Origin of the sequence: Nocardia sp. NRRL WC-3656 (assembly GCF_000720265.1) — a bacterium.
Classification (GTDB): Bacteria; Actinomycetota; Actinomycetes; order Mycobacteriales; family Mycobacteriaceae; genus Nocardia; species Nocardia nova.
The window spans coordinates 1-57,671 of record NZ_JOJF01000003.1; the positions used below are offsets into that span (position 1 = coordinate 1).

Annotated in this window: 41 protein-coding genes and 1 pseudogene (1 of these 42 running past the window's edge); 22 read left to right on the forward strand and 20 right to left on the reverse strand. The window is 69.3% G+C overall.

The window, feature by feature from the left end:
* Positions 1 to 106: 106 nt before the first annotated feature.
* From IG65_RS0105190 to IG65_RS0105200, 3 genes are read left to right on the forward strand one after another with little or no spacing between them, the layout of a single operon-like run.
* Complete coding sequence (locus IG65_RS0105190; RefSeq protein WP_030513669.1) at positions 107 to 307, forward strand: hypothetical protein; 201 nt, start codon at positions 107 to 109, stop codon at positions 305 to 307.
* Positions 304 to 1,263, forward strand: coding sequence for an AvrD family protein (locus IG65_RS0105195; RefSeq protein WP_030513670.1), 960 nt, complete (start codon positions 304 to 306; stop codon positions 1,261 to 1,263). The genes IG65_RS0105190 and IG65_RS0105195 overlap by 4 nt, the downstream gene beginning before the upstream one ends.
* A 31-nt stretch (positions 1,264 to 1,294) precedes the next feature.
* A complete protein-coding gene (locus IG65_RS0105200) occupies positions 1,295 to 2,074 on the forward strand; it encodes an ATP-binding protein (protein WP_030513671.1) in 780 nt (259 codons plus the stop codon).
* A 63-nt stretch (positions 2,075 to 2,137) separates the two neighbouring features.
* On the opposite strand, the gene IG65_RS0105205 is transcribed toward IG65_RS0105200, so the two are convergent.
* The 7 genes from IG65_RS0105205 to mftA all read right to left on the reverse strand — a co-directional run bounded on the left by IG65_RS0105205 (position 2,138) and on the right by mftA (position 7,833).
* The gene (locus tag IG65_RS0105205) at positions 2,138 to 3,097 is read right to left on the reverse strand and encodes a DUF5996 family protein (protein WP_030513672.1); all 960 of its coding nucleotides are present in this window, start codon (positions 3,095 to 3,097) and stop codon (positions 2,138 to 2,140) included.
* 41 nt (positions 3,098 to 3,138) lie between these two features.
* A complete protein-coding gene (locus IG65_RS34405) occupies positions 3,139 to 3,915 on the reverse strand; it encodes an NmrA family NAD(P)-binding protein (protein ID WP_369801467.1) in 777 nt (258 codons plus the stop codon).
* A gap of 248 nt (positions 3,916 to 4,163) precedes the next feature.
* Complete coding sequence (locus tag IG65_RS37600; RefSeq protein ID WP_030513673.1) at positions 4,164 to 4,952, reverse strand: mycofactocin-coupled SDR family oxidoreductase; 789 nt, start codon at positions 4,950 to 4,952, stop codon at positions 4,164 to 4,166.
* Positions 4,952 to 6,124, reverse strand: a complete 1,173-nt coding sequence (mftD, locus tag IG65_RS37605) for a pre-mycofactocin synthase MftD (protein ID WP_030513674.1) — start codon at positions 6,122 to 6,124, stop codon at positions 4,952 to 4,954. Before mftD ends, IG65_RS37600 begins: the two co-directional genes overlap by 1 nt.
* 125 nt (positions 6,125 to 6,249) lie before the next feature.
* Positions 6,250 to 7,431: a mycofactocin radical SAM maturase gene (mftC, locus tag IG65_RS0105225; RefSeq protein ID WP_030513675.1), complete on the reverse strand. Its 1,182-nt coding sequence runs from the start codon at positions 7,429 to 7,431 to the stop codon at positions 6,250 to 6,252.
* The gene (gene mftB / locus IG65_RS0105230; RefSeq protein WP_231509059.1) at positions 7,428 to 7,733 is read right to left on the reverse strand and encodes a mycofactocin biosynthesis chaperone MftB; all 306 of its coding nucleotides are present in this window, start codon (positions 7,731 to 7,733) and stop codon (positions 7,428 to 7,430) included. The genes mftC and mftB overlap by 4 nt, the downstream gene beginning before the upstream one ends.
* The gene (mftA, locus tag IG65_RS36655; RefSeq protein ID WP_081879272.1) at positions 7,723 to 7,833 is read right to left on the reverse strand and encodes a mycofactocin precursor MftA; all 111 of its coding nucleotides are present in this window, start codon (positions 7,831 to 7,833) and stop codon (positions 7,723 to 7,725) included. Before mftA ends, mftB begins: the two co-directional genes overlap by 11 nt.
* A 77-nt stretch (positions 7,834 to 7,910) precedes the next feature.
* Between mftA and mftR the strand changes: the two genes are divergently transcribed.
* The 5 genes and pseudogenes from mftR to IG65_RS0105255 all read left to right on the forward strand — a co-directional run bounded on the left by mftR (position 7,911) and on the right by IG65_RS0105255 (position 34,888).
* A complete protein-coding gene (gene mftR, locus IG65_RS0105235) occupies positions 7,911 to 8,537 on the forward strand; it encodes a mycofactocin system transcriptional regulator (protein WP_231509060.1) in 627 nt (208 codons plus the stop codon).
* Between the two features lie 225 nt (positions 8,538 to 8,762).
* Entirely contained in the window at positions 8,763 to 8,942 is a 180-nt protein-coding gene (locus IG65_RS0105245; RefSeq protein WP_146098736.1) for a hypothetical protein, read from the forward strand.
* A gap of 784 nt (positions 8,943 to 9,726) precedes the next feature.
* Positions 9,727 to 19,182: pseudogene (locus IG65_RS36660) on the forward strand (amino acid adenylation domain-containing protein); the annotation flags it as partial.
* Between the two features lie 77 nt (positions 19,183 to 19,259).
* Positions 19,260 to 34,103: a non-ribosomal peptide synthetase gene (locus IG65_RS38915; RefSeq protein ID WP_156055494.1), complete on the forward strand. Its 14,844-nt coding sequence runs from the start codon at positions 19,260 to 19,262 to the stop codon at positions 34,101 to 34,103.
* A complete protein-coding gene (locus IG65_RS0105255) occupies positions 34,097 to 34,888 on the forward strand; it encodes an FkbM family methyltransferase (RefSeq protein WP_030513679.1) in 792 nt (263 codons plus the stop codon). The genes IG65_RS38915 and IG65_RS0105255 overlap by 7 nt, the downstream gene beginning before the upstream one ends.
* A gap of 24 nt (positions 34,889 to 34,912) precedes the next feature.
* Here the strand turns inward: IG65_RS0105255 and IG65_RS0105260 are convergent, their stop codons facing one another.
* Positions 34,913 to 35,398, reverse strand: coding sequence for a DinB family protein (locus IG65_RS0105260; RefSeq protein ID WP_030513680.1), 486 nt, complete (start codon positions 35,396 to 35,398; stop codon positions 34,913 to 34,915).
* Positions 35,399 to 35,512: 114 nt separating this feature from the next.
* Here IG65_RS0105260 and IG65_RS0105265 point away from each other — a divergent pair, with 114 nt between their 5' ends.
* Together IG65_RS0105265 and IG65_RS0105270 are read left to right on the forward strand one after the other, a co-directional pair.
* Positions 35,513 to 36,112 carry a helix-turn-helix domain-containing protein gene (locus IG65_RS0105265; RefSeq protein ID WP_036523414.1) on the forward strand — a complete coding sequence of 200 codons (600 nt, stop codon included), beginning with the start codon at positions 35,513 to 35,515 and terminating at the stop codon, positions 36,110 to 36,112.
* Positions 36,113 to 36,291: 179 nt separating this feature from the next.
* Positions 36,292 to 37,095: a DUF5995 family protein gene (locus IG65_RS0105270; RefSeq protein ID WP_369801470.1), complete on the forward strand. Its 804-nt coding sequence runs from the start codon at positions 36,292 to 36,294 to the stop codon at positions 37,093 to 37,095.
* A 15-nt stretch (positions 37,096 to 37,110) separates the two neighbouring features.
* On the opposite strand, the gene IG65_RS0105275 is transcribed toward IG65_RS0105270, so the two are convergent.
* Together IG65_RS0105275 and IG65_RS0105280 are read right to left on the reverse strand one after the other, a co-directional pair.
* Positions 37,111 to 37,713 (reverse strand): maleylpyruvate isomerase family mycothiol-dependent enzyme, encoded by a 603-nt coding sequence (locus tag IG65_RS0105275; RefSeq protein WP_030513683.1) that lies wholly within the window; start codon positions 37,711 to 37,713, stop codon positions 37,111 to 37,113.
* A gap of 39 nt (positions 37,714 to 37,752) precedes the next feature.
* Complete coding sequence (locus IG65_RS0105280; protein ID WP_051755406.1) at positions 37,753 to 38,745, reverse strand: RNA polymerase subunit sigma-70; 993 nt, start codon at positions 38,743 to 38,745, stop codon at positions 37,753 to 37,755.
* 63 nt (positions 38,746 to 38,808) lie between these two features.
* On the opposite strand from IG65_RS0105280, the gene IG65_RS0105285 reads away from it, so the two are divergent.
* Positions 38,809 to 39,594: an alpha/beta fold hydrolase gene (locus IG65_RS0105285; protein ID WP_030513685.1), complete on the forward strand. Its 786-nt coding sequence runs from the start codon at positions 38,809 to 38,811 to the stop codon at positions 39,592 to 39,594.
* 334 nt (positions 39,595 to 39,928) lie between these two features.
* Positions 39,929 to 40,921, forward strand: coding sequence for an LLM class F420-dependent oxidoreductase (locus IG65_RS0105290; RefSeq protein WP_030513686.1), 993 nt, complete (start codon positions 39,929 to 39,931; stop codon positions 40,919 to 40,921).
* Positions 40,922 to 40,931: 10 nt separating this feature from the next.
* Here IG65_RS0105290 and IG65_RS0105295 read toward each other — a convergent pair whose 3' ends face one another.
* On the reverse strand, positions 40,932 to 41,303 hold the full coding sequence (locus IG65_RS0105295) for a nuclear transport factor 2 family protein (protein ID WP_030513687.1): 372 nt from the start codon (positions 41,301 to 41,303) through the stop codon (positions 40,932 to 40,934).
* A 141-nt stretch (positions 41,304 to 41,444) separates the two neighbouring features.
* On the opposite strand from IG65_RS0105295, the gene IG65_RS0105300 reads away from it, so the two are divergent.
* From IG65_RS0105300 to IG65_RS0105315, 3 genes are all read left to right on the forward strand, one after another.
* Positions 41,445 to 41,930: a GAF domain-containing protein gene (locus tag IG65_RS0105300; RefSeq protein ID WP_030513688.1), complete on the forward strand. Its 486-nt coding sequence runs from the start codon at positions 41,445 to 41,447 to the stop codon at positions 41,928 to 41,930.
* 615 nt (positions 41,931 to 42,545) lie between these two features.
* Positions 42,546 to 43,031, forward strand: a complete 486-nt coding sequence (locus IG65_RS0105310; protein ID WP_030513690.1) for a GAF domain-containing protein — start codon at positions 42,546 to 42,548, stop codon at positions 43,029 to 43,031.
* Between the two features lie 188 nt (positions 43,032 to 43,219).
* A complete protein-coding gene (locus tag IG65_RS0105315; RefSeq protein WP_369801479.1) occupies positions 43,220 to 44,656 on the forward strand; it encodes a glyceraldehyde-3-phosphate dehydrogenase in 1,437 nt (478 codons plus the stop codon).
* A 10-nt stretch (positions 44,657 to 44,666) separates the two neighbouring features.
* On the opposite strand, the gene IG65_RS0105320 is transcribed toward IG65_RS0105315, so the two are convergent.
* Positions 44,667 to 45,203: a hypothetical protein gene (locus tag IG65_RS0105320; protein ID WP_030513692.1), complete on the reverse strand. Its 537-nt coding sequence runs from the start codon at positions 45,201 to 45,203 to the stop codon at positions 44,667 to 44,669.
* 210 nt (positions 45,204 to 45,413) lie between these two features.
* Here IG65_RS0105320 and IG65_RS0105325 point away from each other — a divergent pair, with 210 nt between their 5' ends.
* Positions 45,414 to 45,812, forward strand: coding sequence for a hypothetical protein (locus tag IG65_RS0105325; RefSeq protein WP_030513693.1), 399 nt, complete (start codon positions 45,414 to 45,416; stop codon positions 45,810 to 45,812).
* A 27-nt stretch (positions 45,813 to 45,839) separates the two neighbouring features.
* Here IG65_RS0105325 and IG65_RS0105330 read toward each other — a convergent pair whose 3' ends face one another.
* Complete coding sequence (locus IG65_RS0105330; protein ID WP_030513694.1) at positions 45,840 to 47,378, reverse strand: acyl-CoA synthetase; 1,539 nt, start codon at positions 47,376 to 47,378, stop codon at positions 45,840 to 45,842.
* A gap of 162 nt (positions 47,379 to 47,540) precedes the next feature.
* Between IG65_RS0105330 and IG65_RS0105335 the strand changes: the two genes are divergently transcribed.
* The 3 genes from IG65_RS0105335 (at position 47,541) to IG65_RS0105345 (ending at position 50,157) form a co-directional block, all read left to right on the forward strand.
* Positions 47,541 to 47,852 carry a hypothetical protein gene (locus tag IG65_RS0105335; protein WP_030513695.1) on the forward strand — a complete coding sequence of 104 codons (312 nt, stop codon included), beginning with the start codon at positions 47,541 to 47,543 and terminating at the stop codon, positions 47,850 to 47,852.
* Positions 47,852 to 48,433: a carboxymuconolactone decarboxylase family protein gene (locus tag IG65_RS0105340; RefSeq protein ID WP_030513696.1), complete on the forward strand. Its 582-nt coding sequence runs from the start codon at positions 47,852 to 47,854 to the stop codon at positions 48,431 to 48,433. Before IG65_RS0105335 ends, IG65_RS0105340 begins: the two co-directional genes overlap by 1 nt.
* A gap of 188 nt (positions 48,434 to 48,621) precedes the next feature.
* The gene (locus IG65_RS0105345; protein ID WP_030513697.1) at positions 48,622 to 50,157 is read left to right on the forward strand and encodes an aldehyde dehydrogenase family protein; all 1,536 of its coding nucleotides are present in this window, start codon (positions 48,622 to 48,624) and stop codon (positions 50,155 to 50,157) included.
* Positions 50,158 to 50,166: 9 nt separating this feature from the next.
* Here IG65_RS0105345 and IG65_RS0105350 read toward each other — a convergent pair whose 3' ends face one another.
* The gene (locus IG65_RS0105350; protein WP_030513698.1) at positions 50,167 to 51,060 is read right to left on the reverse strand and encodes a LysR family transcriptional regulator; all 894 of its coding nucleotides are present in this window, start codon (positions 51,058 to 51,060) and stop codon (positions 50,167 to 50,169) included.
* An 82-nt stretch (positions 51,061 to 51,142) separates the two neighbouring features.
* Here IG65_RS0105350 and IG65_RS0105355 point away from each other — a divergent pair, with 82 nt between their 5' ends.
* Positions 51,143 to 51,628 carry a GNAT family N-acetyltransferase gene (locus tag IG65_RS0105355; protein ID WP_231509061.1) on the forward strand — a complete coding sequence of 162 codons (486 nt, stop codon included), beginning with the start codon at positions 51,143 to 51,145 and terminating at the stop codon, positions 51,626 to 51,628.
* A 30-nt stretch (positions 51,629 to 51,658) separates the two neighbouring features.
* On the opposite strand, the gene IG65_RS0105360 is transcribed toward IG65_RS0105355, so the two are convergent.
* Positions 51,659 to 52,141 (reverse strand): LppP/LprE family lipoprotein, encoded by a 483-nt coding sequence (locus tag IG65_RS0105360; protein ID WP_051755408.1) that lies wholly within the window; start codon positions 52,139 to 52,141, stop codon positions 51,659 to 51,661.
* A 351-nt stretch (positions 52,142 to 52,492) separates the two neighbouring features.
* On the opposite strand from IG65_RS0105360, the gene IG65_RS0105365 reads away from it, so the two are divergent.
* Complete coding sequence (locus IG65_RS0105365) at positions 52,493 to 52,789, forward strand: response regulator transcription factor (RefSeq protein WP_030513701.1); 297 nt, start codon at positions 52,493 to 52,495, stop codon at positions 52,787 to 52,789.
* 8 nt (positions 52,790 to 52,797) lie between these two features.
* Here IG65_RS0105365 and IG65_RS37610 read toward each other — a convergent pair whose 3' ends face one another.
* From IG65_RS37610 to IG65_RS0105380, 3 genes are read right to left on the reverse strand one after another with little or no spacing between them, the layout of a single operon-like run.
* Positions 52,798 to 53,841 (reverse strand): hypothetical protein, encoded by a 1,044-nt coding sequence (locus tag IG65_RS37610; protein ID WP_030513702.1) that lies wholly within the window; start codon positions 53,839 to 53,841, stop codon positions 52,798 to 52,800.
* Positions 53,838 to 55,055, reverse strand: a complete 1,218-nt coding sequence (locus tag IG65_RS0105375; RefSeq protein WP_081879278.1) for a sensor histidine kinase — start codon at positions 55,053 to 55,055, stop codon at positions 53,838 to 53,840. Before IG65_RS0105375 ends, IG65_RS37610 begins: the two co-directional genes overlap by 4 nt.
* Positions 55,025 to 55,696 carry a response regulator transcription factor gene (locus IG65_RS0105380; RefSeq protein WP_231509063.1) on the reverse strand — a complete coding sequence of 224 codons (672 nt, stop codon included), beginning with the start codon at positions 55,694 to 55,696 and terminating at the stop codon, positions 55,025 to 55,027. The genes IG65_RS0105375 and IG65_RS0105380 overlap by 31 nt, the downstream gene beginning before the upstream one ends.
* 229 nt (positions 55,697 to 55,925) lie before the next feature.
* Between IG65_RS0105380 and IG65_RS0105385 the strand changes: the two genes are divergently transcribed.
* Complete coding sequence (locus tag IG65_RS0105385; protein WP_156055496.1) at positions 55,926 to 56,327, forward strand: hypothetical protein; 402 nt, start codon at positions 55,926 to 55,928, stop codon at positions 56,325 to 56,327.
* Positions 56,328 to 56,368: 41 nt separating this feature from the next.
* Here the strand turns inward: IG65_RS0105385 and IG65_RS0105390 are convergent, their stop codons facing one another.
* Together IG65_RS0105390 and IG65_RS0105395 are read right to left on the reverse strand one after the other, a co-directional pair.
* Positions 56,369 to 57,427: a lipase family protein gene (locus tag IG65_RS0105390; RefSeq protein WP_081879279.1), complete on the reverse strand. Its 1,059-nt coding sequence runs from the start codon at positions 57,425 to 57,427 to the stop codon at positions 56,369 to 56,371.
* Between the two features lie 34 nt (positions 57,428 to 57,461).
* Positions 57,462 to 57,671: the 3' portion of a helix-turn-helix domain-containing protein gene (locus IG65_RS0105395; RefSeq protein WP_030513707.1), read on the reverse strand. Its footprint extends 30 nt past the window's final position; the window shows 210 of its 240 coding nt (coding positions 31-240); its start codon lies beyond the right edge, outside the window; its stop codon occupies positions 57,462 to 57,464.

Here is a 57,671-nt window from a genome sequence, read left to right on the forward strand (position 1 = left end):
CAGTCCTTCGGAGCCTCGAACAAGGCAAAAACCCATCAGCTACACCCCACCGCTCTGGGCATCCAGGGCACCAACCCCAGACACCTACAAACTTAGGGATTCGCTCATGGCCATGGAATTCGGCGCTCGTGCCGAGAAGTCACTGGAAGTGAAGATCTCCGCGCTGGAGCTCAGTCGCGGACTGTCGTTGCGCGGCATCGCGGCCCGGGTGGTCGAGCGGTTCGGCGAAAGCTCCGCGAGCGAACCGGTGGCCATCGTGGCCGCCGGTCCGGCCGACGATCCCGAGGACGAGGCGGATGCGGCATGAGTACCGGACAGATCGCCTATCCCGATATCGATACGGTGCTCGGAGACCGGACCGGCCGATTCTTCGGTGAAGGCTACAAGCGCATCGGCCACGAGATCTTCGACATCACCGTCGAGCCGCGGCCGGCGGGGCCGACACTGACCGCCGTCGCCGGGGTGCGCTACCCGCTGGACTGGTCGCAGAAGAGCACCCGGGTGCTCACCCCGCACCTGAGCAGCATCGACTGTTCGATCTTCGGGTACCGGCTGCTGGCGGTGATCCTGCGCGAGTGCGGTCTGAGCGATGCCGACATCAGCCGGTGCTGGATGCCGTTCGTGCAATTCAGCAGCGGCACGGTCGCCACCGAGAACCTGGACCGGTTCCCGATCGAGGCGGCCGTCACGGGCAGTACGGCGAATACCTTGACCATTTCCGGATCATTCGGCAGCACAATGGAATTGGAGGCCGTCGTCGCGCTGCCCACCCCACCCCGGTTCCCGGCGCCGGGTCCGGCGCGGCCGGTGGCCGAGCCGGTGGGCGGCTACTCGCACGGTCCGGTCTACGGGCGCAGCCAGTACCTGCGCGATATCCGCCTCGACGGCGAGGGGATGAGCGCGAGTGCGGAATTCACTCTCTCGCTGGGGGATTCGGACGCATCCGGCACCGGAGTCGCCGATTTCTACCAGCCCTCGATCACCTTGGTCGACGCCACGGTGATCCTGGCGCAACTGTCGCAGGTCGTGCTGTACGAGCTGGACAATATCGCCCGCAAGGACAGTGAGACGTTGTGGATGCGCCGGATGACCGCGCGGGCGGAGGCGCCCCCGCCGCCGTACACGCCGGGTTCGGCGACCACGCGGATGGCGCGCTCGATGGTTCTGGGATTCGGCGGGGGTAAATGGCGGATCTCGAATTGGGAGTCGGAATTCGCCGGCTGCTCGATCCGCTACGACCTCGCCCACCAGCTACCGGCCTGATCTCGAAAAAACCTCTCTCGAAAGGCTTTCCATGTCCGGAACAAACTATCGGCGCATCGTCGTCTCCGGCACGTACTCCACCGGTAAGACGACCACGTCCACCGCGCTGGCGCTGCTCACCGGCATCCCACGGGTCGACGCCTCCTCGGCGCGCGAGGTGGTGACCGAATTCTTCCCCGGGATGCGCTTCCAGGATCTGAGCACCACCGAACTGATGGCGCTGGGCTTTCGCCGCCTGGAGTTGCGCATCGAGGCCGAGACGTTGCTCGAGGCGCAGGGCAACGGTTTCATCGCCGACGGATCCGTGCTCAACGAATGGGTCTACGGTGCGACCCGCCTGATCACCGGCCCTAATCCGGGGTCCACCCGCTTCCACAAGATCGTCAAGAACACCGTGACCCTGCCGGGCCGCCCGTTCTTCCGGCGCTACCTGGACGCCTACGGCGAGATGGCGCGCCAGCGCGCCCGCAAGGGCTACGACATCTTCTTCCACCTTCCGGTGGAGGTGCCGATGGATCCCGACGGACATCGTCCGGTGGACGAGCGCTACCGTGCGATCTCCGACAGCAAACTGCTGCACACCATCAGCGAGCTGGGGGCGCCCGTGGTGACCGTGCGCGGCACCCCTGAACAGCGGCTAGAGCAGATCGCGAAGGTGCTCGACATTCCGACCGTCATGGATATCGATGTGGCGGTGAAGGAGGCGGTCGAGTTCGTCCGCACCAGCCGGGAACGGGTCCAGGAGATGATCATCTCCCAGGCGCAACCGCACACCCTGGGACGCAGGCTCCGCTTCGCCGTGCGGGTGTAGCGCGTCGGACCCCGCGGCCGGCTCGCATCGGTGCGAGCCGGCCGCGGCGCTGTCAGGCGTCCGTCAGCGCAGCGACCAGGGCGCGGCTGCCTTCTTCTCGGCCCACCGATGCGGATCGCATTCGAGCTCGGCGCGATCCCACCGGCCCAATTCGGCTGCGGCCGCATATGTTTCGCGCAGAAAGGCCGCCACCACGGCGTTCGGATCATCCGCCGTCCGCACGGTTTCATACGGAAGGACGAATTCCCCCAGCGTGGCGTCGTAGCCGGCCCCGGGCACCTGCAGCTGCCGCTCGCGGTAGCCCTCGGGTTCGGGATATGCGTAGGCGTAGAACGCGCCTTCCTCGCCGCCGCCGGGCCAGAATCCGCAACTGCTGAGTTCGTGGGAATAACCCTCCACCATGACCCAATCGGCACAGTGCGGCGCACCGCCGCCGTGTTCCGGCGCGGTTCGTCCCGAAAACCGGGTATAGGCGAGATCCATTGCGCCCCAGAAGAAATGCACCGGGCTGGACTTGCCGACATATCCCGACCGGAATTCACCGAGCGCGCGATTCGCATGCACGAGCTGGCGCCAGAACGCCCGCGCGGACTCCGGATCGTAGGAGGCGTGCCGGGTATCCTCGGCGAACGGAATGGACGGATCGACCTCGTTCGGCCGCCCCTGAATCCGCGTCCGCAACCCGAGCTCGTCGAGCGCCTGCATGGTTTCGGCGTAGAACTGCGCCACGGTTTTCGGTGCGAGCGCCACACTGCGCATATCGCCGGTGTCGGCGCGAATCACCAACCGATCCGCGAGAAAGTCGAATTCGATATCGAACAGCCGATCACCGTAAGGAATCGCCGGCGTCATCAGCCCCCGCGGACTCACGAAAAGCGTGACCTGCCACCAGTGATTCAACAACGGAGCATGCGCGAGCCGAACCTTCCCCACGATCTGCATCCACATATGCAGGGTCTCCCGCGTCTCCGCCCACTCCGCAACCCGCAACGGCGGCCACGCGGTGGAATTCGCCTCCGACATATCGATGGTCCCTTCGTTGTCGATGTCGATGTCGATTCGAGTCACGGATTGCGAGGAGATTCCGCCGCTACCGCGGGAAGGGTCCGTAGCGCCCAGTTACGAAACGACGTCCACTCGACCTCGGGCGTCGCGCGATGCAGAGCCTCGATGTCGACGCGGTAGCCGCCGGCGTCGAGGAATGCCCACATGGCGTGCATATCCGGATTGCCGATGGCGTCGAGCGACGTCTGCCGATGGACGACGGGCCGGCCCAGCGCGTCACCGATGGCGGCGGCCATATCGGCGGGTGTGGGGGCGTCGCCGGCCAGTTCGACGCGCTCGCCGAGATAGCGGTCCGGCTCGCGCAGAACATGAGCGACGAACTGCCCGAGATCTTCTCGCGCAAGCTGCTGTAGCGGGCGATCGGAAGGTATGGGTAGCTCCAGCACACCGTCGAGAAGCTCCCGGCGGCCACCGAGCGCGTTGTCGAAGAAATATGTCGGTGCGACGACGGTCGCCGGCAGACCACTGGCCGTGAGTTCCTGCTCGATCACCGCTTTGCTCTCGAAATGCGGAACCATCGTGTTCTGATCCGCCGACGCCACGGAACTGAACACCAGATGCGGCACCCCCGAATCGCCGGCCGCCCCGATGATCGCCCGCCCCTGCCGGACCTCCGCATCCACACCCGTCTCGAACGGTGTGGTCAGGGCGAACACGCCCGCGACATTCGCCATCGCCGCCGCGAGCGCGGCCCGGTCGTCCAGCGATCCGCTCACGAGTTCCGCGCCGCGCTCACCGAGCCGCTGCGCCCCACGGCTGCGCGGATCGCGCACCATCGCGCGCACCGCCACCCCCCGCGCGACAGCAATGCGTCGGCAACAGCGCCGCCTTGTCCCCCCGTAGCTCCGAGTACCAATACTGGAGGATGTGTCACAGCACTCCAATCCGATCGATTGGTCAGAAGTACCGACAGGCTACGTCAGCGCAATCGAGAGTGACGCGACCTACACCACCGGCGCCGAACGTGGGGTGGACGGTTGGGGGCACCCAGTTGTGACATCCGGCCGCTCGAGCGCTTCGGCAGTCATCCCAGGAATCCGCCGTCGGCGTGCAACACAGTTCCGGTGACGGCGGCGGATTCGGGGGTGCACAGCCATGCGATGGTGGCGGCGACCTCGTCCGGTTCGAGGATGCGGTCGAGGAGTTGGTGGGAGGCGAATTCCTCGACGGCGTCGAGGTGGTAGAGGCGGGCGGTTTCGGTGAGCAGGGCGGTGCGGGTCGAGCCGGGGGAGACGGCGGTGGCGGTGATGCCGGTGCCGCGCAGGTCGTGAGCGAGTCCCTTGATCAGACCGACGACGGCGTGTTTGGCGGCGTTGTAGCCGGAGAGGTGCCACATGCCGTGATGGGCGGCGGCGGAGGCGAGGGCGATGAAGCGGCCGGTGCGAGGTTCGGGGCGCGCGAGCATCGCGGGGATGGTGACCCTCGCGAGGTTGGCGATGCCGTGAACGCCGATCTCGAACATGGGCTCCCAGTCGGAGTGGGTGGTTTCCCACAACGGCCGGCCGCCGGTCATGACGGCTGCGGCGGCGACGGCCGCGTCGAGCCGGCCGAACCTGTCCAGCGCGACTTCGACTGCGCCGCCGAGGCTTTCGACGTCGCGTACATCTGCTTCGACATCGACGACCGTCCCCGCGTGCGCGCCGGCCACCGCCGCGAGCTGGTCGCGGGTGCCGAGCGGGTAGCCGAGAGCGGGATCGTCGCGGCAGATGTCTACGGCCACGACGCGCCAGCCCGCGGCGGCGAGCCGGTGCACGGTGGCGGCGCCGATGCCCCGGGCGGCACCGGTGACGATGGCGACCGGGGTGGGGGCCACTACATGCCCCGGGTGAAGCCGTCGGGGACGATGACGTCGTCGGGGGTGAGGTCGTGGATGGAAGCGTGGCCGAGTCCGTAGAGGGCGGAGTCGATGCCTTGGCGGATGACCTCGAGGACGTTGTGGACGCCGCGGTCGCCGGCGGCGGCCATGCCCCACAGGTAGGGGCGGCCGATCATGACCGCGTCGGCGCCGAGGGCGAGTGCCTTGACGACGTCGCTGCCGCGCCGGATTCCGCCGTCGAGCAGGATTTCGACCTGTCCGCCGACGGCCTGAACGACGCTGGGCAGCATGCGGATCGCGGCGGGGGTGGTGTCGAGGTTGTTGCCGCCGTGGTTGGAGACGGAGATGGCGGTGGCGCCGATGTCGACGGCGCGTTTGGCGTCGTCGGGGCGGCCGATGCCCTTGATGAGGAACGGGCCGTCCCATTGCTGCCGCAACCAGGCCAGGTCGTCCCAGGTGACCGGTGGGGTGCCCATCCATTCGCCGTAGGCGCCGAAGAAGGTCGGGCCGTGTTGCCCGCGCGGGACGAGGTTGGGGGTGGTGAGGTCGGGGAGTTTGCCGGAGCGGGCGAAGCGCAGCAGCCAGCCGGGTTTGGTGACGACCTGGGGTGCGAATCGCGCCGCGGTCTTCAGGTCGATCTTTTCCGGCAGTGGCGGGCTGCCCCAGTCGCGGGCGGTGGCGAACACCCAGTCGAGGGTGACGATGATGCCTTTGGCGCCGGCTTGGCGGGCGCGGTCGAGGCGGGCGACCATGTCGTCTTTGCTTCCGAGCCAATAGATTTGGAAGAAGGTTTTGTCGTTGGCGGCGATGACCTCCTCGATCGGTTTGGAGCCGAACGACGACAGGCCGAGCGCGGTGCCCGACATCGCGGCCCCACGTGCGACGCCGACCTCTCCCGCGGGGTCGACCGCCTGGACGCCGGTAGGGGAGCAGATCACCGGCATCGAAATGTCTTGTCCGAGAACGGTGGTGCTCAGGTCGCGGGTGGCGGGCAGGTCGGCGATGTGGGGGCGCAGGCCGAGTTCGGTGAAGGCGGCGGCGTTGTCGTCGAGGGTGGCGCCGGCTTCGGAGCCGGCGAGCAGGGCCAGGTAGACGGCCTTGGGGACGCGCTTCTTCGCGCGGCGCTGGGCCTCGGCGACCGATTCGAACCAGTCACGGGTGCTTGCCATGAGAATCCTTGTGCTGCAGTCGAAGTCCATACCGCACCGCATCGTGGGTCAATGCCGAGCCGAGAGGTCGACAGTGGCCGGATAGATGGCCGGTCCGGGGACGTCGAGGGTGGTTGATGGTGGTGTCAGGTAAGGCCGGCCAGGGGGCTGGTGTCGCACGCCCGGTCGGGTGCGGTGGTCCTGGCGCGGGTCGGTATGCCGAGAGCGACCGACCGGCGTGCGGGCGCATTACGGGAGTGGTTCTTGTCCGGCTGCGGTTTCGCGCCGACGCCGGCCAGAGCGAGTTCGGCGTTGCCCTTGACGCATTCGGGATCCGGCCCGTCCAAAGGCAGTCCGGTGAAGAATTTGGCGGCCATGCATCCGCCCTGGCAGGCGTCGTAGGCCGAACACGACGTGCACGCGCCGCCGGTCTGTGGTTGCCGCAGCCGCTCGAACAGATCCGATGTGCGCCAGACTTTTTCGAATCCACCGGTGTCGCGGACGTTGCCGGCGAGGAATTCGTCGTGGATGGCGAACGGGCAGGCGTAGACGTCGCCGACCGGGTCGACCAGGCACACCACGCGCCCCGCGCCGCACAGGTTCAGCCCGGCGATCGGGGTGGAGCCCAGGGCGTTGAGGTGGAAGAACGAGTCGCCGGTGAGCACGCCTTCGCCGTGGGCGACGAGCCAGTCGTAGATCTGCAACTGCTGGCCGGTGGTCGGGTGCAGCTCGTTCCATACGTCGGCGCCGCGTCCGGACGGGCGCAGCCGGGTGATGCGCAGCTGGGCGCCGAACCGGTCGGCGATGGCCTTGAACTCGTCGAGCTGGTCCACGTTGTGGCGGGTCATCACGACCGAGATCTTGAAGTTCTCGAACCCGGCGTCGGCCAGGTTGCCCATGGCCCGCATCGCGGTGTCGAAGGATCCGGGACCGCGGACCGCGTCGTTGACCTCGGCGGTGGCGCCGTCGATGGAGATCTGCACGTCGACGTAATCGGTGGCCGCCAGCTGCCGGGCCCGCTCGGGGGTGAGCCGAATCCCGTTGGTGGAGAACTTGACTCCCACATGATGGGCGACCGCGTAGTCGAGCAGTTCCCAGAAGTCGCTGCGGACGGTGGGTTCGCCGCCGCCGATGTTGACGTAGAAGACCTGCATGCGTTCGAGGTCGTCGATGAACGCCTTGCACTCGGCGGTCGACAGCTCGCGCGGGTCGCGGCGGCCCGACGACGACAGGCAGTGCTCACAGGCCAGATTGCAGGCGTAGGTGAGTTCCCACGTCAGGCAGATCGGGGCGTCGAGACCGTGTTTGAAATGTTCGACCAGTTTCATCGGTGATCCTGTTCGTCGGCACCGGCGGGGCGCGGGACTATGGTGCCCGCCTGCAGCAGACCGGCGAGCGCCTTCACATAGCTGGGACGTTCGGTCTCGGCCACCCCCGCGGCCGCCAGTGCGGCGGCCGCGTCGGGCTGCTCGGCCAGTCCCTGCACGACCGCCACCAGCTGCATCGTTTTCAGAAACGACAGCCGCCGCGTGGTGAAGTCGTAGACCAGCGCTCCGAACGGCTCGGGCCGCAGCGAGATCGAGGGCGCGAGCCGATAGGAGCCGGCCGGATCGAAGCCGTCAGTAGACACCGCACATGCCATCGATCGAGACATCCTCGACGAGCAGGTCGTCTTCGACGAGCGCGTCCTCGGCGGGGACTACTGTCTGGCTGGTGATGGGTTCGTTCATGACCGCTCCTTGGGGATGGGATCGGGGTAACGGGTGTGAGGCACAGCATAATGTCACCGAGTGACAAAATGGAAGGGGTGACGGCGGAAAAACCCGTCACGCCTCGCGTCAGGGCGGGGCGCAAGCCCTCTACCAGCGCGGACGAGTTGGAACGGGTCGCATTCGAATTGTTCGAACAGCGCGGGTTCGACGACACCACCGTCGAGGACATCGCGGCCGCCGTCGGTGTCAGTAAGCGGACCTTCTTCCGCTACTTCGAATCGAAGAACGACGTCGTGTGGGGCAATTTCAGCGACCAGCTGCAGGCGATGCGCGATCTGTTCGACCGGTGTCCGCCCGAACAGCCGGTCGCCGACGCGGTCCGCAGTGTGGTGGTGGAGTTCAACCGCTTCGACCCGGCTCAGGTGCCCTGGCACCGCAAGCGCATGGAGTTGATCCTGAAAGTGCCCGCGCTGCAGGCGCATTCGACGCTGCGCTATCAGGAGTGGCGCAACGTGGTCGCCGAGTTCGTGGCGGCCCGGCTGGGTGTCGGCACTCGTAACCTGCTCGCTCAGGTCGCGGGACATTGTGCCCTCGGCGTCGCGATCGCCGGATACGAACATTGGCTCGACCATCCCGATCAGGAACTCACCGATATCCTCGACCGCGCGCTGCGGAGCTGGGGTTCCGGATTCGGCGCCGAGGCGGTGACCGCGGAGGGGTAGGGACTACGTAGGAACGCACTGCGTAGGAAAAGTACGTAGTTCTACGGTGGTCGATCGCCCGAGTGGAAGGAAGGCTGGACCGAAGTCAGGCCGGCACTATCGCTCGGGGACGAAGATGAACGCAGAGAATCGGCAGCGGCGCTGCGGGGGAAGCGCGACCTCGGCCCTCCCGGCGCCGTGCTGAGGCCCGGCAGGGGAGGCGACGCCGCGCACAACGATGTGCACGTGCGTATCTGGCTGGGTGGCACGGCCTTCGATTACCGGACCGCCGCCGCGGCGGTGGACAACATCGTCCGGGACTGGCGGCGCAAACGCTGGTGCACGCTCGAATTCGTTCTCGGCACGATCGACGGACGTCTCCCGGAGACCCGCTTGCCGAACGAGCGGCTATTCCTCGGACCGTAAATCGGAATTACGCGCGTGACACCCAGGTTTTCGCGGCTCGTGGTGTCCTTCGGGGAATCGGTCGTATCGGAAGGTTATGCTCGGAGCTTGCCGGAATTCACGGCGAGTGCCGGACAGCAAAGCCGCTGTTCAGTAGTATCGGCAAGGTGTGGTACGACGGTTTTCCGCACAGCGTGGGCCGTAACAGGTCACTCCGCGCGGTATCGTCGTGCGAAGGAGTGAAACAATGCTCGCCGGGGCACCGGCCCCGGGTCGGACGCAATGCCGACACAAGCTTCCGAAACCGTGGCGTGGCGGGGGGATCGACCCGCTCGACAAAACGCCTTCCACTTTAATACGGACAAATCGCTCGTAGTTCCTACCCATTCGACGGGGCCTTCATATGCCTTGTGCGAGTGGGGCTTTCGGGCCGCCCGGAGGTCGGGTGGCACGTCGTCCTGGTACGGCGAAGAGTTGTCGCACAGTGCTCGCCAAGTTCTGCGAGAGGGGGTCCTCAGCTACGCAGGGCAAGCACGCGGTCTCGATAACGTATCCAATCGCACGGTGGCTCGTCCTCGTTTCCGATCGGGGTGACGTCACGTGCGCTGAACCGCTCGTAAAAATTGGGTCACGGGCGCTCGTGTCGACTCGGGAATCCGGCAACTCGGGGAATCGCAAATGTAATTGCATTCGCAATCAAATGCTACAGCAACGGGGAATTCCGCGCCCGGAAACAGAGGTGGGTGTGCGCTGCTCCGTGTCTCGGAATTCGAGGAGGGGTTAGACGATGAGTCCGGATTCAGCCATGCCTTCAGACCGAAATCCTGATCTGATTCCGCTTTCCAGGGCGCAATATGGAATGTGGCTGGCGGACAACGTACCCGGCGGACCGAACGTCAACATCGCCCACTACGTCGAGATCGAGGGGCACATCGACTACGCCGCCTTCAGCAAGGCGATGAACGACGCCGGCCACGAGACCGAATCGATGGTCGTCCGGGTGGTCGAAGTCGGCGGTCGTCCGTATCAGTACGTGGACCGCGGCATCGTCTACGACGAGCCGTTGCTGGATCTGACCGCGGCCGCCGACCCCTACGCGGCGGCGATGGACTGGATGCGCCGCGACTACGGCACCAAGGCCGTCGACTTGGCCCGGGACCGGCTCGTCGCGACGAAACTCATCCGGGTCGGGGAGGACCGGTATCTCTGGTACGCGCGTGCTCATCACCTCGTGATCGACGGCTACGGCGCGTTCAACCTGCTCAACCGCGCGGCCGAACACTACAACGCACTGATCGAGGGCCGCTCGCCGACGCCGCTGGCAGCACCCCGGCTGACCGAGATCATCGCCGCGGAGCACGACTATCGGACGAGTCGGCGGTTCGAAACCGACCGCGCGTACTGGCTGGACAAGGCGGCCGGCCTGCCGCCGGCCACGAGTTTGGCGGGGCGCTCCGCCAAGTGGAGCGAGGACGACCGCTACGCCGGGCGTACGTTGCCGTCGCCGCTGACCGAGCGGATCGACCGGTTCGCGGGCGAGCTGAACGCCTCCGCGGCGCAGGTGGTGGTGGCCGCGTTCGCCGCCTTCCTCGCGCGCATGACCGGTACCGACGAGGTCGTCCTGTCGCTTCCGGTGTCCGGGCGGGTGACGAGGCGACTGCGCAATGCCGCCGCGATGCTGGCCAATATGGTGCCGATCCGGTTCACCGCGGACCCGGCGACGACGGTGGCGGAACTGATCCGCGAATCGGTGTCCGAACTCGTCCTGGCCATGCGGCATCAGCTCTACCGGTTCGAGGATCTACGCCGCGAGTCCGATGCCGTCGACGCGGCGGCCACCTCGTTCGGCCCGATCGTCAACATCCTGTTCTTCGATTCCGAGATCCGGCTCGGCGAGGCGATCGGGCGCTACCGCGCACTGACCTCCGGCGCCCTCGACGATCTGCAGCTCAATATGTACCGCTCCGGCCCCGACGCACCGCTGTCGGTCGAACTGCACGGCAATGCCAACCTGTACGGCCAGGACGAACTCGACGCCCACGCCGGCCGCTTCGCCGACTTCCTCGACCGTATGACGAACTCGCCCGCCGATGCGCGGCTGATCGACATTCCGCTGGTCGATCCGGCCGAGCAGGGGCGCGTGCTGGGTGAACTCGCCGGCCGCGACGGGGCGGCCACGTCGGCGACACTCGTCGACCTCCTCGCGCGGCAGGCCGCGTCGTCGGCATCCGCCGTCGCCGTCGACGACGGGACGACCACGCTGACCTATCGCCAACTCGACGAGCGCTCCAACCGATTCGCGCGCAGGCTCATCGCCCTCGGAGCCGGGCCGGAAACGCTGGTGGCCATCGCCCTGCCACGGGATGCCGATCTGATCGTCGCCGTGCTGGCGGTCGTGAAGTCCGGCGCCGGCTATCTGCCGCTGGACCGCGCGCATCCGCTCGAGCGGCTCGACTACGTGCTCGGCGACGCCGAACCGGTCGCACTGGTGACGAACCGGAGCATGGGCGACCGTCTGCCGGAAACGAGCCGCGTGGTGTTGTTCGACGACGACATCGCCGAGAGCGGCGAGCCGATCACGGATGCGGAACGTACCCGTCCGCTGCGCCCCGACAACGTCGCCTACGTCATCTACACCTCGGGATCGATGGGGCGGCCGAAGGGCGTGTCGGTCACTCATCGCGCGGTCGCCGGCTACCTGACCGACGCCACGGCCGAGATCGGTGTACGCGCCGGTGACGTGTGGACGCTGTTCCATTCGTTCGCATTCGACTATTCGGTCTGGGAGATCTTCGGTGCGCTGGTCACCGGCGGCCGGCTCGTGGTGGTCGACGGTCCCGTCACGCGGTCACCGGACGAGATGGTCCGTCTCGTCGCGCGGAACAAGGTGAGTGTTCTCAGTCAGACACCGTCGGCGTTCCATCAGTTCGCGGCCGCGCGACAGCGCTACGCCGACGCCGGGCAACCGGACGGTGAGCTCGCGCTGCGCCTCGTCGTCCTCTCGGGGGAAGCGCTGGACCCCGCCAGCCTGTCCGACTGGTACGCCGGCAATCCCGGCCTGCCGGTGCTGGCCAACAGTTACGGCATCACCGAAACCACGGTCTTCGTCACCTACACTCCGCTGGCGCCCGACCGCGCCGTACCGGGCGCCCCCAGCATCATCGGACCGCCGCTGCCGGGTTTGCGCGTGTACGTCCTGGACGAACGCCTGCGGCCGGTGCCACTGGGTGCCTGGGGTGAAATCTATGTCACCGGAACGCGACTCGCCCGCGGCTATATCGGCCGCCCGGGGCTGACCGCGGGACGCTTCGTCGCCGACCCGTTCGGCGCGCCGGGTTCGCGGCTCTATCGCAGTGGTGATATCGCGCGCCGAAATATCCACGGCGAGTTGGAATATCGAGGCCGAGCCGATCGGCAGGTGCAGCTGCGCGGCTTCCGGATCGAACTCGACGAGATCCGCGCCGCGCTACTGAGCCACGGTTCGGTGTCGGCGGCGGTCGTCGTCGTCCATCTGCCCGGCACCGACGCGGCCCGGCTGATGGCCTACGTGGTGCCGGCCACCGGCGCGGTCTGCACGGCCGAGGAGCTGCGCACCCACGTCCGCTCGAAACTGCCGGACTACATGGTCCCGGCCCACGTCGTCGTCCTCGACGCACTGCCGCTGACCGTCAACGGCAAGGTGGACTATCGCGCCCTGCCCGAACCAGCACCGGATTCGGCAGCGGCATACGTGGCGCCGCGCACGTCCGTCGAGGAGACCATCACAGATGTCTTCGCCGAGGTCCTGGGCGTCGCCCGGGTGGGCGTGCTGGCCAACTTCTTCGAGCTGGGTGGTAACTCGCTGACCGCCACCGGCGCCGCCGTGCGGATCGCCGAACTGACCCGGTGTGAGGTGTCGGTGCGCGAGCTGTTCGAGAAACCGACCGCGGCCGAGCTCGCTGCCCATATCGACGGCGCCCGCCGGTCCGCACGGCCCGCGCTGCGGCCACAGCCGCGCGTCGACCCGCTTCCGCTCGCGCCCGCGCAGACCCGGATCTGGCTGATCAATCAGATCGAGCCCGAATCGGCGGCATACAACATTCCGCTGATATTGCGACTGTCCGGACAACTCGACACCGCCGCCCTGCGCGCCGCACTGGCCGACGTGATCGAACGGCACGAATCCCTGCGCACCGTGTATCCGGCCGTGAACGGCCGAGGGACACAAGTGATTCTGCCGTCCGAGGAAGTCGCCGCGGAATGGGATGTGACGCCGCGCCGCATCTCCGCGGACGAACTCGACCACCGGGTCGGCGAGCTGGTGTCGACCGGAACCGATGTGCGCCACCGGCCGCCGATCCGCGTCGCACTGCTCGCCACCACCGATCACCGGCACGTCCTGGTGGTCGTGCTGCACCACATCTGCTGCGACGGGTCGTCGCTGCCGCCCCTGGCGGCCGATTTCGCCGCCGCCTACCGCGCGCGGGCGCAGGGGCACGCTCCCGACTGGGAACCGCTGCCGGTGCAGTACGCCGACTACAGCATCCGGCAGCGCATGCTGCTGGGTGACGACAGTGATCCCGACTCGCTCGCCGCCCGTCAATTGCACTACTGGACAGAGCAATTGGCGGGGATGGCGCGACCGCTGGAACTGCCGGTCGACCACCGGCGGCCGGAAGGCCGGTCCCTGCTCGCCGAGGTCGTCGACACCGCGATCCCCGCCGAGACCTACGCCGGGATCGAGCGGCTGGCTCGCTCGGCGAGGGCCACCACCTTCATGGTCGTGCACGCCGCGCTGGCCGTGCTGCTGGCCCGGCTGTCGGATTCGACCGACATCACCGTCGGCACTCCGGTCGCGGGCCGCGGCGAACGCGCGCTGGAACCGTTGATCGGCATGTTCGTCAACACCGTGCCGCTGCGGACGCGAGTGCGTGACGACGAAACCTTCGCCGACTTCCTGGCGCGAGTCCAGGACATCGATGTCGACGCGTTCGCTCACAGCGACCTGCCCTACGAACGGGTCGCCGACGCGATCGAGCCGATGTCGGCGGTCGCGCAGGACCCGCTGTGCCGGGTGTATCTCGCGTTCGACAACATGGACCGCCCGACCCTCGAACTGGCCGGCGTCACCGCCGAGGTCCTGGATCCGGGACCGCAGCCGGCGAAGGTCGACCTGATCGTCACCGTCGCCGAGAACGCCCGGGCGGAAGGCGATCTCCCGGTGCGGATCAATTACGCCGCCGACGTGTTCGACCGGGGCACGGTCGAGGAATTCGCCGCGCGCCTGCACCGGATTCTCGATTCGGTCGTGCGTGATCCGGGGCAGCGGGTCGGTGCCGTCGATGTGCTGTCGGCCGGGGAGCGCGCCGCACTGGTGCCCGCATCCGGCGGCCGGGCCGAGACGCCGCGCGTGCTCGCCGAACTGCTGACGATCCGGGATCCGGAGGCCGTGGCCATCGTGTCCGGCGCGCACACCCTGTCGTACGGGGAGCTGGACGCCCGGTCGAACCAGCTCGCCCGAGTGCTGATCGAGTACGGAATCGGCCCGGACGACCGGGTGGCGCTGGTGCTGTCGCGGTCGATGGAACTCGTGGTCGGGATGTGGGCGGTGGCGAAGGCGGGCGCGGCGTTCGTGCCGGTGGATCCGCGCAATCCGGCCGAGCGAGTCGCGGTCATGCTCGCGAACGTCCGGGTCGCGATCGCCGTGACGACTACGCAGGATCTGGTGCCGCACACCACCGAGCCGGTGGTGCTCGACGATCCGCGGACCGAGGCCCGCATCACCTGCCGTTCCGCGGCCGCGGTGACCGACGGTGACCGTATTCGACCGTGCCGGGCGTCGAATACGGCGTATGTGGTCTACACCTCGGGGTCGACCGGCGAGCCGAAGGGCGTCGCCGTGACCCATGCCGGGGTGGCGAATTTCGCTGCCGAACAACGGGAACGGTATCGCATCGGCAGTTCGGCGCGGGTGCTGCAGGTGGCGGCTCCGGGCTTCGACGCGCTGGTGCTGGAACTGCTGATGGCACATCCGAACGGTGCGGCGCTGGTGATCTCGCCACCGGATGTCTTCGCCGGCGAGCGGCTGGCGGAACTGATTCGCACGCAACGGATCTCGCACGCGTTCATCACACCCAGCGTGCTGGCGACGATGTCGCCCGCCGACGTCGGGTCGTTGCGCGTACTGGTGGCCGGCGGAGAGGCGGTCTCGGGCGACACCGTCGCGGTGTGGGGTCCCGGTCGCCGGTTGCACAACGGCTACGGGCCGACCGAGACCACGATCATGGTGGCGATCAGCGATCCCCTCCGCCCCGGTGACCGGGTGACGATCGGCGGTCCGATCCGCGGTGTGCGGGCGCTGGTTCTGGACGAGCGGCTGCGGCCGGTGCCGGTCGGGGTGACCGGGCAGCTGTACATCTCCGGTATTCATCTCGCCCGTGGATATCTCGATCGGCCCGCGGATACGGCAGCGGCGTTCGTGGCCGATCCGTTCGGCGCCGCGGGGGAACGGATGTATCGCACCGGCGATCTGGCGCGCTGGAGCCCCGAACGCACCCTCGAATACGCCGGGCGCACCGACTTCCAGGTGAAGATCCGCGGCCGGCGCATCGAACTCGGCGAAATCGAGGCCGTCCTCGCCGGCCATCCGGACGTCGCCGCCGCGGTCGTGGTGACCGTCGAGACCGACGGCGGAGGGCGGCTCGCCGCCTACCTCGCGCCCGTGGCCGACGGCATCGCCGTGGCCGCCGTGACGGCGCACGCCGCGCGCCACCTGCCGGCCCCCATGGTTCCCGAGGCGGTGACGGTACTCGACGCCCTCCCGCTGACCTCGGTGGGCAAGGTCGACCGCGCCGCCTTGCCCGCACCGGTATTCGACAGTGCGCGAGCCGATTTCGTCGCGCCCCGCGATGCGGCCGAACAGCTCGTCGCCGATGTGTGCGGCACCGTGCTGGGTATCGACCGGGTCGGCGTCGCCGACAACTTCTTCGCCCTCGGCGGCAACTCGCTGTCGGCGACGCGGCTGGCCGCGCGGCTGGGTGCGGCGTTCGGTGCCGAGGTGTCGCTGTACACCGTCTTCGACGCCCCGACCGTCGCGGCGCTGGCCGCTGCGCTGCGCACCATCGACGCACCGGGGCGGGAACCGCTGCTCCCGCAGCCGCGCCCGGCGCGCATTCCGCTCTCGCCGGCCCAGGCCCGGATGTGGTTTCTCAACCAGTTCGACCCCGGCTCCGCGTTGTACAACATCGCCCTCGTGGTGGGCATGACGGGACCGCTCGATGTGTCGGCCATGCGCGCGACCGTCGCCGATGTACTGGAACGTCACGAAGCGTTGCGTACCGTGCATCCGGACAGCGACACCGGGCCCCACCAGCTGATCGTGCCGGTGCGGGAGGCGCTGCCGCCACTGGAGCCGCAGGCGGTTCCCGCGGCGGAGCTCGAAGCGCGGATCGCCGCCACGGCCGCCGCCGGATTCGACGTCACCCGCGACGTCCCGTTCCGGATCGCCCTGCTGCGCACCGCCGCCGAGGAGCACACACTGGTCCTCGTCGTCCATCACATCAGCTTCGACGGATCCTCGCTCGCACCGCTGGCCGCCGACCTGATGACCGCCTACGAGGCGCGCCGCGGGCAGCGCGCGCCCCGGTGGGAGCCGCTGCCCGTGCAGTACGCGGATTACGCGCTCTGGCAGGGCAAGCGGCTCGGCACCGAGGACGATCCGAGCGCTCCGGCCGCCGTTCAACTCGACTACTGGCGCGCGGCGCTGGCCGATCTGCCCGAAGTGCTCGATCTGCCCACCGACCGCCCCCGCCCGGCGCGGCAGAGCTTCCGGGGCGCGACGGTGTCGTACACCCTGCCCGCCGATCTCGGGCGTGAGCTGACCGCGCTGGGCCGCTCGTGCGATGCCACGGTGTTCATGGTGCTGCACGCGGCGTATGCCGCACTGCTGGCGCGGCTGTCGGGCGGTGACGACATCGCGGTCGGCACACCGGTGGCCGGGCGCGGAGAACCGGGCCTCGAACGCCTGATCGGCATGTTCGTCAACACTCTGGTGTTGCGGACGCGCATCGATCCCGGCGCGTCCTTCCGCCGGATTCTGGAGCAGGTCCGGGCAACAGATCTCGCCGCCTTCGGCCATGCCGACATCCCGTTCGAACGTCTCGTCGAGGTGCTGAATCCGCCTCGCTCCACGGCGCACGCGCCGCTGACCCAGGTGGGTTTCGCGTTCCACAACATCGACATTCCGACGGTGCGGTTCGAAGGGCTGACGGTCGATGCCCGGACCGCGGACCCGAGCGTGGCCAAATACGATCTGCACCTCAATCTCGTCGACACCGCGCGCCGCGACGGCGCGCCCGGTGCGATGGCTCTCGAATTCTCCTATGCGACAGATCTGTTCGACGAGTCCACGATCCGCTCGATGATCGACCGATTCGTTCTGTTGCTGCGCGCGGTCGTCGACCGGCCCGACCGTGCGATCGGCGATATCGATCTGCTGACCGAGGAGGAGGCGCGCGAGCTGGCCGTGCGGGAGACCGGCGGATCGATGGCGCCGTCCTCGGCGACGATCGCCGAGCTGTTCGCCGCCCAGGCCGCGGCGACACCGCGCGCGATCGCCGTGCTGGACACCGGGGACGGCACGCGACTCGGCTACGGAGAGTTCGCGGCCCGGGTGAACGCGCTCGCGCGGGCGCTGATCGACCGCGGAGTCGGCCCCGAAACGGTTGTGGCCGTGGCGATGCACCGGTCGGCCGACCTGCTGACCGTCCTCTACGCGATCCATGCGGCCGGTGGGGCATATCTACCGGTGCATCCGGAACACCCACTCGATCGGGTGCGCGCCGTGCTCGGCGCGGCACGGCCCCGGGCGGTCCTCACCCGCCGATCCGACGAGGCGAACCTGCCGGGCGACATCCCGGTCTGGGATGTCGCCGAACTCGGCGCCCGGCCACTCGACACCTCGCCGGTGACCGACCGCGACCGGCTCGGGCCGCTGCGCCCGGAGAATCTGGCCTACGTCATCTACACCTCCGGCTCGACCGGAGTGCCGAAGGGCGTGGCGGTATCGCATGCCGCGGTGGTCAATCAGCTGCGCTGGCTGCGCGAGCACTACCGGCTGGGCGACGACGTCATGCTGTTGCGGACGCCGGTCACCTTCGACCTGTCGGTGTGGGAACTGTTCTGCGCCTTGACCTGTGGCGCCGAGTTGGTGATCGCCGGCCCGGGCGCGGGCGCCGACCCGGAGGCGGTGGCGCGGTTGATCGCCGAACATCACGTCACCACAGCCGATTTCGTGCCCTCGCTGCTCGCCGCGTTCGAGGAGACGGCGGCCCGTCGTGGCTTCCCGGATCTGCGGCGCGTCCTGTGCATCGGCGAAACGCTGCCGGCCGACACCGTGCGTCGCTTCCGGGAACTCAGCGACGCGCGCCTCGACAACCTCTACGGGCCGACGGAGGCGGCGGTCAGCGTCACGGCCTACCACGTCGACGGTATCGACGGAGGTACGGTGCCGATCGGTACGCCGGAGCCGAATGTCGTGGTGCACGTGCTGGATTCGCGCCTGCATCCGGTACCCGCCGGTGTGACGGGGGAGCTGTATCTGGGCGGCGTCCAGCTCGCTCGCGGCTATCACCGCCGCCGCGATCTGACCGCCGCGACCTTCGTCGCCGACCCCCTCGCCGGTGTGCCCGGGGCCCGCATGTACCGGACCGGTGACCTGGTGCGGTGGGGGAAGGGCGGCGTGCTGTGCTACGTCGGGCGCGCCGACGACCAGGTCAAGATTCGCGGGCTGCGCATCGAACCGGGCGATATCGAGGCGGCGCTGCTCGCGCACGAACAGGTGAGCGCGGCCGTGGCACGCGTCTGCGCCGACCGCGGCGAGCAACGCCTGATCGCCTACGTGGTCGCACCGGAGACCGTGGATGCCAGGCAGCTTCGCCGCCTGCTGCTGGACCGGCTGCCGGCCTACATGGTGCCCGCCGCGATCATCCGGATCGACGCGGTGCCGCTCACCGCGAACGGGAAGATCGACTACCGGGCGCTGCCGGTTCCGGACGCGATCGGACAAGCGGAATACCGTGCGCCCCAGGGGATCGTGGAGCAGACGGTCGCCGAGGTCTTCGCCGAACTGCTCGGCATGGCTGCCGTGGGCGCGGACGACGACTTCTTCGACCTGGGCGGTAATTCGCTCGTCGCCACCCGCGCCCTGAGCCGGATCGGCGCCACGCTCGATGCGTCCGTGCCGGTGCGGATGATCTTCGAAGCGCCCACGGTCGCCGAGCTCGCCGAACGTATCACCCGGCTGCCGGCGTGCCCGCGCTTCCCGCCCCGGCGCCCGGGCCGAGACCGGAGCGCCTGCCGTTGTCGACGGCGCAGACCCGGATGTGGTTCCTCAACCAGTACGACCCGCGGGCGCCGGGATACATTGTGCCGCTGGCGGTTCGGCTCGAGGGCGTGCTCGACGCGGACGCGCTGGCAGCGGCGGTCGGCGATGTGGTGGAACGGCACGAGAGTCTGCGCACGGTGTACCCGGCGGTCGACGGCGTGCCCACGCAGGTGGTGCTGGATGCGGCCGGCGTCGTCGCGGAGTGGGACCTGACACCGCGGTGGATCGACGAGCGGGAGCTGGCCGACCGGCTGGCCGCGCTGTCGACCACCGGATTCGACGTGTCCGAGGCGGTGCCGGTGCGGGTGGCGCTGTACCGGTTGTCGGACACCGTCCGGGTGGTCGCGATCGCGGTCCACCACATCAGTTGCGACGGCTATTCGGTGGCGCCGCTGGCCGCCGATCTGGTGGCGGCGTATCGGGCGCGGACCGGCGAGCATCCGTGGGACCGGCCGCCGCTGCCGGTGCAATTCGCCGATTACGCCCTGTGGCAGCGCGCGGTCCTCGGCTCGCCCGGCGATCCCGAATCACCGGCGGCCCGGGATATCGCCTACTGGCGAACCCGACTCGCCGGCATACCGGAACTCCTCGAACTGCCCGCCGACCGCCCGCGCCCGGTCGAGCAGAGCCATCGCGGCGCGCTGATCCACGCCGAGATACCGGCGGAATTGCAGAGCCGGGTCGAATCGCTGGCCCAGCGCGCTCGCGCCACGACCTTCATGGTGGTGCACACGGCGCTCGCGATACTGCTGTCGCGCCTGTCCGGCAGTGACGACGTCACCGTCGGCGTACCGCATGCGGGCCGCGGTCATCGGGTGCTCGACGAGCTGGTCGGCATGTTCGTCAACACCTTGGTCCTGCGCACCCGTGTCACCCTCGACCAGACGTTCACCGGATTGCTGGATGTGGTGCGCCGCAGTGATATCGAGGCCTTCGACCACGCCACCGTGCCGTTCGAGCAGCTGGTCGACGCGCTGCGCCCGGCCCGCTCGACCGCGCATTCGCCGCTGTTCCAGGTGATGCTCGCCTACCAGAACATGGTGCGGGCGCGCGTGGAGCTGCCGGACCTCACCGTCGAAACCCTCGATGCGGGAGACAGTTCCGCGATCTACGACCTGCTGTTCATGGTGACGGAAGACCACGGCCCCGAGGGTGAGCCGGCCGGAATGACGCTGCGATTGACCTACGCGACCGACCTGTTCGACGCGGAGTCGGCGCAGCGCTTCGCGGACCGGTTCGTCCGCCTGCTCGACGGGCTCACGACCGACGCCGACGCGCCGCTCGGTGAACTCGATCTGCTCGATACCGCCGAACGAGAGCTGGTGCTCAAACGCTGGAACGACACCGGCGATCCGGTGTCGGTGGGCCGCACGCTGGTGGACGGCTTCGGCGAACAGGTGCGCCGCACTCCGCACGCTCCGGCGATCCTGCCCGCCGACGGTGAGGCGCTGACCTACACCGACTTCGCCGACCGCGTCCACCGGCTGGCCCGATGGCTGATCGCGCGCGGTGTGCGTACGGAAACACATGTGGCCGTGGCGGTTCGACGTTCGGTCGACCTCGTGACGGCGCTGTACGCGGTGCTGGAGTCGGGCGCGGCCTTCGTGCCGATCGATCCACAGCAGCCGAGCCGGCGCGTCGCCGACGTGCTGGACGCGGCACGGCCGCTCCTGGTTCTCACGACGTCGGCCGACGGCGCCGGCCTGCCGCCGGAATGTCCGCGGGTGGACCTGGATCGGCTGGATCTGTCCGGGCTGTCCGGCGACCCGATCACGGATGCCGACCGGCGGGCGCCGCTGCGGCCGGAGAACGTGGCCTATGTCCTGTTCACCTCCGGCTCCACCGGTGTGCCCAAGGGAGTGGCGCTGACCCACGCCGCCACCGCGAGTCAGCTGGCCTGGGCGCAGCGGCAGTGGCCGCACGGTGCCGACGATACGGTGCTGCACAAGACGCCCGTCACCTTCGACATCGCGGTGTGGGAACTGTTGTGGCCGTTGCTGACCGGCGCGCGCATCGTGATCGCCGAACCCGAGGGGCACCGCGACCCGGCCTATCTCGCGGAGTGCCTCGCGAACCGGGAGATCACGACGGTGCACTTCGTCCCGTCGATGCTCGACGTCCTGCTCGAAGCCGTCGACGGCACCGAGTTGCCCTCGGTGCGAAGGGTTTTCGTTGCCGGCGAGTCGCTGGCGCAGTCCACCGTCGATGCCGCGGCGCGCGTGTTCACCGCGGCGGAGGTGGTGAACTGGTACGGCCCGGCCGAGGCGGAGGTGGCCACCTCCGCGCGATGCTCGCCCGGTGTGATGGTCCCCGCGACGGTCCCGATCGGCACACCTGTCTCCGGCATGCGGGTGTACGTGCTGGACCACAGGCTGCGCGCGGTGCCGGTCGGCGTCGTCGGCGACCTGTACGTCTCGGGTGTGCAGCTGGCGCGCGGCTACCACGGCCGCGCCGATCTCACCTGCGTGGCCTTCGTCGCGCATCCGTTCGGCGCACCGGGGGAGCGGCTGTACCGCACCGGGGATCTGGTGCGGTGGACCCGATCGGGCCGTCTGGACTTTCTGGGCCGCAGCGATTTCCAGGTGAAGGTCCACGGCCAGCGCGTCGAGCCGGGGGATATCGAGGCGGCGGCATGTGCTCTCCCGGAGGTCGTGCGCGCGGTCGCGATCGCTACCGCGGAGCGAATCGTGGCCTATGTGACGCTCACACCGGGGGCGGCGATCGACGGCCGCGCGATCCGGGACCGGCTCGCGCGCCGGCTGCCGTCGTATCTGGTTCCGGTGCGCGTCGAGGTGCTCGACCGGATGCCGCTCACCGCGAACGGCAAACTCGACCGGGCCGCGCTCCCGCAGCCGGAGTTCGACGACGTGGCGGACTTCGTGCCCGCGGGCACCGATCACGAAGCGGCACTGGCCGATATCGTCGCCGCGATCACCGGCGCGGAGCGGGTGAGCGTGGCGGCGAATCTGTTCGAGATCGGTGTCGACTCGCTCTCGGCCGCCCGGGTGGCCGCGCGTGCCGAGGCGGCGCTCGGGATGCGGGTAGGGATTCGCGATATTTTCGAGGAGCCGACGATCGCCGGGTTGGCGGCTCGCCTCAGCCGGCGCGCGCGGTCGTCGCTGCTCCCGCTCGCGCCGCGGCCGCGCCCGGCCACGGTCCCGCTGGCGGCGGCACAACGGCGGCTGTGGTTCATCAACCAGTTCGATCCCGCCTCGGGGGCCTACAACATCGGCTTCGCCGCGCGGTTGACCGGCGCGCTGGACCTGGGCGCGCTGCGTGCGGCGTTCGAGGACGTCGTGGGCCGGCACGAACCTCTGCGGACCGTCTATCCCACGGTGGCCGGCGAACCCTGCCAGGTGGTGCGGGATGTGGCCGCGGTGGCCGAACGCCAGACGCCGGATGCGGAGCCGGTCGAGGAGGCCGTGCTGGCGGAGCGGATCCGGGAGACCGTCGAGGCGGGCTTCGACGTCTCGGCCGAGGTACCGCTGCGTGTGCGGATATATCGCCTCGCTCCCGAGCAGCACATTCTGGTCCTTGCCGTCCATCACATCGCCGCCGACGGCTCGTCGATGGCACCGTTGGCGCGCGATATCTTCACCGCCTACGCGGCGCGCGTGAAAGGCGAAGCGCCACAATGGGAACCGCTTCCGGTGCACTACGCGGACTACACGCTGTGGCAGCGGGAGGTGCTCGGCGCCGAGGAGGATCCGGCGTCGGTGACGGCGCGCCAGGCCGCCTATTGGACGGCGGCCCTGGCCGATGCGCCGGAGCTGCTGGATCTGCCGACCGATCGTCCGCGGCCCGCGACCATGTCGATGGCCGGGGGCAGTGTGCGGTTCGGCATACCGCCGCGGCTGCACGAGGAGGTCGTGCGGCTGGCCCGGCGCGAGGGCGTGACCGTCTTCGTCGTGCTGCATTGCGCGCTGGCGATCGTGCTGTCGCGCACCGCGCATACCGGCGACGTGTCGATCGGCACGCCCGTGGCAGGGCGCGCGACGGCGGCGCTGGACGATCTGGTCGGCATGTTCGTCAACACCGTCGTGCTCCGCACGCCGGTCCGCGACGACATGTCGTTCACCGAGTTCGTCGCGCAGGTGCGCGGCGTCGACCTCGAGGCGCTCGAGCATGCGGACCTGCCCTACGAGCGGCTGGTCGATCTGCTCGACCGGCCCCGGTCCACGGCCTATACGCCGCTGTACCAGGTGCTGTTCGGCGTGCAGAACGCAGGGGCCGCCCGGTTCCGGCTGCCCGATGTCGAGGTGGAGCTGATCGAACCCGGTGTCGCCCAGGCCAAAACCGATCTCACCGTCCTGCTGACCGACAACCCCGACCGTGACGACGTCGGAATGGACGGCGAAATCATCTACGCCACCGACCTTTTCGCCCAGGCCACCGCGCGGGGGCTGGCGGACCGGTTCGTGCGCGTCCTCGCCGCGGTGGTCGGCGATCCGGCCCGGCCGGTGGGAGATATCGCGCTGATCGGCGCCGACGAGGCCGAGCGGCTGGTTCCGGCACGTGGCGGCGCCGCACCCGTGCCGCGGCTGCTTCCGGAGCTGCTCGGCGCGGCCGTGGCGACCGCTCCCGAGGCGGTCGCGCTGATCGACGGTACTCGCACGCTCACCTACCGAGAACTCGACGATCGCGCGGAAGAGCTTGCTGCCCAGCTGGTTTCGTCGGGCGCGCAACCGGGGGTATGCGCGGCGCTGGCCGTGCCGCGCTCGGCGGACTATCACATCGCCATGTGGGCGATCGTGAAGACCGGCGCCACCTTCGTGCCGCTGGATCTGCGCTATCCGCCCGAGCGGATCGCCTACTTGCTGCACGACTCCGGCGCTGCCCTCGGTATCACGACGACCGACGCGCGCGCCGCGCTGCCCGGCGATGTGCGCTGGCTGATGCTCGACGAACCACGGGACCCGGGCGAACCCGCGGTGAAACGGCCACGCGCGCCGCGGCTTCAGGATGTGGCCTATGTGATCTACACATCCGGCTCGACCGGAAGGCCCAAGGGTGTGATGGTCACCCACGAGGGGCTCGCCGCCTTCGCGGCGGAGCAGCGCGACCGCTATCGCGTCGAGCGCACCTCGCGCATCGTGCAAGTCGCCTCACCGGCCTTCGACGCGGTCCTGCTCGAAGCGCTGATGGCGCACGCCGCCGGCGCGGCACTCGTGGTGGCGCCGCCGGAGGTGGTCGGTGGCGCGGACCTGGCCGCGCTGATCGCGGCGCACGGGGTGACGCACGCGTTCCTGACGCCGAGTGTGCTGGCGACGATGTCTCCGGCCGAGCTCGATTCGGTGCGGATGCTCGCGGTCGGTGGCGAGAAGGTGGCGCCCGACCTGATCACGGCCTGGGCGGCCGGGCGGCGGTTGCACCACATCTACGGGCCGACCGAGACGACGATCGTGATCACGATCAGTGATCCGGTGGGCCCGGACGAAACACTCACCATCGGCGGGCCGATCCGCGGCGCGGAGGCGGTGGTGCTGGACGCGCGGCTGCGTCCGGTGCCGATCGGGATACCGGGGGAGTTGTATCTCTCCGGCGCCGCACTGGCACGCGGATACCTCAATCGTCCCGCCGTCACGGCGGCGTCTTTCGTGGCGAACCCCTACGGTGCGTCCGGAACCCGGATGTACCGCACCGGCGATATCGTCCGCTGGACCGCGCAGGCCACGATGCAGTATGTCGGCCGGCTCGATTTTCAGATCAAGATCCGAGGCCAGCGGGTCGAACTGGGTGAGATCGATGCCGCCTTGCTCGCGCATCCGGTCGTCGCCACCGCGGTCACCGTGACGCGCACCGGCCCGGGCGGGCGGACCGTGCTCGCGGCCTACGTCACCACCGATCCCGCCACGACCGCCGCGCCGGGCGACATCCTGGATCGGCTCGCGGCCACCCTGCCCGCTCATATGGTGCCGGCGACCGTCACCGTACTCGACCGGCTGCCACTCACCTCGACCGGCAAGGTGGATCGAAAAGCGTTGCCGGAACGGGACTTCGAGGTCACCGCCGAAGGCCCGGCGGCGATCTCGGACGAGCTCGAACGCACCGTCGCCGCGGCCTTCACCGATGTGCTGGGTGTGCCCGGGGTCGGCGCGACCACGTCGTTCTTCGCGCTGGGTGGCGATTCCATCATGTCGATCCAGCTGGCGTCGCGGTTGCGGGCCGTCGGCATCGGCGTGACGGCGCGAGACATCTTCGAGCGCAAGACGGTTCGCGGTCTGGCGCAGATCGCGCAGGCGCCCGCGCGGGCAATGATCGAGGAACTGCCCGGCGGTGGCGTGGGTGAGGTCGCGCTCACGCCGATCGTGGCGTGGTTCGTCGAGCACCTCGGCGCACCGGCGCGGTTCGCGCAGTCCGTGCTGGTGCGGTTGCCGCGGGACGCGCGGATCGACGATGTGTGCGCGACCGTGCGGGCGGTCGTCGAACGCCACGATGTGCTGCGCTCGCGGCTGCGGGCGGGCCGCTGGGATGTGCTGCCGCCGAGCGCGTCCGAAAACGCCGGATCGGTATCGATGCGAACCTTCGGCACCGGCGAGCGGCCGGGATCGCCGGGTTTCACCGCTGTGGGGGAGGCGGCCTTCGCCGCGGCGGTCGACCGGCTCGATCCGGCGACCGGCGCGATGGTGCACGTCGTCTGCCTGCTGCCGGAACCCGGGGTGGACGCCGAGGCACGTGCGCTCGTCGTGATCCATCACCTGGCCGTGGACGCGGTGTCGTGGCGAATTCTGTTGCCCGACTTCGCCGTCGCGTGGCAGCGGATCATCGCCGGGCGTCCGGTCGAGCCGGCCGCGCCCGGCACCTCGATGCGGCGGTGGGCCGAGGCGCTGGTCGCCGCGGCGGCGGCGCGGGCCGAGGAATTCCCACTGTGGCAGCGGATCTGCTCCGCCCCCGACCCGATACTGGGACGCGCGAATATCGATCCCGCGCTGGATACCCAGGCGACCGTGCGGCACCTGACCGTCACACTGCCGGTCGAGGTGACCTCGGCATTGCTGCGCGAGGTGCCCGCGGCGGCGCACGGCACCGTCGACGACGCGCTGCTGACGGCGCTGGCCGTGGCGGTGCGGCGCCTGCGCGAACGCCGCGGCATCGACTGTCCGGCAACGAGTGTCATGTTGGAAGGGCACGGCCGCGAAGAAGGGATCGCCGAAGGGGCGGACCTGTCCCGCACCGTCGGCTGGTTCACCACCAGATATCCGGTGGTGCTCGACCTCGACGGGACGGACTCCGCCGATCTGCCCGCCGCGGTGAAATCCGTCAAGGACCAGTTGCGGGAAATCCCGGACAAGGGAATCGGTTACGGCCTGCTGCGCTATCTGAATCCCGCGATCGCGCAGCGGTTCGCCGAGCTGCCGGAACCGCAGATCGCCTACAACAACCTCGGACGCACGGGCGTGGACGGCACGGATCCGGCGAATCCGGCGTGGGTGCCCTCCGGCGAAACCTTCGATCAGCGAGCGGCATTCGAGCCGGAGATGCCGGCGGCGGCGGTGCTCACGATCGATGTGAACATTCTGGACACGGCAGCCGGACCGCAGCTGTCGGCATATGTCGGCTACGCCTCCCGGCTGCTCGACCGCGACGAGGTCGACCAACTCACCGGCGAATGGGTGGAGGCGCTGACCACCATCGCGGCCGCGGCCGACCGGGACTGGGGACTGAGCCGCGCGGATGTGCCGCTGGTCGACGTGACCCGCGAGGATCTGGACGCGTTCGCCCGCCGCTACGGACGACTCGACGACGTGTGGCCGTCGGCGCCACTCCAGGCCGGGCTGCTCTTCCACGCCGAGGTCGCCGCGGGCCGGCTCGACGTGTATCTCGCCCAATCCGTGCTCACTCTCACCGGCGAGGTCGACGCAGCCCGGTTCCGGCGCGCCGCGCAGGCCCTGCTCGTGCGCCACCCGAACCTACGGGCCGCGTTCGCTCGCACCGCCGAAGGCGTTGCGGTGCAGGTGATTCCGGCTACGGTCGAGGTGCCGTGGCGACAGGTCGCGCTCTCCGCAGGCCCGTCCGAGGCAGCGGACCTCCTCGATGCCGAGCGGGAGTCGTCCTTCGATCCGGCGGAACCGCCGCTGCTGCGATTCGTGCTCGCCGAACTGGGGCCGCGCGACTTCCGCCTGATCCTGACCGCCCACCACCTGCTGCTCGACGGATGGTCACTGCCACTGCTGTGGCGGGAACTGATCGGCCTGTACGCGGCGGACGGGCAGCCCGGGCTGCTGCCGGATGCGGCCGCCTACCGTGACTATCTGGACTGGCTGGCCCGGCGCGATCGTGCCGCGAGCGCGGCGGTGTGGCGCGACGCGCTGCGCGATGTCACCGAACCGACCCTGGTCGCCGATCCGCGTGCCGATGCGGCCGCCACCATGCCGGTCGATCTGCCGGTGGAGGTCGACCGCGAGGTGAGCGCCGAGCTGGCGGAATTCGCGCGGTCCCGTGCGGTGACGATGGCGACGATCGTGCAGTTCGCCTGGGCGGTGGTCGTGGGCAATCTGCTCGGCTCCGACCGCGTCGTGTTCGGCAGTACGGTGTCCGGCCGGCCCGCCGACCTGCCCGGCGTGGAGTCGATGATCGGGCTGTTCATCAACACGATTCCGGTCGTCGCCGAGGTCCGCCGCGAGGATAACCTCGAGCAGGCGCTGATCCGGCTGCAGGCCGGCAACACTCGCCTGCTCGACCACCACTACCTCGAACTGCCGCGGATCCTGTCGGCGGTCGATGCGGTATCGCTGTTCGACACGCTGGTGGTATTCGAGTCCTATCCGGTCGACGGCAGTGGACTGGGCGCCGCCGACATCGACGGCATGCGGGTGGTCGCGGCGGACGGTCGCGACGCTACGCACTACCCGATCACCGTTCAGGCCCACCACACCGACCGGCTGCACATCCGGCTGCGCTACCGGCAGGATCAGGTCACCGACGCGACGGCGTCCGGACTCGCCGACCGGGTCGCACTGGTGTTGCGGGCGATCGCGAACGACCCGGGTGCACGGCTGATGACGCTGGATCTGCTGGACCGCGCCGATCGTGACGCCCTGGTCCCCGCCACCGGCGGCGCCGCAGCGGCGCCGCAACGCGCGGACCGGTTGCTCGCCGCGGGTGTGTGGTCGAATCCTGCCGCGCCGGCGCTGATTTCGGGCCGGCAGACGATGTCCTACGCCGAGCTGGACGCGCGCTCGAACCGGCTGGCGCGGTCCTTGCTCGCGCGCGGGATCGGTCCCGGTGAGCAGGTCGCACTGGTGATGCCGCGATCGGTGGAACTCGTCGTAGGACTGTGGGCGACGGTCAAGACCGGCGCGGCGTTCCTGCCGGTCGACCCGCGCAATCCCGCCGAACGCGTCGCCCACATGCTCGCCGATTCCGATGTGCGAGTGGCACTCACGGTCGCGGCGGCGCGGGATCTGCTACCGGACACCGTATTTCCGCTGGTCCTCGACGATCCGCAGACCGAGATCGCGATCGCCGCGACATCCGCGGCCACCGTCACCGACGCGGAACGCGTGCGGACACCGCGGAGCGCGGACGCGGCGTACGTGATCTACACCTCCGGTTCGACCGGCGCGCCCAAGGGTGTCGTGGTCACGAACGAGGGGCTGGCGAATTTCACCGCGGTGGTGCGCGACCGCTTCGGCATCGACACCGCCTCACGGGTGCTGCACGCGGCGGGCCCGGGCTTCGATGCGATGGTCCTCGAGGTACTGCTGGCCCATCCCAACGGTGCGGTGCTGGTTGTCGCGGGACCGGACGCCTATGCCGGGGAAGATCTGGCGGAGGTTGTTCGGGCACAACGGGTGACGCACGCCTTCCTCACCCCGAGCGTTCTGGCCACCCTGTCCCCGGACGGCATGGATTCGTTGCGCGTGCTCGCGGCGGGCGGCGAGTCGGTGACACCGGAGTTGGTCGCGGTATGGGCGCCGGGACGGCGGCTGTTGAACGGATACGGGCCGACCGAGGCCACCATTTTCGCCGGGATCAGCGCGGCGCTGGCGCCGGGTGCGGACGTGACCATCGGCGTGCCGATCCGCGGAATGGAGGCCGTCGTGCTCGACCCGTGGCTGCGGCCGGTGCCGGTCGGCGTGGCGGGAGAGTTGTACCTGGCCGGCCCGCAGTTGGCGCGCGGGTACGCGAATCGGCCCGGGGCGACCGCGACCGGGTTCGTCGCGAATCCGTTCGGCCCCAACGGTTCTCGTATGTACCGGACCGGTGACCTGGCACGCTGGACACCGGACTACACGGTGGAGTATCTCGGCCGCCGCGACTTCCAGGTCAAGATCCGCGGTCAGCGCATCGAACTCGGTGAGATCGAGGCCGTCCTGGGCGAGTATCCCGGGGTGGACCGGGTGGCGGTCGCCGTGCGCGCCGACGAGCGCGGCACCGCCCGGCTGGCCGGATATCTGGTCGGCGCCGCCGGGATCGATCCGGACGAGGTCAAAGCCGTTGCGCGCCGCCGTCTGCCGGCGCATATGGTGCCCGACGTCGTGCTGCGCATCGCCGAACTTCCCCTGACCGCTACCGGCAAGCTCGATCGGGCGGCTTTGCCCGCACCGCACTTCGCGGTGCGGCGACGCCGGATCGCTCCCGGTAGCGACACCGAGCAGCGCATCGCGGACGTCTTCGGTGACGTCCTGGGGGTCGGCGACGTCGGCGCGACCGACAACTTCTTCGAACTCGGCGGCACCTCGCTGTCGGCGACCCGGGCGGTCGCGCGCGTGCGCACGGCGCTGGGTGTGCACGTCGGCATCCGGGATCTGTTCGACGCCCCGACGGTCGCCGAGCTGGCCGCCCGTCTCGCCGACGCCGACCGGGCCGTCGCCGCGCGGCCGGTGCCGCGTACCCGCCCGGACCGCATCCCGCTCTCGCCCGCACAGCAGCGGATGTGGTTCCTCAACCGCTTCGACACCTCGGTCGGCGCGTACAACATTCCGCTGGTGATCCGGTTGCGGGGCGACCTCGACGTCGACGCGCTGCGCCGGGCGTGCGCGCTGGTCATCGACCGGCACGAGTCGTTGCGAACCCGGTTCCCGATGATCGACGGGGCTCCGTGCCAGGTCGTGGTCGAGGCCGAGGAGGTCGCGCCCGCGCTGGTCCCGATCCGAACCGGCGAACGGGAGGTCCTCGAGCGCGCGGCGGCGGTGGTGTCGGCGGGCTTCGACGTCACCCGGGAGCCGCCGGTGCGTGCCGAACTGTTCGCCCTCGGCGACCGTGACCACGTGCTGGTGATCGGCGTCCACCACATCTGTGCCGACGGGCAGTCCATGCTGCCGCTCGCCCGGGACGTGGCGGTGGCGTACGAGGCGAGTAGACAAGGAACACAACCGGATTGGCCGCCGCTGCCCCTGCAGTACGCCGACTACGCGCTGTGGCAGCGGGAGATGCTCGGGGACGAGTCCGACCCGGACTCACTGATCTCCCGGCAGCTGCGCTTCTGGACCGGCGCTCTCGCCGGACTGCCGGAACTTCTCGAATTGCCGACCGACCGGCCCCGGCCGCCGGTGGCGTCCATGCACGGCAGCACCCTCGATTTCGAGCTGTCCGCCGACCTGCACGCCCGCGTCGATGCCCTCGCCCGCGCGGCCGACGCCACGGTGTTCATGGTGCTGCACGCCGGGCTGGCGGTCCTGTTGTCGAAGCTGGCCGCGGTCGGCGATATCGCGATCGGCACCCCGGTGGCCGGCCGCGGCGACCGCGAACTCGACGATCTGATCGGCATGTTCGTCAACACGCTGGTGTTGCGGACGCGGGTGGCGCCGCGGCAGGAGTTCGAGAAACTGCTCGCCGCCGTCCGGGACACGGATCTGGCGGCGTTGGCTCACGCCGACGTGCCTTTCGAAGAGATTGTGGAGGAGCTGAATCCGCGGCGCTCGACCGCGCACATGCCGCTCTATCAGGTGACGCTGGACGTGCAGGATCTCAGCGCCGCCGCGCTGGAGCTGGCGGGCCTCACCGTCGAACCGATCGAAGAGGGCTTCGATCAGGCACGCGCGGATCTCAACGTCAAACTCGTCCCACGGCGCGATGCCGACGGCCGGCCGGGCGGAATGACCGGTCGCCTCACCTACGCCGCCGACCTGTTCGTCGAGCAGACGATGCGGCGATTCGCGCGGGCATTCGTCGGCATCCTGGAGCAGGCGACCGCGAATCCCGCTGTCGCCGTGGACGATATCGATATCGTCGCACCGGACGAACGCCGCCGGATACTGTCCGCCGCCGGAACCGACGGCAGCGCGGTTCCGGAGCAGACCCTGTCCGAGCTGTTGTCCGCCCGCGTCGCGGCACAACCCGAAGCGATCGCGGTGAGCGACGGTACGGCACAGCTCACCTATGCCGAACTGGATCGCCGCGCGACCCGGCTGGCCGCCCGCCTCGCCGCGCACGGCGCACGACCGGAAACGCTGGTGGCGGTGGCGCTGCCGCGGTCGGTCGATCTGATCGTCGCGCTGCTCGCCGTCGTGCGCGCGGGCGCGGCATATCTGCCGCTGGATATCGCGAATCCGCCGCGCCGCCTGCGCTTCGTCATCGACGACGCGCGCCCGGTCGTAGTGCTGACCTCGGCCGAGATCGCCGCGCAGGTGCCCAGGTGCGCGACGCCGCTGGTGTCGATCGACGATGCCGAAACCGAATTCGACGCCGGCAGCGCTCGGGCGCCGGTGGCCGCGCGGCCGGACAACCTCGCCTACGTGATCTACACCTCCGGGTCGACCGGCACCCCGAAAGGCGTGGCCGTCACCCACCGCGACGCGGTCACGCTGCTGACCCACGCCACCGACCGATTCGACGTCCACCCCGGCGACGTGTGGACGATGTTCCATTCCTACGCATTCGATTTCGCGGTGTGGGAGATGTGGGGCGCGCTGCTGACCGGCGGCCGGCTGGTCGTCGTCGACCGCGACACCTCCCGCTCGCCCGACGCGCTGGTGGAACTGGTGGCGCGTGAACGCGTCACCGTCTTGAGCCAAACCCCGTCGGCCTTCTACGGTTTCGCCGACGCCGAACGCCGGTATCGGGAATCCGGCTGCGGCAGTGGTGATCTCGCGCTCCGCTATGTCGTCTTCGGCGGTGAGGCGTTGGATGCGTCGCGATTGCCGGAGTGGTTCGCCGCCCACGAGCCCGGCTCACCGCGGCTGGTCAACATGTACGGGATCACCGAAACCACGGTGCATCTGACCTTCGCCGAGGTCGGCGGCCCGGCGGCGGACCGGATCGGGGTGCCGCTCCCGGGCCTGCGAATCTATGTGCTCGACGACCGGCTGCGTCCCGTGCCGGTCGGGGTTCGCGGCGAAATCTGCGTCTCCGGAGCACAACTCGCGCGTGGCTACCTGCGGGCACCCGCCCCGACGGCGAGCCGGTTCGTGGCGGATCCGTTCGACCCGGCCGGCGGCCGGTTGTATCGCACCGGCGACCTCGGCAGCTGGCGGGAAACCGGTGACGGCCTGGAACTGAGCTACGCCGGTCGCGGTGACGCGCAGGTGCAGTTGCGCGGGTACCGGATCGAGCTGGGGGAGGTCGAGTCGGCGTTGCTGCGGCATCCGTCGGTCGCGCGGGCCGCCGCGGCCGTGCATCGCCACGAACGCGAGGTCGACCAGCTGATCGGATATGTCGTCGCCGCCGACGGGCAGCACATCGATCCGGGGGAGGTCCGGGCGGCCGCCGCCGAGGTGCTGACGAGTTACATGGTGCCCTCGATGGTGATGGTGCTGGCCGATCTGCCGCTGACGGTCAACGGCAAACTGGATCGAAAAGCCTTGCCCGCGCCCGATTTCGACACGGCCGCGCAACGGTTCGTCGCACCGCGCACGCGCACCGAGAAGATCATCGCCGAGGTGTACGAGCAGATCCTGGGGTCCGCGCGGGGCGGGGCGACCGACGGCTTCTTCGATCTGGGCGGCAATTCGCTGCTGGCCACCATGGCGGTGACCGAATTGCGGACGCGCGGTGTGACGCTCGACTTGCCGTGGATGTTCGAGGACGCGACACCGCAGGCGCTGGCCCGCCGAGCCGACGACGCCGACGGCGCATCCGGCCTGACCGTGCTGCTTCCTTTGCGCGCGAACGGATCCGAGCCGGCCGTGTTCGCCGTCCATCCGGCGGGCGGCCTGGCGTGGTTCTACGGCGGACTCGTCGAACATCTGCATCCGGATCGCCCGGTATACGGCCTGCAGGATCCGCACGTGGTGGCCGGCGAACCCCTCGCGAATTCCGTCGACGAATTGGCCGCACGCTATGTGGCCGAGATTCGCCGAGTGCAGCCGACGGGTCCGTACCACCTGCTAGGGTGGTCGCTCGGCGGTCAGATCGCGCACGCGATGGCGGTTCGGCTGCAACGCGACGGCGCTCGAGTCGGCGTCGTGGCCCTGCTCGACAGTGCGGCGGGCGCGCCCCCGCAACCGTCATCCGCCTCGGCCGATCCGGCGCCAGGGGAGCTGATGGCCGATCTGCTCGGCGGCTGGCGGGAATTGTTCGACCTCGGTGACGAGCTGGTGGTGAGCACCCACGAACAGGCGTGGGATGTCATCCGGGGGCAAGTGATCGCGAGCGGACTGTTCACTGCCGAACAGACCGATCGGGTGATGGGGAGCTTCCGTACGGCCGCCGATATCTCCGCCGCTTACCGAGCAGACGTCTTCGACGGGGACCTGGTCCTGTTCACCGCCGGAAAGGATCACCCGGACACGGAGGCTCTCGCACGGACTTGGCGGCCCTACATCGGTGGCGACATTCACAACATCGTCGTCGACGCCCGCCACCTCGAATTGAGTCATTCCCATGTACTGGCCGTCGTCGGCCCTGTCCTCGAAAGGTTCATGGAAGAATGCTGACCACTCTGCAACACGTGCGTCTCGATGACGGCAGGACGGTCACGTGCACCAGTCCGGCCGAAGCCAGGATGCTGTGGGGGGAGACGACCGCGGCGGACGGGTTCTACCGGCGCGCGGCCGAGTTCCTGAGCCCCGGTCAGGTCGTTCTCGACATCGGCGCCAACATCGGCCTGAGCGCGATGATGTTCGCCGACACCTGCCCCGGTGTCCGGGTCATCGCGGTCGAACCGGTGCCGATGACCTTCCGTTGCCTGGATCGCAATATCGCCGCGCATGTTCCCGGCGGGATATCGCTGCGAACCGCGGTCGGCGCCACGCCGGGAACCCGGGCCTTCACCTGGTACCCGCGCGCGACGGCGAATTCCGGATTCTTCGCCGATCGCGCGGCCGACGACGAGGCGACCGCCATCTATCTGCGCAACAACGGCTTGGACGACAAGGCCATCGCGGTCATCACCCAGGGGTTGCACGACGGCGTACAACTCGAGGTCGGGGTCACCACGGTGTCGGCGATCCTGGACCAGCACTGCCGCGGGTGCGAGATCGGCCTGCTCAAGGTCGACGTCGAACGCGCGGAACTGGATGTGCTGCGCGGGATTACCGACGCGGACTGGCGGCGCATCCACGTCGTCGTCGCCGAGGTGCACGATCGCGACGGCCGGCTGCGCGAGATCTGCGATCTGTTCACACGTCTGGGCATGTCGGCGCAGACCCGCCAGGACCCGCATCTGGTCGGCACCGAGATGCACGAGGTCTTCGCCGTCCGCCCGCGAATCGACCGGTGAGCACCCGGTGCGCACCCGCTGAGCTCAGCGCCCGGTCGCGCCGTCGATCAGTTCGCGCAGGATATCGGCGTGACCGGCGTGGCGGCCGGTCTCCTCGATCATGTGGGTGAGGGCCCAGCGGACGCTGGGCCCGGGGCGTCCCGGCCGCGGCAGTGTCGCGGCGGGATCGGTGCATCCGTCGAGCACCCGGTTCGCGTGCTCGACCGCGTCGCGATAGCGGGCGACGACATCGGCCACGCTGTCGTCGGGGGCGGCCCGGAACGTCGCCTGCCAGTCGGTCACCCTGGCGCCGAGGAACATCGAGCGCTCGACGGCGGTGAGATGGACGAGCAGACCGAGCAGATTGGTGCCCGAAGCCACCGCGGCGGCTCGGGCCTGCGGTTCGGGCGCTCCTTCGACCTTCGCGGCGACGGAGGTGCGCAAGTAGTCGAGGAAGCCGCGCAGTACCGCGAGCTCATCGGTCCCGGTCCGCGGCGGCGGAGTGTCCCTTCGGCGGGCGGCGGTGGGCATGGCGGCTCCTTCGCGGTCGAGGGGCGGTCGGATCTTCAGCCTGGCGCCGGACGTGGCGAACTGGCACGGAACCTTGCTGTTCCGGCAAGATGGCCGGAATGGCTGAGGACCCGAATGGCTGAGGACACCGACGAGGTGCTCGGTGCGGTGGGCCCGCGGTTGCGCGCATTGCGCCGCGAGCGCGGGATCACCCTCGCCGACCTCGCGGCGAGCACCGGGGTGTCGGAAAGTACGTTGTCACGCCTGGAGAGCGGGCAGCGGCGGGCGACCCTGGAATTGCTGCTGCCGCTGGCCCGCACCTACGACGTCCCGCTCGACGACCTGGTCGGGGCTCCGCGCACCGGCGACCCGCGCATCCACCTGAAGCCGATCCGGCGATTCGGCATGACCTTCGTGCCGCTGTCCCGGCGGCCCGGCGGCGTGCAGGCGTTCAAGATGATCATTCCCGCGCCCCCGCGACCGCTGGAGCCGACACCGCAGACACACGAGGGCTTCGAATGGCTCTACGTGCTCAACGGCCGGCTGCGCCTGGTGCTCGGCGACCGCGATCTGACCCTGCCGCCCGGGGAGGCGGCGGAATTCGACACGTCGGTCCCGCACTGGCTGGGCAGTGCCGACGGCGGGGTGGTGGAACTGCTCATCCTGTTCGGCCCGCAGGGGATGCGCGCGCATGTGCGTCCCGGCGCGTCCGCCGAGGGAGAGAGCCGGTGGTGAGCGGAAACCGACGACACCGCCGAGGTCGTGCGCACAGTCACGGATCGAACCGCAGTACCGTATCGGCAACACCGCCGTACGTCATCGGACAGGATGGACATCGTATGCTCCGAATCGCGTCGATCGTTGTGGCTCTTGGCTTTTCGTCCCTGATCGCGTCCGCGCCGCAGGCGGGGGCCGTGGCCGAGGCGCAGTGCGGCACCCCGCTGTCCGCCGCGGAGATCCAGACCGTCGCCGCGCTGTCGGATACCACGACCATCGGCGCCGGGCCCACCCTCGACCGGCTCGACGAGGCCGTGGCGCGAAACCATCGGATCGCCGACATACTTGCCTCCCACCATGATTGGCGCGGGTTGTTCGATGTGGGACTCGACGCCGTGGAACAGTCGCCGGTGCTGCCGCTGCAGCACGATCCCGGCGCCTTCGCCGACCCGGAATACGCCCACGCGATCAGCTACGAACTGCTGCGCCGATTCCTGGTGAACCTGCACGCGGAATTCACCGGCGGCACCCCCGAGCCGCACTGGGCGTGGTATTTCCAGCTGGCCGGTCAATGCGACCAGTCGCCCGCCAGGGTCGCGATGGCCGGCTACAACGCACACCTGACGGTCGACCTCGCCTACGCGGTCGCCGCGGTCGGCAGCAAACCCGAGAACGCGCCGGACTTCTTCCACATCGTCGACGCGATCGCCCGCAGCGGCGATCTGATCGTCGATCGGACCAGGCAGGTCTACAACGCCGACCTCGGGCCGCTGTGGCGGTTCTACTTCGTCGGCGAAGGGCTCGACCGGCTGTTCGGTCAGGGCGTGGCCACCGGGCCGCTGCTCGAGGTCGCCGACCTGGGTTACAACGTGGTGGTCTGGACCAACGGGCTGGCATTGCAGAATCCCGCCACCGCCGAGGCCACGCGCGCGGAGATCAACGCCCTGTGGTCGGCCGACGACGCGGCCTTCGCCGTACTCGCACGCCTCGGCGGTCTGTGAGCCCGGCGGGCCCCGTCAGTCGGCGGGCAGCGGGCGGCGGCCGGTGACGGTGAGCAGAATGTCCTTGGCGCACATCGTGATCGGCGTTCCCGAACCCAGCGTGACCGGCGCGTCGGACGCCCGCAGTTGCCGACCGGCCAGGTCGACCCCGAAGTAGCGCAGCGATTTCGGGCTCGCATTGTCGAGCACGAGGGCGATCCGTTCCGGCGGGGCGGGCGGCAGGCCCAGGGGCTCGGTGATGTCCAGGCCGTGGATCACGTCGTGGCTCAACGCGCCGACCACGCCACCGCCCGGCGGACGCCACGGGTGATCGACGTTGTCGCGCAGCGACGCGAGCAGTGCGGCATCGCTCATCCGTGCGGTGTCGGCGCGCGCGGCCCGGTCTGCGTAGCGGTGGAACGAGAAGCGCGCGCCGGCCAGGCCGCGCACGAACGCCCAGGTGGATGTCCGGTAGGGCATCGTCATGTGGGCGAGCACCTCGCGGACTCGCCAGCCCTCACACAGCGAGGGCGCGGCCCACTGCTCCGGCGTGAGGGTGGCGAGCAGATCCGCGAGGCGTCGGCGCTCGGCCACGGTGTGCTCGCGCAGGAGGTCGGTGTCGGTGTCGGTGGAGGTCATGAACCCGTCGTTTCGGTCGTAGGGCAGTGGTCACCTCTGTTACGAACCCGATGGCGGGAATTCATCGGTGGGTGCGCGGAAAATCGGCGGGAGGCCGAATTCGGCGAACCGGTCGCCGCTGCCCAGGTATGTCACCTGCCGCGCGATCGATCCCGACCGCGCCTCGATCGCGAGCAGTGCAAAGGGCCGCAGCACACCGTCGGTGTCGGGGCGGTACTGACCGAATCCGATCGAACCGTTCATCCGGACCGGTATCAGCCGATCGTCGATGCACGCCTCGCCCGCCGCGAAAACCGAGACGACGAGGTCGCGCCCGCTCAGTCGCCACGCGAACGGCGGCATACCGGATTCGGCGTCCTCACACAGCAGCGCGGCGAGAGCGCCGACATCGTGGTTTTCGAAGGCCGCCACGTAGCGCCGGACCAGTTCCCGGTCGCCCGGATCGTCGGGATCGAGCGGATCCGTGGCGGACTGCCGGACCGCGGCCAGGGTGGCGCGGGCGCGTTGCAGGGCGCTGTTGACCGCAGCCGGGGTCACCTCGAGCATGGTCGCGGTTTCGGCGGCGCTGAACGCCAGCACCTCGCGCAGGACCAGCACCGCCCGCTGGCGCGGCGGCAGATGTTGCAGCGCCGCGACGAAGGCCAGCCGCACCGACTCGCGGCGAACCACGCGGTCGGCCGGGTCGAGCACCCGCGCGTCGGGGACCGGATCGAGCCATCGGTCGGCGGGCACCACCGCATCCGGATCGAATCCGGTCGAGACCGGGCCCTCCCACACCAGCATCCGGCGCCGCGCCGAGCGCAGCATGTCCAGGCAGATGTTGGTGGCGATGGCGTGGACCCAGGTCGACAGCCGGCCGCGCCCGGGATCGAAGCTGTCGAATCGGGCGTAGGCGCGGATCATCGTCTCCTGCACCGCATCGTCGGCATCGGCCGACGAACCGAGCAGCCGGTAGCAGTAGCCGGTCAGCGGAATCCGCAGCGCCTCGAGTGCATCGGACTCCGGCAGCGGTTCACTCGCGGATACACTCACCGTCCCATGCTCGCACCCGCGTCCGGCAGGCGACAGCGGGACCGGCCGGGTAGCTTGCCGGTCATGAAGCTGCGCGCGGGCGGGGTCGATTTTCACTACGTGGAGCACGGCACGGGCCGGCCGGTTCTGGTGCTGCACGGCGCCGGTGTCGATCACCGCGAGGCCGAGGCGTGCTTCGACCCGATACTCGGGGACATCGCCGGATTGCGGCGCATCTACCCCGACCTGCCCGGAACGGGATCCACCACCGCACCCGACACGCTGCGCAGCGCCGACGATGCCCTCGAGACGCTGCTGGGTTTCGCGGACGAGGTGACCGGCGATGGTTTCCTGCTGATCGGGCACTCGGCCGGTGGATACTACGCGCAGGCGATGGCCGCGCGGCGTGCCGATCGGGTGGCGGGCCTGGCGCTGGTCTGCCCGCTGTTGCCCGGAGTGCGGGACATTCCCGCGCATCGCGTCGTGGCCGGGCCGGGCGATCTCGGCGACGACGATTTCCGCGGCTACTTCGTCGTCCAAACTCCCGAAATGCTCGACCGCTACGAGCGTTTCGTCGCCCCGGCCGCCGCGCCGGCCGATCCGGCCGCGGCCCGGCGCATCGGTGAGCGGTGGCAGCTGAGCCCGGACGGCGCACCGCCCTATCCGGGTCCGACCACGATCGTGGCCGGACGGCTGGATTCGACGGTCGGTTGCGCGGGGGCGACCGACCTGTTCGCGCGCAGTCCGCACGCGACGCTCGCCGTCGTCGACGAGGCCGGACACGCCCTTCCGCACGAACAGCCGGAACTGCTGCGCGCCCTGCTGGCCGAATGGCTCACGCGCGTGGCGCGCGCCGGCGATCGACCGTGACGTTCACCCGGCCGGTGCCGGCGGAGGCGGGACCAATCCGACATACACCTCGAGATCGAATACCTCGTGGTTTGCCAACGGAACGCTCGGAGAAAGGAACGCTGTGATAAGCGGAATCATCGCGGTTGTCGGAGCTTTGGCCTCGGGTCTCGGATCGATCCTCACCGACCTGATCGGCATGCTCTGATCGAGGCTCTGCAGACCCGGTGAACCGATTCCGGCTTCGCCGGGTCTCTGCGGGCAGTTCGGCGCGCCGAGCGCCGAACTCTCGCCCGCGAGCGCATCGATGGGAAGAGTGGCCGCCGGATCTGTTCTCTCGACGAGGAGGCGCGGCGTGCGTTTCGGCATCTTCATTCCGCAGGGCTGGCGACTGGATCTGGTCGGCATCGAACCGGGGGCGCAGTGGGGTGTGATGCGGGAACTGGCGCAGCGAGCCGACGCCGCGGACGTCTGGGAATCGCTGTGGGTCTACGACCACTTCCACACCGTGCCGGTTCCCACCGAGGAAGCGACACACGAGGCGTGGACGCTCATGTCGGCGTTCGCCGCCACCACGACGCGCATCCGGCTGGGCCAGATGTGCACGGCGATCAGCTATCGGAACCCGGCCTACCTCGCCAAGGTGGCCGCGACCGTGGATCTCGTCTCGGGCGGACGGGTCGAGATGGGTATCGGCGCCGGCTGGTACGAGCACGAGTGGCGCGCCTACGGCTACGGATTCCCCTCCGCAGGTGAGCGTTTGGGCCGGCTGGACGAGGGTGTGCAGATCTTCCGTCAGGCGTGGACCACCGGCACCGCCACCCTCGACGGCAAGTACTTCCGGGTCGACGGCGCCCGGGTGTATCCGTTGCCGCTCCAGGGCGGCGGTATTCCGATCTGGATCGCGGGTGGCGGGGAGAAGGTCACGCTGCGCATCGCCGCGAAATACGCGCAGTACACCAACTTCGCGGGCGATCCCGAGACCTTCACCCGCAAATCCGAACTGCTGCGCGAGCATTGCGCCTCCGTCGGAACCGATTTCGACGCGATCACCCGCAGTGCCAACTTCAACACCGTGATCGGCGCCACCGAGGCCGAGGTGCGCGAACGGCTGGACGGACTCGCCTCGCGACTCGCTCCTGTGCTCGGGGCCGAGGCCGCGCGGAACTGGGTCGCCAACCTCTCCGCCGAATCCCTCGCGGTCGGCACACCGGAACAGATCGTCGAGAACCTGTCCCGGGTCCGCGATCTGGGCTTGTCGTACGCGATCCACAACTTCCCCGAATCGGCATACGACCTCTCCGGTGTGGAGTTGTTCGAGCGTGCGGTGATTCCCGCGCTGCGATGAGCCGCCGCCCTCAGTCGACGCGCACGTCCTCCGGTGACCAGAACGCTCGCATACCGGTGATCCGCGCGTCCTCGTCGAAGGTCATCACATCGATCGGTTCGATCGTCGTTGTGCGGGAACCGGTTTCGGTGACCACCCGGAACCGGAACGCCGCCGCGCCGCCCGCGATCCGCAGGTCGAGCAGTTCGGTGCGCATATGCGCGGAATCCAATGCGCCGTAGAACTTTTCGATCGCCGCCCGGCCGATGTGCGGTGGTGAACCGAACGGATCCTCCACGGTGGCGTCCTCGCTGTAACATGCCGCCACATCGGCGGCGGACCCCGAGCCCACCGCCTCGAGATACCGATGCACCGCTGCTCGAATCCGTTCCGCTGAAGCCATGGGACAACGAAAACACGGATCCGGCGCGGTGCCGCGGACCGATCCCGCCTGCCGGGACGGTCGGCGCGCCGCCGACGGGGCATCCGAAGCCGCCACCAGGAAAGGGATACGCATGAACCATCGCATGGGCGCAGGTGCGGTATGAGCGCCGCCGACGACCACACGGACGACGAACGCTATCGGGAGCTCGCGGCGTCGGCCCGATCCCTGCTGGCGGGGGAACACGACCGGATCGCCAACGCCGCCAATCTGTCGGCGCTCGTCTATCACGGTCTTCCCGGTCTGAACTGGGTGGGGTTCTATTTCTACGACGGGAGGGAGCTGGTGGTCGGCCCCTTCCAGGGCCGCCCGGCGTGTGTGCGGATCGGGCTGGATCGCGGTGTGTGCGGTGCGGCGGCGCGGACTCGCCGGACTCAACGCGTCGCCGACGTGCACGCGGTGCCCGACCATATCGCCTGTGATCCGCTGAGCAGATCGGAACTGGTGGTGCCGCTGGTGTCGGAGGGCACGCTGCTCGGCGTCTTCGATCTGGACAGTCCCGAACTCGACCGATTCGGACCGGTCGATCAGCGGGGCCTGGAGGAGATCGCGGCCATCTATCTCGCGTCGGTCGAGGGGAGGGACTGAGCGGACGTCCGGCTGGAAGTCGCTGTGCTGCAACCGAATCGGAGGCGTGTTCCGGGTGTCGCCGGTCGGCTACGAGGCCGCCTGCATCGCCGGCCGGAAGGCCTGGGGGCTCGGTCGGCCCAACGTCCACCTGGCCGCGGCCAGTGCCTCCGCACACGACGCCTTCAGGCGTAGATGCTGGGGGCGGGGATAGCCTGCGGCGTCGACTTCTGCCCGCAGCCCCACGATTCGACGTTCCAGCAGGCGTGCGTCCGCAGTCTTCAGCCCGCGCCGCGCAGATGTCAACGCGGTCAACACTCTGCGCTGGAGATCGTCCATACAGCACACCTCCTGTGGTGATGGGCCTCGACGGTGACGAGGTTCGTTCCGGTGCGGATTATCGATGAGTACCCCGGCGACGCGCCGTGAAAACGGCGCTCCCCGTTCGAGGCGCAATGAGGCAAACGGCTTGTACCGGACGAACATTCGTCCTCCGCGCCGGCGGGCTCGCCGGGACGAGGTTTGCCGCGGCGAGCAGCGGGGCACTCGAAGACTGGTCGTCATACCTCGGCTCCGCTTTGCCGGGCCGGTATGTCGCCGGTGTTGTTGACTCATCGCGTCGGATCGAGGTCCGTTATGCACAGTGACCCACCCGGTCGCACCGGTGCGTCGCCTGTTTCGGCGGCCGGAGTCGCCGCACTGCTGCGTGCCCTGCCCGGCTCACCGATGGCCGGGGTGACCGCGCACGGCGGAACGGTGCTCGAGATCGTCGCGGCGACGACGCATCGCGCGCGAATGGTCGAGGAGGCTCAGCTGCTCCACCCCGACAGCCCCGCTCGCGAGGTAGCGGCGACCGGCGTGCCGATCGTGATCACCGATCTCGCGGGCAGTTCGCGCTGGCCGGGGTGCGGCGCGGAACTGCGGTTGTGGGGAGTGCAGGCGGTGCAGTGCCAGCCGCTGTCCGACGACGACGGTTCGGTGGTCGGGGTGCTGAGCATCTATACCCCGGCCGCGAATGTGCTGAGCGAAGAACTCGCCGACGCACTGCACCCGGTGTGCCGTTGTGCCACCGACCTGTTGCAGACCCGCCGCCGCAATCCACCGCGGCTGCGGGGGGACTGACGGCGGTACACCGCCGCGGCGGCGGTGTGGTCGCCGCCACTCGAAAGCTCACCGCCGGGGATCCGCCGTCGGTGATATCCGGGCCCTCATTAGCATCGACGTGGCGTACCCGTCGAGGAAACCGAGGACCTGCGTTGACTACCGAACAACTTGACCGCTGGAACGCCCAGGAAGCCGCCGCGGAGGCGATGATCCCCATCATCGGCACGTTGTATCGGGCGAAGGGTGTGACGGTCCTGCTGCACAGCCGGTCGCTGGTGAACCGGTCGGTGATCAGCATTCTGCGGACACACCGGTTCGCCCGCCAGATCGAGGGCGAAGAGCTGTCGGTGGACGAGACGCTGCCGTTCCTGCGCGTCCTGGACGAACTGGATCTCGGCCCGTGCAAGATCGATCTCGGTCAGCTGGTCGTGGCCTATCGCGCCGACGACCGCGGGCTCTCGGTTCGTGAGTTCGCCGAGGTGGTTCTGGCGGAGGTGATCGGCGGCAACAAGGCGCAGTCGCCGGGTCCGCGCGATGTCGTGCTGTACGGCTTCGGCCGGATCGGCCGGCTGGTCACCCGCCTGCTCATCGAGAAGGTCGGCTCCGGCAACGGGCTGAACCTGCGCGCGGTGGTGGTTCGCCGCGGCGGTGACGGTGATCTGGCCAAGCGCGCGTCGCTGCTGCGCCGGGATTCGGTGCACGGGCACTTCAACGGCACCATCAAGGTCGACGCCGACAACGACACGATCATCGCCAACGGCAACGTCATCAAGTTCATCTACAGCGACGATCCGACGACCATCGACTACACCGAATACGGAATCGACGACGCGATCCTGATCGACAACACCGGCAAGTGGCGCGATCGCGACGGGCTGTCGCAGCATCTGCGCCCCGGCATCGCGAAGGTGGTCCTCACCGCGCCCGGTAAGGGCGACGTCCCGAATATCGTGCACGGCGTCAACCACCGCGACCTCGATCTGACGCAGCGAATCTTCTCGTGCGCCTCCTGCACCACCAACGCGATCGTGCCGCCGCTCAAGGCCATGGACGACGAATTCGGCATCACCCGCGGCCACGTGGAGACCGTGCACTCGTTCACCAACGATCAGAATCTGCTGGACAACTATCACAAGGCGGACCGCCGCGGCCGCTCCGCGCCGTTCAACCTGGTTCTCACCGAAACCGGCGCCGCCTCCGCCGTCGCCAAGGCGATGCCGGACTTCAAGGCCAAGATCACCGGTAACTCGATTCGCGTCCCCACCCCGGATGTGTCCGTCGCCATCCTGAACCTGCAACTCGAACGGGAGACGACGAAGTCCGAGGTGCTCGAGTACCTGCGGCAGGTGTCGCTTGCCGGCCCGCTGAGCCGCAATCTCGACTACATCGCCGCGTCCGACGTGGTGTCCAGCGATTTCATCGGCTCGCGCGCGGCGTCGATCATCGACGCCAACGCCACCATCGTCGAGGGCGACACCGCGATCCTGTACTGCTGGTACGACAACGAATTCGGTTATTCGTCCCAGGTGGTCCGGACGGTGCAGTACATCTCGGGTATCGAGTACCCGACCTACCCGCAGTTCGCGGATCGGTCGCAGGATGCCGCCGATGTGCGCGCGCTCGCGGCGGTCGAGGCGGGGTAGCCGCGCCCGGTCAGTGGGTGAGGACGACCTTGACGACGACCACCGTCGTCGCGACGGCGGTCAGCAGGAGTGCCGTGAAAATGGTCGAGCGGCCGGGTCTGGCGCCTTTGAGCCGTTCGATGACGAAGACGATGCCGCCGATGCGGACGAGCATCGCCACCTCGGCGACGATCTGTGCGGTGCGGGGTTCGAGCCAGTCGACGGCGGCGCCCGCCAGGATGATCGACGGCAGCACGGCGGAGCTGAGAATCGGCACCGAATCGCGCAGATCCTCCCACCGCTGCCGCGGCGTGAGCGCGCGGTTCTCTCGCACGGCCTGGCCGACGCCCTCGGCGAAGGCGTGCGCGACGAAGGTGGACAGCGCGGTGCCGACGACGACGAGGATTCCGACGTGCTCCTCGGTGGTGGTCACCGGGATCAGCGCGGCGAGGATGAGGATGTTGCCGTAGACGTAGGCGCTGATCCGGCTGGCGGCATTGCTGCGGTCCAGCGGATTGCGCCGGGAGAACAGGGGACCGTGGAGCAGTGCGTTGCGGCTGCCGTCCATGAGTCTCCCGTTTCTGATCGTCCGGTGCGGGGCGCGGCCATGGGTCGGGCACGGGTGGGGCAGGCGGGCCGCCGCGAACAACCCTAGGACATCGGTGACCTGCCCACCTGGCGGTGCGGCGCGTTCGTCTGGTTTGCTCTGGCAGAGCCGGGCATTCGGGCCCGGCGCGTGCGTGAGTGCCCGGCGACAGGTGGAACGCGAGGTCAGGTTATGGGGTTCGGGGACGGCGGTCCGGCGGGGGAGCCGCGCGGCGTGACCGGGGTGGCCCTGTGGGTCGGTGTGCTGTGGGGTGCGCTGGTGGCCGTGCTCACCGCACCGCTCGCCGCGGCGGTGGTGGCGAGCGTGTATCGGTTCCCGATTCCGTTCGGTGAGTACGCGGAAGGACTTCGCGAGGCGGTGAACGCCGCGCTGGCCGCGGTGTTCTATCTCGTGATGGGCGGCGGCATGTTGCTGGCCGTGCTCGGTGGTGCGGCGGGGTTGATGATCGTGCGCGCGCACGGCCGGCGGCTCGGGCGTTCGCTGGCGCTCACCTTCGCGGCGGGGTTCGGGCTGGCGGTGCTGGGCGCGTTCGCGCTCGCCCTGCTCGAGCACGTCATCGGCCCGTGGTGACGAGCCCTGTAATGACCGCCGGTCCGGTCAATCCGCCGTCGTAAGTGGTTCGCGCAGTTCGCGTTTGAGTAGTTTTCCGCTCTGGTTGCGGGGCAGCGACTCGGCGAAGCGAATGTTCTTGGGCACCTTGAAGGGTGCGATCAGCTCCTTGACGTGCGCGATCAGCGCATCGGCCGTCGTCTCGCGGCCCTCGTGGAGCACCACGACAGCGGTGACGGCCTCGATCCACTTCTCGTCCGGGGTGCCGATGACCGCCACCTCGGCCACGGCGGGATGGGTGTAGAGGGCGTCTTCGACCTCGCGGGAGGCGACGAGGATACCGCCGGTGTTGATGACGTCCCTGATCCGGTCGACGACGGTGATGTACCCGTCGGCATCCCGCGTCACCAGGTCGCCGGAGTGGAACCACCCGTCGCGGAAGGCCTCCGCGGTCGCCTCGGGATTGTCCCAGTACCCCCGGCACAGCTGTGGCGAGCGATAGAGGACCTCCCCCGGCTCGCCGGGGCCGACATCGTTGCCGTCGGGGTCGACCACACGGGTTTCCACGAAGAACACCGGCCGCCCGCACGACGACGGCCGCTCGGCATGTTCCTCCGGGCGCAGCACCGTGGCCAGCGGCCCGATCTCCGACTGTCCGAAGCAGTTGTAGAAGCCGAGGTCGGGATAGCGTTCCCGCAGCCTGTTCAGCACGGTCACCGGCATGATCGAGGCGCCGTACTGGGCCTTGCGCAGCGAGGACAGGTCGCGGCGGTCGAGGTCGGGGTGGTTGGACAGCGGCACCCAGACGGTCGGGGCGAGGAACAGCGAACCGATCCGGTCCTGTTCGACCCGGCGCAGAATCTCCGGGATATCCGGGGTGGCCATGAGGTGCACGGTCGCGCCGACCGCCAGGTAGGGCAGCATGAACACGTGCATGCCCGCCGAGTGGTACAGCGGCATGGCGACGAGCGGATTGTCGTCCGCACGCAGGTCCAGCGCGATCACCGACGAGACGTACTCGAAGACGAGCGCCTCATGAGTCATCATGGCGCCCTTGGGTTTCGACGTCGTGCCCGAGGTGTAGAGCAGTTGGGCCAGATCGGTGGCGGACGCCCGGGACGAGAAGTCCGAGACCTCGTCCGCGGCGTCGGCGACCTCCCGCAGCGATCCGTCGGCATCGCGCAGGGGTACCACGTAGTCGACCGCGGTGAGTTCGCCCCGCACCTGATCGAGCGTGCCGATCAGCGCGGGATCGGCCAGGACGGCCCGCGCGCCCGACTGGGAGACCAGGTAGCTCAGCTCCCCGCCCTTCAGGGCGTAGTTCACCGGTACGTGCACCAGGCCTGCCCGCGCGCAGGCCAGGAAGCCGATCACGTACGCGTCGGAATTGGTGCCGTAGGCGGCGACCCGATCGCCCGCGGCCAGGCCGAGGTCGAGCAGATGGGCCGCCACCCGGGTGATCGCGGCGTCGAGTTCCCGGTAGGTGTAGGCCCGGCCTTCGAATGTCAGCGCGGTGCGGCCCGGGACCTTCGCCGCCGAACGGTGCAGCACGCCGTCGATGGTGTGCGTGCGGGGATCGAGACTCATAGGCCGGAGATTATAGGACGTCCAACTAGTTTGGTGCGGAATTCGCGAGCCTGTTCTGCCGGTCGAGCCTGCGAACCGGCTCCCTGGGCGTACATTCGTGTCCGTGGCGCCTGCCCGTCACGGCTCGCGTCCATGACACGGAACCGGCTGCGAGGAGGCGAGATGGCGCAGGGCAAGCGCGAGGTGTTCCGGGCTCTGGTGGAGCGGATTCGCGACGGCGACGGCAGCACCCCGCGGGAGCAGCGGGCGCAAGCCTTCGGAAACGCCGGACCGCCTCCGCTGCGTGAACTCGTCGACAAGGTCGCGACCCGCCCGACCGAGGTGACCGATGCCGACTTCGCGGCGGCGCGGGCATCGGGATTCGGCGATGACGAACTCGTCGAACTGGTCATCGCCGCCGCGGTCGGGCAGTCCGCACGGCAGTACGACGCCGGGCTCGCGGCGCTGGCCGAAGCGACCGGGGAGCGTGGCTGATGCGGCCGGACGTCCTGAACCACGGCTATCGCCCCGGTACCAAACTCCTGTTCAAGGCGATCCGAGTGTTCTCCGGTCAGCCGCTGCCCGATGCCGCGAAGCTGGTGTTCTATCGACCGGATTTCTACGGCACGCGGGCGAAGGCGTTCACCCACGCGGCGATGCGCGGACCCTCCGAATGGTCGGTCGCAGACCGGGAGCTGATGGCCGCGTACGTGTCGAAGGTCAACGACTCCGCGTTCTGCATCGGTGCCCACAGCGCGACCGCGAGGCGCGCGTATGCCGACGAGGCGAAAGTTCGTGCGGTGCTCGATGATCCGGACTCCGCGTCGATCGACGCGGGCCTGCGCGCGACGCTGCTGCTCCTGGGCAAGCTGACCCGCGACGGGGAGGTCGATGCCGACGACGTCCGAAAGGTCCTGTCCGCCGGAGTGTCGCCACAACAGGTCGAGGACGCCTTGGCCGTCTGCGCCGCCTTCAACACGACCAACCGGCTCGCCGACGCCTTCGGATTCGACGTCCTGGGTCCGGACGGTTTCGACGCGGGCGCGAAATACCTGCTGAAGCGAGGCTATCGGTAGCGAGCGGGAGCGGTCCGCGGATGTCTGTCCGGTGGAAATCTAGAACAAGTTCTCGCAATGGGTAGACAGTTTTGGTAAGTTGTCTACTAGTTCACGAGGGTTTCGCCGTGCCGTCGATTCGGTTGCGGCAAACCTTGTGTCACAACCGAAATCGCACTGGAACGCCAGCTCCGACCGAGGGGAAGACCATGGCCATCGTCCACCCACTGCCGACGACCGAGGGTGACCGGCGCACGCTGGCGCTGGACAGTCCGGTGGATCGCCGGCGCATCGGCGAACTCGAGGTGGACACCACCGCCGAGGTGCAGAGCGCGGTCGCGCGCGCCCGCGCCGCCCAGCCCGCCTGGGCCGCCCGCAGCATCGCTGAGCGCGCCGAGATCGTGCGCGCCGCCATCGGTGTGATCGTCGCCCGGCGCGCGGAGATCGCCGAGACCATCCGCACCGAGACCGGTAAGCCGGAGGCCGAGGCGCTCGGCGTCGAGATCGTGCCCGCCTGCGACTTCCTCAACTACTGGACCGCGCGCGCCCGGCGTGATCTGCGCTCGCACCGGCAGCGGCTGCACGGTTATCTGAAACCGATGAAGAAGCTGTACATGCAGTATCAGCCGCTCGGCGTGATCGGCGTCGTGACGCCGTGGAACGCGCCGTTCGTGCTGTCGCTCAATCCGGTGGTGCAGGCGCTGGTCGCCGGCAACACCGTGGTGTTCAAACCGTCCGAGGTGACGCCGCGTTCGGGGGAATGGGTGGCGCGGGTGCTGCACGAGGCGGGGGTGCCCGAGGATGTCGTGCAGGTGCTGCACGGCGACGGCGAAACCGGTGCGGCACTGGTCGATTCGGATATCGACAAGGTGTGCTTCACCGGCAGTGTCGGCACCGGCCGCAAGATCGCGGCCGCCTGCGCGACCCGGTTGCTGCCGTGCACCCTGGAACTGGGCGGCAAGGACGCCATGATCGTCTGCGCGGACGCCGATCTCGAGCGCGCCGCCGCCGGCGCGGTGTATCTGTCGATGTTCAACACCGGCCAGGTCTGCATGAGCGTGGAACGCATCTACGTGGTCGACAGCGTCGCGGACGAGTTCATCCGGCTGGTCACCGAGAAGGCGGCGGGGGTCACCTATGGTCCCGGCGACACCGATATGGGCCCGTTGTTCTGGGATCGCCAGCGCGACATCGTGATCCGGCACATCGACGACGCGAAGGCCAAGGGCGCCGACATCGTGGTGGGCGGCGCGGCCGACACCGGCGAGGGCCTGTACTTCCAGCCCACCGTCGTCGTCGGCGCGCACCACGACATGGACTTGATGACCGAGGAGACGTTCGGTCCGATCACCACCATCATGCGGGTCCGTGACGAGGACGAGGCCATCCGGCTGGCCAACGACTGCAAATACGGGCTCAGCGGCTCGGTGTTCACCAAGGACGCCGCCAAGGCCCGGCGCATCGCGGCCCAGCTCACCACGGGTTCGGTCGTGCACAACGACGCGGCCGTCATCTACGGTGTGCCCGAGGCGCCCTTCGGCGGGCGCAAGGACAGCGGCGTCGGCCAGGTCAACGGCCCGGGCGCGCTGCGCAGCTTCACCCATGCCCAGCCGGTCCTGATCGACCGCTGGCAGTCCAAGCAGGAAAGCATCTGGTACCCCTACTCGGAGAAGACCATTCGCAACCTCGACGGTCTCATCCGCTACGGGTTCGGCAACAAGATCGTGCGCAAACTGCTGTCCTGACGGGTGCGCTCACGCTGCGGCGGCGCCGGGCAACAGGGCGAGCAGATTGTGGACCAGCGCTCGTTCGTCGCCGGTGCGGTGCGCGGTGTAAATGGTTGTGTCCGCGTCGGTTTCGGTCAGCGGGATGATCCGCGCCGAAGCCGGCGCCGTGAAGGTGGCGCTGCGCGGCGCGACCGTGATGCCGAGGCCCGCGGCCACCAGATAGAGAATGATGGTCCAGTTGGTGGCCTCCTGCACGATGCGCGGGCGGCGGCCCGATCGCAGCAGGGGAGCCAGGTTCCGGTCGTGGGCCAGGGAGCCGGCGGCGCGCGGGAAGAAGACCATCGGGTGATCGACCAGCTCGGCCCCGGTGACGGAATCGCGCCCGGCCAGCGGATGGTCGTCGGGCACCACCGCGACGAACGGCTCGGTCATGAGTGGTGTGATGGTGGTGCCCGGCCGTGGGTCGGGATCGCGCACGATCGCGAGGTCCAGGGCGCCGTTGGCGAGCCGCTCCATCAGGTGGCTCGTGAACCCCTCGACCAGGTCGACCTCGACGAGCGGATAGCGGTCGCGAAACGCGCGCACCCCGCGCAGGGGCTCGAGCGGCAGTACCGACGGCACGAAGCCCAGGTAGAGCGTCCCCTGCCCGCCCTGCCCGATCCGCGCGACCTCGGCCAGATCGCGTTGTGCGTGCCCGAGCAGGGCCTCGGCGCGATCACGCAGGACGGCGCCGGCGGGAGTCAGGGCCACCGTGCGCGAGGTGCGATCGAACAGGCGGGCGCCGAGCAGCGTCTCGAGCCGCCGGATCTGCTGGGTCAGGGCGGGCTGGGCGATGTGCAGCCGGGCCGCGGCACGGCCGAAATGCAATTCCTCCGCGACCGCCAGGAAGTAGCGAAGGTGCCGCAGCTCTACTCCGTCCACAGGCCGCCATCCATAAGTTCACGGTATCAATCGGAGCTATCGAATATTGGACGCTATGGGTTCCGGCGCGCATCCTGGTGACGTGATTCTCGTCGAACCGATGTCCGGGCCGGCCGACGCCGCCGCCTTCGAAGAACTCAATCTGGAATGGATCACCGCTCTGTTCGGCGTCGAACCGGCCGACCTCGCCACGCTCGGCAATCCGCAGCGGATCGTGGCCGGCGGCGGGCAGGTGCTGATCGCGCGCGACGGTGACGACCGCGTCGGGTGCGTCGCGCTGGTCGCGGAGGGTCCGGGCGTCTTCGAAATCTCGAAGATGGCGGTCGCGCCGCGGGTCCGGGGCCGGGGCATCGGCCGTCTGCTGCTGAACGCCGCCATCGACCACGCTCGCGCATGCGGCGCGACCTCGCTGTTCCTGGCGAGCAACGGGCGCCTGGCCGACGCCGTGCACCTGTACGAATCGGTGGGATTTGTCCATGTGCCGCCGGAGCAGCTGCGGCCCATTCCCTACGATCGTGCCGATGTGTTCATGAAATTCGATCTGGCGAAACAGGTTTCGTCCGTCTGAACGCCCGGCGGCCGGTCCGGAATCCGGCGATCAGTTGATCGGCGGACGCCCCTGCATGTCCACGCCCGAGCCGTTCCAGTGGAACGACACCGTCGTCGAGGTCCCGTCGGGGCAGGCGTTGCAGCTGCCGGGGGTCTTGTAGGTCAATACGACGGTGTCGTCGGTACCGGCTCCGGTGTCGATCGTGGTGAACGCCTGGGCTTTCGGTGTGGCGGTGCCGACGTAGTCGCCCTTGTGGAACAGCAGCGCGTGCTCCGGTGAGCTCGCGGTGGCGCGCTGAATCGTGACCACCACGACCGACAGTGTCGAACACCGGTTGTAGGTGCCGCGCAGTGCGGGCGGGTCGTCGTTCCATGCCCAGGTGTCACCGCCACCGGCGTCGTAGGGCGGCAGGGTGGCTACGGCCCGGCGAATCTCCGGCGCCGAGAGGTCGGTCGCGCAGTCCGCCGAACCGGGCGTCGTGACGGGGGAAACGGTTCCCTGCGTGGTGGGCGCCACCCGCGTCGGCGACACTGCCGCCGCGGTAGCGGAACTTGCAGTGGCGGAGGCGTTTTCGGGCCCATTGCCACATCCGGTCGATAAGGCGAGAGCCACGCCCACGATGACCGGCAGACAGGCCCGCCGGAGTTGTCGGCTCGGGAGGCGAGAGGCGGCGGAGCGTTGCGCGGCGACGGTCATCCGTCGAGTGTGGCGGATCGACGCGGTGAGTCCCTTCGTTTTCCGAGCGAACGGTGACCCCAGTTCTCGGGTCAAGCAACTGGAACCTGCCGGGCGGCCCGGCAACTGCGTAGCGTTTCCACGCACACGTCGCCGGGGACGGCGACGCCGTCGGCTTCTGCAGAACAGGAAGACATCGTGTCCGAATTGTCGCCGGTTCCGGCCTGTCTCGCCCACGCGATCGCCGATCGCACAGCGCCCGCCGCTGCTCCGGAACCACGGCCGCAGCTCAGTGCCAGAGAAGTGGAAGTACTGCTCGCGTGGATCCTCGGGGAGACCAAAGGCGAGGTCTGCCGCACACTGTTCATCGCGCCCGGAACGGTCAACACGCACCTCGCCCGGATCCGGGAGAAGTACCGCGCGGCCGGTCGGCCGGCGCCGACGAAGGCCGCGCTGCTGGCACGCGCCCTGCAGGACGGGTATCTGAACCTCGACGACATCTGAGGTCGCGGTTACGGATCGGGCCGCAGCGCCGGGCGTGCCGGGGTGTCGATCTCGATCCGGCGGATGCCGGAGCGGGGATCGTTGACGACGATGGTGGCCAGAATCGCCCTGTGCGGCGGCAGGATTCGAACGTGAGCCGTCCCGGCGGACGCGGTGGTCAGCGCCGCGGCGACGGTACCGAGTACCCGTCGGCGGGTGGCGGCGGGAAGGTCGTCGAGGCCGTGGTCGTCGATCAGGACGACGTCGACGCCGCGCAACCGCGCGTGGCGCGCCGCTGTCGTGACCGGTTCGGCGGCGAGTGCGGGGGCTCGCAGCGTATCGCGCAGATGTGCCTCGATCAGCCGGCAATCCTCGCGGGTGCGCTCGTCGAGGGGCTGGGGGCCCGCGATTCGTTCGAGGATGGGGCGGACCATATCGTCCAGGCGCTGGATCTGGGCTCGTCGTTCGTCGAGTGCGGCGGCCGCGGCGGCTTCGGAGCCCACCTGCCGCGTCGACTCCTCCCGCAGCCGGAAAATGGCCCGGGCCGCCGGGCGCAGGGTGTAGGCGAAGAAGGTCGCCATCATCAGCGGGCCCAGGTTGATCACCGAAATCGCCACGCCGTGACCGAATCCCTGTCCGCTCTGCCACGACCACACGGCGGAGGTGGCGATCAGCGACAGCAGACCGGCCCACGCGGCTCCCGTGCGTCCGCGCACGCACATGAAGGTCGCGGTCACGGTGCCGGCCCCGAACGACCACAGTTGCGCGACCGAGGTCGGGGGTATCGGCAGGTTGAACAGGGTCAGAGCGGCTGTCGCCGGAATCGAGGCGGCCAGCGCGGCGGTGGCGGGCAGGGGCAGCGGATCGGGGCGGATGCGCAACAGTGCCGCGGTCGCCGCGACGGTGATGGCCAATCCGGTCGGTACCGGCCACAGGTGGCGGGTCTGTTGTGCGGACGAAAGGCTCAGTGCCGCTTCCGAAATCAGGTAGAAGGCCGCGATCAGCCAGGCCGGCCGGGTGTCCATGCCGAGCAGGGTGCGAGCATCGCGCACCGGACCGGTGGCGGCGCTCATCGCTCGTCCGCCTGCCAGGACAGGTGAATCCGGGTGCCCGCGCCCGGACGGCTCCGCACCTCGACGTCGCCACCGGGCAGGCGGCGCACCCGTTCCACGATGCTGACGGCCAGACCGAGGCGGTGCGACGGAACCTTCGCCGGATCGAATCCGCGGCCGTCGTCGGCCACGGTGACCTCGATCCGGCCGTCGGCGAATCGCAGGCTCACCGTGCGCGCGGCGTGTGCTCCGGCGTGAATGACGCTGTTGCGCAGGGCTTCCGCGACGGCCGCACCGAGGATCTGTATCGGTTCGGCGGGGAAGTAGCGGTCGCCGGTGGCCGCGTCCTCGCTCACCGTGACCGGCAGCCGGTCGTCGACATCGGCGACCGCGGTGCGAATGTGCGCGGCGGCCGTCGACGCCGTAAAGCCCTGCGCGCCTTCGGAACCCACGTCGCCGAGCTTGGCCAGCGCCAGTCCGGCCTGGTGGCGCACCTCCGACCGCTGCGTTCCCCGCGCGGCCGCCAGCAATGTCGACATCACCCAGTCGTGCAGCAGGGCGTTGAAGCGGGCGCGTTGCACGGTGCGCGCGGTGGCTGCCGCGGCGGCGGCCGCGGCCTCGTGGGCTTCGGTCCTGGTCGCGTCCAGAATCCGTCCGGTGCGCATCGCCATCAGCCCGGCGGCGACGAAGAGCAGGCAGAAGCTGATCGCGAACATCAGATCCGGGACGAAGCGGCCGTTGTGGCCGGGCGCGCGGCAGACATGGTTGACGATCTGGACCGGAACCACCGCCGCGAGCAGGACGGCCACCGTCCGGCCCGCCGGCCAGACCAGCGCCGCGGACAGTCCGGCCAGGCCGGGAATGGTGGAGATCCACGCATCGGCCTGCAGCAGTTCGCCGTTCCACGCCACGGGCCACAGGACGGCCGCGACCACGAAACCGAGCGCGGTGACGGCGGCGGTCGCGCGGACCCACCGGAGGTCGGAATGAAACGAGAACAGGCCCATCACGATCGCCGGGCCGTAGACGATGCCCACCGCGAGCACCGTCCACCAGAGGGCCAGATCGTCGGCTTGGCTGGAGATGGTCGCGGCCATCAGGAACAGATAGGCCACATAACCGGAGGAGAGGAAGCGGGCGAACAACCGGGTGATGCGGTCCTCCGCCGGGCCTACCGTCGTCCGGGGGTGACCGGCGTCCGGAGCTACCGGCGTCGACGTGGTATCGGCAGCCACCCGTCCTCCAGAGCACGTTTGAACAGTTCGGTTTTGGTGCGCGACGGCCGCCCGGCCTCGGCGTACTTCTGCCGGATCCGGGCCAGATAGGCGTTGACGGTGTCTTCGGTGAGGCCGGTGAGCCGCGCGACCCGGGCCGCCGATTCGCCCGAGGCGTACAGGGCGAGCACGTCGCGCTGGCGAGGGCTGAGGGTGACCGTGGCGAAGTTCTCGTCGGAGTCGATGGCGACCGCCCACTCCGTCGTCGGCACCTGGTGCCCGGCCGCGGCGTCGCGCACCGCGGCGGCGACCACCTCGTCGCGTTCGGATTTCCGCACGACTCCGAGAACGCCGGCCCGGGCGGCGGCGCGCACCAGGAACGGTTCGTCTCCGGAGGTGAACACGAGGGTTTCGATGCCGGCGGCCCGCAGTTGCTCGATATTGGTGGCGGGGGAGGAACCGTCGGGTAGTCGCAGATCGAGGACGACGAGCCCCAGATCCGTTGTGACGGAGAGCAATTCCGCTACCGATGCGGCGGTGGCCGCGATGGTCACGGTGGGCTCACCGGCGAGTATCTGGCGCAGACCGGCGATGGTGACCTGGTGATCCTCGACGACACCGATGCGATAGGGGGCCCCGGCCGCGACATTCTCCTGCATCATGCCCCCTCCTGTTGCCGACCCGCGCCCGGCTGTGCCGGTCTCGGCGCGCGAATCCGCCGACGAATGATGATTGTTATTCACTCCGCCGGGGTAATTCATTACGTCCGGCCGCTCGGGCATTCACGGACAATTGACCAGTTGTCGTGCGAAACGCCGACTGACGCACTCGCCGCGGCGGGGCAGACTGAGCGGTATGGGATGGCAGCGCCCCAGGTTCGAGGAAGGAGGCGTGGTTGTCGTGACGGCCGAACCGCGCCATGTACCCACGGTCACGGTGGATTTCGACGATCTCGCCGAGCTGATTCTCGCCGTGCACACGGTCGTCACCGATGTGCCGCGCCGCCTGCGTCGCCGGCACGACAACGTCGTCGACATCGTCGCGGCGACGCTCAGCGATATCCGCCCCTCGGACGCGGGACGCCGTCATCGCCTACTCCGCACCCCCGCGGCGGCCTTCGCGGTCACCCAGCGCGGGGAAACGATCGACGTCGTCATCGAGCGCGACGACACCCTCGTCAGCGCCGGCTTCTTCGACCAAACATCCTCGGCCCACACGGATTTCGCCGCCTGGCTCGCCGCCCACACCCACGACGCCCTCCAGGACCGCCACGTCCACTCGATCCTGTCCTGAGCGCTCCGGCGGTCGTCCCCGTGGTGTGATCCTGCTATTCCCTACCGACGGACGGGTTTGCCGAACAGGTTCAGCATGAAGGGGGCGATCTGGGGGAGGAGGGTGGTCCAGAGTTCCGGTGCGAGGAGCACGGATCCGGCGTCCTCGGTGGCGCAGCCTTCCGGGGCGGGGATGCCGGCGAAGCGGTCGGCGAGAAATTTGATCATCAGCGGGATCGCGAACGTGTCGAGGGTGAGGTGTTCGCTGAAATGGTCGCGCAGATACCGGATGCGGGCGGCGGGGTCGGCGCAATAGGTTGCGACCAGATCGTTGACCGGTCCGACGGGGAGCAGCCAGTCGGGGTTGGCGTGCAGCATGAACATCGGCATATCGGGCACGTGGTGGCCCATCTTGATCTCGTTCATCACCGCCACCGCGCGCGGATCGTCGAGCGGGTGCGGGATCGTGAAGAGGCTGTCGTAGTCGACGAACGGCACGACCAGGGACGTCGGAACCTGGCAGAGGTTCTGTTCGGCGGCCACGATCGCCCGGCCGAGGGGTGTGAGGTACTTGTCGAAAAGGTCTGCCAGTTCGGGATATTCGCGGCTCGCCCCCACCGCGCCGGCGAAGACGATGCCCGCGCCGGCGTTGGTGCTCGCCATCTTCAGCGCCGCGCCGACATCGGCGGGAATACCGCCTTCGGCGGCGCCGGCGATGGTCAGCTCCGGGGCGTAGTCGCGATGCAGTTCGGCGGCGTGCCCGGTGGCCAGCGCGCCGCCGGAATAGCCCATCATCCCCACCTGGGTCCGCGGTCCGTCCAGGCCCATCGGGGCGAAATTCTCCGCGGCGCGGATACCGTCGAGCGTGACCCGGCCTTCGAGCGGACCCGCGCCGAAGGCCTGGTCGGCGCCCTCGGTGTCGGTGACGACCACCGCCCATCCCATCTGCGCGGCGGCGATCGGGACCGCGAAAAGGCTGCTGGTTTCGGCGGAGCCGGCGAGCGGGCCGAGCGAGCCCACCTGGCTCAGATACGAAGGGCGGCAGTACTGTCCGAGCGAGTCCTCGGCGAACTGATACGACAGCAGGGGCCGGGGTGTGGGGCTCTCGGCGTGCGGTCTCATGCGCGGCGCCGTTTGGAAAAGTGCCCAAACGCGCTCAGGGCGCGAAGTGGTGTGCCTGCAGCCGCTGTGCGGTGACGGCCGCGGCCACGGTCATCGCCTCGGTGGGGTTCTGCGGGTCCAGCCCGATGAGATCCCGGACCCGGCACAGGCGATAGTTGACGGTGTTGCGGTGGATGTCGAGGCGGCGCGCGGTGGCCAGCTGGTTGAGGCCGGTCGCCAGAAACAGCTCGAGCGTCCGCGCCAG

Excerpts from the sequence above, each read along its gene's own strand:
- IG65_RS0105300 (WP_030513688.1), top strand. The coding sequence starts at position 41,445 with ATGAGCGCCGCCGACGACCACACGGACGACGAACGCTATCGGGAGCTC.
- mftC (WP_030513675.1), bottom strand. The coding sequence starts at position 7,431 with ATGAAACTGGTCGAACATTTCAAACACGGTCTCGACGCCCCGATCTGC.
- IG65_RS0105340 (WP_030513696.1), top strand. The coding sequence starts at position 47,852 with ATGCGGCCGGACGTCCTGAACCACGGCTATCGCCCCGGTACCAAACTC.
- IG65_RS34405 (WP_369801467.1), bottom strand. The coding sequence starts at position 3,915 with ATGGTGCGCGATCCGCGCAGCCGTGGGGCGCAGCGGCTCGGTGAGCGC.
- IG65_RS0105260 (WP_030513680.1), bottom strand. The coding sequence starts at position 35,398 with ATGCCCACCGCCGCCCGCCGAAGGGACACTCCGCCGCCGCGGACCGGG.
- IG65_RS0105380 (WP_231509063.1), bottom strand. The coding sequence starts at position 55,696 with ATGATGCAGGAGAATGTCGCGGCCGGGGCCCCCTATCGCATCGGTGTC.
- IG65_RS0105390 (WP_081879279.1), bottom strand. The coding sequence starts at position 57,427 with ATGAGACCGCACGCCGAGAGCCCCACACCCCGGCCCCTGCTGTCGTAT.
- IG65_RS0105285 (WP_030513685.1), top strand. The coding sequence starts at position 38,809 with ATGAAGCTGCGCGCGGGCGGGGTCGATTTTCACTACGTGGAGCACGGC.
- mftA (WP_081879272.1), bottom strand. The coding sequence starts at position 7,833 with ATGAACGAACCCATCACCAGCCAGACAGTAGTCCCCGCCGAGGACGCG.
- IG65_RS0105295 (WP_030513687.1), bottom strand. The coding sequence starts at position 41,303 with ATGGCTTCAGCGGAACGGATTCGAGCAGCGGTGCATCGGTATCTCGAG.
- IG65_RS0105335 (WP_030513695.1), top strand. The coding sequence starts at position 47,541 with ATGGCGCAGGGCAAGCGCGAGGTGTTCCGGGCTCTGGTGGAGCGGATT.
- IG65_RS37610 (WP_030513702.1), bottom strand. The coding sequence starts at position 53,841 with ATGAGCGCCGCCACCGGTCCGGTGCGCGATGCTCGCACCCTGCTCGGC.
- IG65_RS0105255 (WP_030513679.1), top strand. The coding sequence starts at position 34,097 with ATGCTGACCACTCTGCAACACGTGCGTCTCGATGACGGCAGGACGGTC.
- IG65_RS0105310 (WP_030513690.1), top strand. The coding sequence starts at position 42,546 with ATGCACAGTGACCCACCCGGTCGCACCGGTGCGTCGCCTGTTTCGGCG.
- IG65_RS0105195 (WP_030513670.1), top strand. The coding sequence starts at position 304 with ATGAGTACCGGACAGATCGCCTATCCCGATATCGATACGGTGCTCGGA.
- IG65_RS0105275 (WP_030513683.1), bottom strand. The coding sequence starts at position 37,713 with ATGACCTCCACCGACACCGACACCGACCTCCTGCGCGAGCACACCGTG.
- IG65_RS0105200 (WP_030513671.1), top strand. The coding sequence starts at position 1,295 with ATGTCCGGAACAAACTATCGGCGCATCGTCGTCTCCGGCACGTACTCC.
- IG65_RS0105320 (WP_030513692.1), bottom strand. The coding sequence starts at position 45,203 with ATGGACGGCAGCCGCAACGCACTGCTCCACGGTCCCCTGTTCTCCCGG.
- IG65_RS0105345 (WP_030513697.1), top strand. The coding sequence starts at position 48,622 with ATGGCCATCGTCCACCCACTGCCGACGACCGAGGGTGACCGGCGCACG.
- IG65_RS0105330 (WP_030513694.1), bottom strand. The coding sequence starts at position 47,378 with ATGAGTCTCGATCCCCGCACGCACACCATCGACGGCGTGCTGCACCGT.
- IG65_RS0105325 (WP_030513693.1), top strand. The coding sequence starts at position 45,414 with ATGGGGTTCGGGGACGGCGGTCCGGCGGGGGAGCCGCGCGGCGTGACC.
- IG65_RS0105315 (WP_369801479.1), top strand. The coding sequence starts at position 43,220 with ATGATCCCCATCATCGGCACGTTGTATCGGGCGAAGGGTGTGACGGTC.
- mftD (WP_030513674.1), bottom strand. The coding sequence starts at position 6,124 with ATGGCAAGCACCCGTGACTGGTTCGAATCGGTCGCCGAGGCCCAGCGC.
- IG65_RS0105190 (WP_030513669.1), top strand. The coding sequence starts at position 107 with ATGGCCATGGAATTCGGCGCTCGTGCCGAGAAGTCACTGGAAGTGAAG.
- IG65_RS0105265 (WP_036523414.1), top strand. The coding sequence starts at position 35,513 with ATGGCTGAGGACACCGACGAGGTGCTCGGTGCGGTGGGCCCGCGGTTG.
- IG65_RS0105205 (WP_030513672.1), bottom strand. The coding sequence starts at position 3,097 with ATGTCGGAGGCGAATTCCACCGCGTGGCCGCCGTTGCGGGTTGCGGAG.